The sequence below is a fragment of the Clostridium magnum DSM 2767 genome, from assembly GCF_001623875.1.
Classification (GTDB): domain Bacteria; phylum Bacillota; class Clostridia; order Clostridiales; family Clostridiaceae; genus Clostridium_AM; species Clostridium_AM magnum.
The window spans coordinates 1-57,671 of the sequence record NZ_LWAE01000018.1; the positions used below are offsets into that span (position 1 = coordinate 1).

At 33.8% G+C, this 57,671-nt stretch carries 46 protein-coding genes, 3 rRNA genes, 2 other RNA genes and 1 pseudogene (1 of these 52 running past the window's edge); 11 read left to right on the top strand and 41 right to left on the bottom strand.

Annotated elements, in window-relative coordinates; translation table 11 throughout:
- Nucleotides 1-448 (bottom strand): 16S ribosomal RNA (locus CLMAG_RS29510); the annotation flags it as partial.
- Between the two features lie 682 nt (nt 449-1,130).
- Here CLMAG_RS29510 and CLMAG_RS29515 point away from each other — a divergent pair.
- The gene (locus CLMAG_RS29515; RefSeq protein ID WP_066631039.1) at nt 1,131-1,895 is read left to right on the top strand and encodes a SagB/ThcOx family dehydrogenase; all 765 of its coding nucleotides are present in this window, start codon (nt 1,131-1,133) and stop codon (nt 1,893-1,895) included.
- 57 nt (nt 1,896-1,952) lie between these two features.
- On the opposite strand, the gene CLMAG_RS31330 is transcribed toward CLMAG_RS29515, so the two are convergent.
- Nucleotides 1,953-2,093 carry a DUF4003 family protein gene (locus CLMAG_RS31330; protein WP_082832150.1) on the bottom strand — a complete coding sequence of 47 codons (141 nt, stop codon included), beginning with the start codon at nt 2,091-2,093 and terminating at the stop codon, nt 1,953-1,955.
- 253 nt (nt 2,094-2,346) lie between these two features.
- Between CLMAG_RS31330 and CLMAG_RS29520 the strand changes: the two genes are divergently transcribed.
- From CLMAG_RS29520 to CLMAG_RS29540, 5 genes are all read left to right on the top strand, one after another.
- Nucleotides 2,347-2,970, top strand: a complete 624-nt coding sequence (locus CLMAG_RS29520) for a sulfite exporter TauE/SafE family protein (RefSeq protein WP_066631041.1) — start codon at nt 2,347-2,349, stop codon at nt 2,968-2,970.
- 7 nt (nt 2,971-2,977) lie between these two features.
- The gene (locus CLMAG_RS29525) at nt 2,978-4,153 is read left to right on the top strand and encodes a 4Fe-4S binding protein (protein WP_066631043.1); all 1,176 of its coding nucleotides are present in this window, start codon (nt 2,978-2,980) and stop codon (nt 4,151-4,153) included.
- Nucleotides 4,154-4,210: 57 nt separating this feature from the next.
- Nucleotides 4,211-4,660 carry a hypothetical protein gene (locus tag CLMAG_RS29530; RefSeq protein ID WP_066631045.1) on the top strand — a complete coding sequence of 150 codons (450 nt, stop codon included), beginning with the start codon at nt 4,211-4,213 and terminating at the stop codon, nt 4,658-4,660.
- Between the two features lie 85 nt (nt 4,661-4,745).
- Nucleotides 4,746-5,294, top strand: coding sequence for a LytTR family DNA-binding domain-containing protein (locus CLMAG_RS29535; RefSeq protein ID WP_066631047.1), 549 nt, complete (start codon nt 4,746-4,748; stop codon nt 5,292-5,294).
- A gap of 10 nt (nt 5,295-5,304) precedes the next feature.
- The gene (locus CLMAG_RS29540; RefSeq protein WP_066631049.1) at nt 5,305-5,739 is read left to right on the top strand and encodes a hypothetical protein; all 435 of its coding nucleotides are present in this window, start codon (nt 5,305-5,307) and stop codon (nt 5,737-5,739) included.
- A gap of 219 nt (nt 5,740-5,958) precedes the next feature.
- Here CLMAG_RS29540 and CLMAG_RS29545 read toward each other — a convergent pair whose 3' ends face one another.
- The 17 genes and pseudogenes from CLMAG_RS29545 to CLMAG_RS29610 form a co-directional block, all read right to left on the bottom strand.
- Nucleotides 5,959-6,801 (bottom strand): methyl-accepting chemotaxis protein, encoded by an 843-nt coding sequence (locus tag CLMAG_RS29545; RefSeq protein WP_066631051.1) that lies wholly within the window; start codon nt 6,799-6,801, stop codon nt 5,959-5,961.
- 685 nt (nt 6,802-7,486) lie between these two features.
- Nucleotides 7,487-9,385, bottom strand: a complete 1,899-nt coding sequence (locus CLMAG_RS29550) for a sensor histidine kinase (protein ID WP_066631053.1) — start codon at nt 9,383-9,385, stop codon at nt 7,487-7,489.
- Nucleotides 9,382-10,062 carry a response regulator transcription factor gene (locus CLMAG_RS29555; RefSeq protein WP_066631056.1) on the bottom strand — a complete coding sequence of 227 codons (681 nt, stop codon included), beginning with the start codon at nt 10,060-10,062 and terminating at the stop codon, nt 9,382-9,384. The genes CLMAG_RS29550 and CLMAG_RS29555 overlap by 4 nt, the downstream gene beginning before the upstream one ends.
- Before the next feature lie 126 nt (nt 10,063-10,188).
- Complete coding sequence (locus CLMAG_RS29560; RefSeq protein ID WP_066631058.1) at nt 10,189-11,190, bottom strand: hypothetical protein; 1,002 nt, start codon at nt 11,188-11,190, stop codon at nt 10,189-10,191.
- 237 nt (nt 11,191-11,427) lie between these two features.
- A complete protein-coding gene (locus CLMAG_RS32850) occupies nt 11,428-11,565 on the bottom strand; it encodes a hypothetical protein (RefSeq protein ID WP_161487065.1) in 138 nt (45 codons plus the stop codon).
- Between the two features lie 46 nt (nt 11,566-11,611).
- Complete coding sequence (locus tag CLMAG_RS29565) at nt 11,612-12,877, bottom strand: IS91 family transposase (protein WP_066631060.1); 1,266 nt, start codon at nt 12,875-12,877, stop codon at nt 11,612-11,614.
- 199 nt (nt 12,878-13,076) lie between these two features.
- Nucleotides 13,077-13,745, bottom strand: a complete 669-nt coding sequence (locus CLMAG_RS29570) for a TVP38/TMEM64 family protein (RefSeq protein WP_066631121.1) — start codon at nt 13,743-13,745, stop codon at nt 13,077-13,079.
- 40 nt (nt 13,746-13,785) lie between these two features.
- Complete coding sequence (locus CLMAG_RS34070) at nt 13,786-14,460, bottom strand: TVP38/TMEM64 family protein (protein WP_242873186.1); 675 nt, start codon at nt 14,458-14,460, stop codon at nt 13,786-13,788.
- 595 nt (nt 14,461-15,055) lie between these two features.
- Nucleotides 15,056-15,760, bottom strand: a complete 705-nt coding sequence (locus CLMAG_RS29580) for a YdjY domain-containing protein (protein WP_066631062.1) — start codon at nt 15,758-15,760, stop codon at nt 15,056-15,058.
- 402 nt (nt 15,761-16,162) lie between these two features.
- Complete coding sequence (locus CLMAG_RS29585) at nt 16,163-17,515, bottom strand: MFS transporter (RefSeq protein ID WP_066631123.1); 1,353 nt, start codon at nt 17,513-17,515, stop codon at nt 16,163-16,165.
- Nucleotides 17,516-17,693: 178 nt separating this feature from the next.
- Nucleotides 17,694-18,275 (bottom strand): annotated as a pseudogene (locus tag CLMAG_RS29590) (helix-turn-helix domain-containing protein); the annotation flags it as partial.
- 416 nt (nt 18,276-18,691) lie between these two features.
- Nucleotides 18,692-19,681: a nucleotidyltransferase family protein gene (locus tag CLMAG_RS29595; RefSeq protein WP_066631126.1), complete on the bottom strand. Its 990-nt coding sequence runs from the start codon at nt 19,679-19,681 to the stop codon at nt 18,692-18,694.
- A gap of 138 nt (nt 19,682-19,819) precedes the next feature.
- Nucleotides 19,820-19,969, bottom strand: a complete 150-nt coding sequence (locus tag CLMAG_RS32855; protein ID WP_161487066.1) for a hypothetical protein — start codon at nt 19,967-19,969, stop codon at nt 19,820-19,822.
- 12 nt (nt 19,970-19,981) lie between these two features.
- Nucleotides 19,982-20,281 (bottom strand): hypothetical protein, encoded by a 300-nt coding sequence (locus CLMAG_RS29600; RefSeq protein WP_066631064.1) that lies wholly within the window; start codon nt 20,279-20,281, stop codon nt 19,982-19,984.
- 91 nt (nt 20,282-20,372) lie between these two features.
- Complete coding sequence (locus CLMAG_RS31340; protein WP_242873184.1) at nt 20,373-20,537, bottom strand: helix-turn-helix domain-containing protein; 165 nt, start codon at nt 20,535-20,537, stop codon at nt 20,373-20,375.
- A gap of 127 nt (nt 20,538-20,664) precedes the next feature.
- Nucleotides 20,665-21,042 (bottom strand): RNA polymerase sigma factor, encoded by a 378-nt coding sequence (locus CLMAG_RS29605; protein ID WP_242873185.1) that lies wholly within the window; start codon nt 21,040-21,042, stop codon nt 20,665-20,667.
- A 105-nt stretch (nt 21,043-21,147) separates the two neighbouring features.
- Complete coding sequence (locus CLMAG_RS29610) at nt 21,148-22,029, bottom strand: PhzF family phenazine biosynthesis protein (RefSeq protein WP_066631066.1); 882 nt, start codon at nt 22,027-22,029, stop codon at nt 21,148-21,150.
- A gap of 217 nt (nt 22,030-22,246) precedes the next feature.
- On the opposite strand from CLMAG_RS29610, the gene CLMAG_RS29615 reads away from it, so the two are divergent.
- Nucleotides 22,247-23,650, top strand: a complete 1,404-nt coding sequence (locus CLMAG_RS29615) for an aminotransferase-like domain-containing protein (protein ID WP_066631074.1) — start codon at nt 22,247-22,249, stop codon at nt 23,648-23,650.
- 192 nt (nt 23,651-23,842) lie between these two features.
- Here CLMAG_RS29615 and CLMAG_RS34075 read toward each other — a convergent pair whose 3' ends face one another.
- The 3 genes from CLMAG_RS34075 to CLMAG_RS29630 all read right to left on the bottom strand — a co-directional run bounded on the left by CLMAG_RS34075 (nt 23,843) and on the right by CLMAG_RS29630 (nt 25,128).
- Nucleotides 23,843-24,241 (bottom strand): HEPN domain-containing protein, encoded by a 399-nt coding sequence (locus CLMAG_RS34075; RefSeq protein WP_066631076.1) that lies wholly within the window; start codon nt 24,239-24,241, stop codon nt 23,843-23,845.
- Nucleotides 24,234-24,542, bottom strand: coding sequence for a nucleotidyltransferase domain-containing protein (locus CLMAG_RS34080; protein ID WP_066631082.1), 309 nt, complete (start codon nt 24,540-24,542; stop codon nt 24,234-24,236). The genes CLMAG_RS34075 and CLMAG_RS34080 overlap by 8 nt, the downstream gene beginning before the upstream one ends.
- A 223-nt stretch (nt 24,543-24,765) precedes the next feature.
- On the bottom strand, nt 24,766-25,128 hold the full coding sequence (locus CLMAG_RS29630) for an Rpn family recombination-promoting nuclease/putative transposase (RefSeq protein ID WP_066631085.1): 363 nt from the start codon (nt 25,126-25,128) through the stop codon (nt 24,766-24,768).
- Nucleotides 25,129-25,420: 292 nt separating this feature from the next.
- Between CLMAG_RS29630 and ffs the strand changes: the two genes are divergently transcribed.
- The 3 genes from ffs to CLMAG_RS29645 all read left to right on the top strand — a co-directional run bounded on the left by ffs (nt 25,421) and on the right by CLMAG_RS29645 (nt 26,912).
- An RNA gene (gene ffs, locus CLMAG_RS29635) (signal recognition particle sRNA large type) lies at nt 25,421-25,686 on the top strand.
- Between the two features lie 13 nt (nt 25,687-25,699).
- Nucleotides 25,700-25,891: non-coding RNA, 6S RNA (gene ssrS / locus CLMAG_RS29640), on the top strand.
- A gap of 406 nt (nt 25,892-26,297) precedes the next feature.
- Complete coding sequence (locus CLMAG_RS29645) at nt 26,298-26,912, top strand: primase-like DNA-binding domain-containing protein (RefSeq protein ID WP_066631090.1); 615 nt, start codon at nt 26,298-26,300, stop codon at nt 26,910-26,912.
- Nucleotides 26,913-27,075: 163 nt separating this feature from the next.
- Here the strand turns inward: CLMAG_RS29645 and CLMAG_RS29650 are convergent, their stop codons facing one another.
- The 14 genes from CLMAG_RS29650 to CLMAG_RS29715 all read right to left on the bottom strand — a co-directional run bounded on the left by CLMAG_RS29650 (nt 27,076) and on the right by CLMAG_RS29715 (nt 54,762).
- Complete coding sequence (locus tag CLMAG_RS29650) at nt 27,076-27,357, bottom strand: hypothetical protein (RefSeq protein ID WP_066631092.1); 282 nt, start codon at nt 27,355-27,357, stop codon at nt 27,076-27,078.
- A gap of 163 nt (nt 27,358-27,520) precedes the next feature.
- Nucleotides 27,521-29,215, bottom strand: a complete 1,695-nt coding sequence (locus CLMAG_RS33355; protein WP_082832151.1) for a cell wall-binding repeat-containing protein — start codon at nt 29,213-29,215, stop codon at nt 27,521-27,523.
- A gap of 261 nt (nt 29,216-29,476) precedes the next feature.
- Entirely contained in the window at nt 29,477-29,992 is a 516-nt protein-coding gene (locus CLMAG_RS34085; protein ID WP_066631097.1) for a hypothetical protein, read from the bottom strand.
- On the bottom strand, nt 29,979-30,176 hold the full coding sequence (locus tag CLMAG_RS29670; protein ID WP_066631100.1) for a hypothetical protein: 198 nt from the start codon (nt 30,174-30,176) through the stop codon (nt 29,979-29,981). The genes CLMAG_RS34085 and CLMAG_RS29670 overlap by 14 nt, the downstream gene beginning before the upstream one ends.
- Nucleotides 30,177-30,333: 157 nt before the next feature.
- Nucleotides 30,334-31,539, bottom strand: a complete 1,206-nt coding sequence (locus CLMAG_RS29675) for a PDDEXK-like family protein (RefSeq protein WP_066631102.1) — start codon at nt 31,537-31,539, stop codon at nt 30,334-30,336.
- A gap of 122 nt (nt 31,540-31,661) precedes the next feature.
- Nucleotides 31,662-32,726, bottom strand: coding sequence for a 4Fe-4S dicluster domain-containing protein (locus tag CLMAG_RS29680; protein WP_066631104.1), 1,065 nt, complete (start codon nt 32,724-32,726; stop codon nt 31,662-31,664).
- Nucleotides 32,727-32,838: 112 nt separating this feature from the next.
- Complete coding sequence (locus CLMAG_RS35145; RefSeq protein WP_139264278.1) at nt 32,839-33,087, bottom strand: 5-methylcytosine restriction system specificity protein McrC; 249 nt, start codon at nt 33,085-33,087, stop codon at nt 32,839-32,841.
- A 1,175-nt stretch (nt 33,088-34,262) separates the two neighbouring features.
- Entirely contained in the window at nt 34,263-39,944 is a 5,682-nt protein-coding gene (locus CLMAG_RS29685; RefSeq protein WP_066631106.1) for a hypothetical protein, read from the bottom strand.
- On the bottom strand, nt 39,896-45,694 hold the full coding sequence (locus CLMAG_RS29690) for a hypothetical protein (RefSeq protein WP_066631108.1): 5,799 nt from the start codon (nt 45,692-45,694) through the stop codon (nt 39,896-39,898). Before CLMAG_RS29690 ends, CLMAG_RS29685 begins: the two co-directional genes overlap by 49 nt.
- 25 nt (nt 45,695-45,719) lie before the next feature.
- A complete protein-coding gene (locus CLMAG_RS29695; protein ID WP_066631110.1) occupies nt 45,720-49,196 on the bottom strand; it encodes a hypothetical protein in 3,477 nt (1,158 codons plus the stop codon).
- A 70-nt stretch (nt 49,197-49,266) separates the two neighbouring features.
- On the bottom strand, nt 49,267-49,956 hold the full coding sequence (locus tag CLMAG_RS29700) for a hypothetical protein (RefSeq protein ID WP_066631112.1): 690 nt from the start codon (nt 49,954-49,956) through the stop codon (nt 49,267-49,269).
- 1,358 nt (nt 49,957-51,314) lie between these two features.
- Nucleotides 51,315-52,277: an SHOCT domain-containing protein gene (locus CLMAG_RS29705; protein ID WP_066631114.1), complete on the bottom strand. Its 963-nt coding sequence runs from the start codon at nt 52,275-52,277 to the stop codon at nt 51,315-51,317.
- Nucleotides 52,278-52,430: 153 nt separating this feature from the next.
- Complete coding sequence (locus CLMAG_RS29710) at nt 52,431-54,206, bottom strand: Wadjet anti-phage system protein JetA family protein (RefSeq protein WP_066631115.1); 1,776 nt, start codon at nt 54,204-54,206, stop codon at nt 52,431-52,433.
- Nucleotides 54,207-54,549: 343 nt separating this feature from the next.
- Nucleotides 54,550-54,762 (bottom strand): hypothetical protein, encoded by a 213-nt coding sequence (locus CLMAG_RS29715; RefSeq protein ID WP_066631117.1) that lies wholly within the window; start codon nt 54,760-54,762, stop codon nt 54,550-54,552.
- Between the two features lie 425 nt (nt 54,763-55,187).
- Here CLMAG_RS29715 and CLMAG_RS29720 point away from each other — a divergent pair, with 425 nt between their 5' ends.
- On the top strand, nt 55,188-55,505 hold the full coding sequence (locus tag CLMAG_RS29720) for a hypothetical protein (protein ID WP_066631119.1): 318 nt from the start codon (nt 55,188-55,190) through the stop codon (nt 55,503-55,505).
- A gap of 250 nt (nt 55,506-55,755) precedes the next feature.
- Here CLMAG_RS29720 and CLMAG_RS29725 read toward each other — a convergent pair whose 3' ends face one another.
- The 5 genes from CLMAG_RS29725 to CLMAG_RS29735 all read right to left on the bottom strand — a co-directional run.
- A complete protein-coding gene (locus tag CLMAG_RS29725; RefSeq protein WP_066631120.1) occupies nt 55,756-56,319 on the bottom strand; it encodes an ATPase in 564 nt (187 codons plus the stop codon).
- Nucleotides 56,319-56,492 (bottom strand): hypothetical protein, encoded by a 174-nt coding sequence (locus tag CLMAG_RS32140; RefSeq protein WP_139264275.1) that lies wholly within the window; start codon nt 56,490-56,492, stop codon nt 56,319-56,321. The genes CLMAG_RS29725 and CLMAG_RS32140 overlap by 1 nt, the downstream gene beginning before the upstream one ends.
- A gap of 93 nt (nt 56,493-56,585) precedes the next feature.
- Entirely contained in the window at nt 56,586-56,798 is a 213-nt protein-coding gene (locus CLMAG_RS31365) for a thermonuclease family protein (RefSeq protein WP_073393368.1), read from the bottom strand.
- A 223-nt stretch (nt 56,799-57,021) separates the two neighbouring features.
- Nucleotides 57,022-57,138 (bottom strand): 5S ribosomal RNA (rrf, locus tag CLMAG_RS29730).
- 263 nt (nt 57,139-57,401) lie between these two features.
- A 23S ribosomal RNA gene (locus CLMAG_RS29735) occupies nt 57,402-57,671 on the bottom strand (it continues 2,632 nt past the right edge of the window).

The following is a 57,671-nucleotide window of genomic DNA, read 5'->3' on the forward strand; positions in this document are numbered from 1 at the left end:
TATCGTCCCAAAAGACAGAGCTTTACAACCCGAAGGCCTTCATCACTCACGCGGCGTTGCTGCATCAGGCTTTCGCCCATTGTGCAATATTCCCCACTGCTGCCTCCCGTAGGAGTCTGGACCGTGTCTCAGTTCCAATGTGGCCGATCACCCTCTCAGGTCGGCTACGCATCGTCGCCTTGGTGAGCCTTTACCTCACCAACTAGCTAATGCGCCGCGGGTCCATCTCAAAGCGGATTACTCCTTTAATTAGTCCTTCATGCGAAAAACTAATGTTATGCGGTATTAATCTCCCTTTCGGGAGGCTATCCCCCTCTTTGAGGCAGGTTACCCACGTGTTACTCACCCGTCCGCCGCTAATCCACCCCGAAGGGCTTCATCGCTCGACTTGCATGTGTTAGGCACGCCGCCAGCGTTCGTCCTGAGCCAGGATCAAACTCTCAATTTAAAAGTTTGAATGCTCATTACATTTTTACTCACTACTATATTATAGTAGTTAAAGAATTGCTGGTTTAGTTTATTTAATAAAAGTCATTTTGACTTTCAACCTCTGTTTAATTTTCAAGGATCATGTCGCTTGTTTGCGACCGGATTTATATCTTATCATTTTCATCTTAGCTTGTCAACTAGTAATTTATTACCAGTTAACCGATGTATCTGATCACTATCTGCGATCGGATTTACATTTTATCATCTCTGTGCTTGTCTGTCAATTAGTAAATTGTTACCAAGTTACTCACACCACATTACATTATTGTACTGCGTCTTTAACAGCTTACACATAATATCAAACAAACTTATTTGTTGTTTGCATTTGTCACCTCTTGAAGCGATAAATAGTATCTTAACATGTGTACACATACAGAAAACTATTAATATATCCCTTTAATCATATAATATTCTATTATTATGTCATTATACTTCTACATACTCAATAATTCACATAGTGATACACCAGACTTAGTTTATTCGATGACTATCCTCTCTGGATTCGTTCAACTATCTTTTTAGTTATTAAAATTATGCAGTTTTTCATTTTACTTACTCATTATTAGCGAACGTAACCTATGTTACAGATTTTTCATTGGAATATGATATTATATAGTAAAAATAACGAAGGAGAAAACAATATGTCAAGATATGAACAACATAGAAGTTTTTTAAAGTCTAATTTTAATGAATTTAAAAGTATAAAAACTGATAAGATGAAAGGGATAGCGCAACCGCCAAGCGTTAAATCTTATGGCTTATCTGATAATATTATTAATCTTCCGAAGGTAAGTGAAGGCGTTGTGAAAAAAAGCAATATCTATGAGTGCATAAAGGATAGAAGAAGTACAAGGTTTTATGCAGATGAATCAATAAGTCTTGAAGAATTATCATATTTGCTATGGGCTACCCAAGGTATTTCTGGCACTACTAAGGCTGGACTTACCCTTAGAACTGTTCCCTGTAGTGGTGCAACACACTGCTTTGAGACATATCTATTTATTACAAAGGTCCAAGGCATAAAAAGGGGTATCTACAGATACCTTCCAGTGGAGCACAAACTCTTATTTATGTTTGAGTTAGATGAAATAGATAAAAAAATAGATGAAATTACCCTAGAACAACCTTTTGTACCTAACTTTGCTAAAAAAGCTGCAGTACTTTTTGTTTGGAGTGCTACACCATATCGATCTGAGTGGAAGTTTGATATTACAGCTCACAAAAAAATTCTAATAGATATTGGACACGTATGCCAAAATCTCTATTTAGCTAGTGAATCAGTTGATGCTGGAATATGTGCTATTGCCATATACGACCAAAAGATGATAGACGAGCTTTTATCATTAGATGGAAGTGAAGAATTTACAGTATACCTTGCTGCAGTTGGAAAAAAGTTAGAAAAGTAAAGAACAGGGTTAAACACCCTGTTTAAATTATTGTTAAAAATTATAATCTATTTGCCTTTAAGCATTTTCTTCAACAGCTTCTTCTCCCAAAGCCATAATATGAGATAAATTTTGAAGGTCATTCCCCTTCCAAAATCCTTCTTTATTTAAAGCATTATAACATTCTTCTACTTTCCTCATAGTTTTCTGTACATTCAAATCTGTAGTCGCTAATACTGCTGCAAAAACATAATCATCTTTAGAATTTTATTACACCACCTTTTATTGTATGTTCACCCATTAATTTGTATCAGTTTAATGCATCTTACATGCCCAATATTGCATATTAAAAGAAATCTATAGTTTCGATTTATAAGCTTCAATACAATAGAATTATAGATAAGAAGCCTATCAATTTTAAAATCAATTATTACTTTAATAATAAATTTGTAAAACATGGAGGTACTTTAATATGATAAAAGGCTTTATTCTCGGGCTTTCAAGCGGCGCTTATTGCCTTGCTTCTTGTATTCCTGTATTCGTGCCTTACATTTTGAGTGAAAATAAACAAATAAAGTGGAATTTTATTTGCTTACTCAAATTTATGCTTGGAAGACTTCTAGGCTATATACTCTTTGCACTTCTAGCATGGACTACAGGAAACTATATAATAGATAAATCTGAATATAAAGAAATTATATTTGCTATGTCCTATATATTTTTATCTTTTACACTTATTTTTTACAGCTTTAGAAACTCTCATAGAGTCTGCAATATCAGATACTTCAATAAACTTTTTAACCCTATAAACAATGAAAAAAGCTTCACCATAATATTACTTCTGGGTTTTTTTACGGGTATAAATGTTTGCCCGCCATTTATTTTAGCTTTCTCTGACGCTGCTTTCTTTACTAACATTTCTAGTAGTATTTTGTATTTTATTGCCTTTTTCATAGGTACAGCCATCTATTTTATACCTATTCCATTTATAGGTATTTTAAAAGGTAATCAAGTTAAATTAATAGGTCAAATGTGCTCTTTGGTAATTGGAGTATTTTATATGTATTCAGGAATAATGATGTTTTTAGGGAGATGATATTAAAATGAGCAATTTAGAAATTAACAAATCAACAAAAGTAAGCAAAAATAAAGGAATCTTTAAAGCAATACTGGCTTGCATACCTATATTACTGATAAGTTTTGTTATGATGACAGGTGGAAAAGGAATTTCAAAAGAGCCTTTAATGAAGAGTTCCTTTTTAATAGGATATACTTTTATAAATTTGATATTTTTCTTTATTGTATACACAAAGAAAACCTATAGATACAGAAAAATATTTTTTGTGACCTACGCCTTACTTTTTGCAGTTAGCTTTATGACTAATTTAGTAGAAGTAAGAGGCAGCATTTTCTATAATCAATCCACTTTTATTAATGGTGAAACTCCTTTTTGTCATATGGTAATTCCAATGATTATAATACCAGCTGCTTTAACTAAAACAATAATTTTCCCTGGTTCCCTTTTCGATGGATTTGCCAGCATATCAAGCATGATAATAATTTGGCTTGGTGCCTCTATAGCCTTAGGACGGGGTTGGTGCAGCTGGGCCTGTTTTTATGGTGGCTTTGATGAAGGCTGTTCTTCATTATGTAAAAAAACAAGGCTAAACATAAATAAGAAATGGACTTATCTATCCTTTGCTATCTTAATATCCATTGTGCTCCTATCAGCGGCTACTCTTTCCCCTGTTTATTGTGATTGGCTCTGTCCTTTTAAAGCAGTTACTGAGTCAGAACAAATAACTTCTGTAACAGTATTTTTTAAAGCTGTAGTGTTTTATTCTCTATTTTTAATTTTAGTTATAATATTACCTATACTCACTGGAAAAAGGACACAATGCGGATTATTTTGTCCCTTCGGAGCTTTTCAATCCTTTACTAATAAGATAAATATTTTTGATATAAGGATAGATAAAAATAAATGCTTAAACTGTAAAAAATGTGTAAGGGAATGCCCTACTTATTCTATAGATGAAAATAGTCTATCAAATTCACAAGCTCTTATGACCTGTACTAAGTGTGGAAAATGTATAGATATTTGCCCTGCTTCCGCTATATCTTATCATATAAAGGGCACAAAAATAGGAATAAGAACTAACCTATCAAGATATCTTTTCCTTTATCCTGCTTATATTTTCGCACTGACTATTGGCGGTGGAACAATAATTAATGGACTATTTAGACTTTTAAAGCTTATAACTACAGGAAGCTTTTTTTAGATAAAATAAGTGACACATTAATACAAAATTAAGTTATGTAGAGGAAGGCGTATCAAAATGATTAAATTAAAAGCTATTTTAGGATATATTATTGCTGTTTTAACTTTATTTGTAGTGCTAGCTACTTTTATAGGCAACGACTTTTGTGCTAGAAAGTTTATCAATATAACATCACTAAAAGTTTCTCCTTTATATACTGGTGGTGAAATATCTAAAGTTATTTCTCTAGAAGATTGTCAGCTAAAGATACACAAACCTGTATTCCAAGGACTATTTTCAGACAGATCTAAGGGCTTTGTTGAAGTTGATTATGAAAGCAAAAATATGCCTCAAATAATATCACAAAGCATAGATTTTGATGGTGATGGGAAGATTGACTTTTCTATTAAATATGATATTAAAAACAATAAATCTGAATTTGAGGCTTTAAATAAAAATGTTGTTTCATTAAATGGAGTATATAAAATTAAAAGTGGTTATGCCATTAAAGTAAACCTTAAAAAATAATTTTTAAAAATATAAATCGATGTTAAAAAGTGTTATAATGCAAATGTAATTAATAAGGTAAAAGCAATAAAAATGGGGTTTTTGGATGGAAGTAAATTTGATTTGTTCAGAAAATATAAGAAGAATATTAGAGGAGATGCTTACTAATAGAAAAATAAGAATTAGTAAGGATTCTAAGGTTTGTATTATTGAGAAGGGCTTTGCTTTAGAAGAAGGCAAAATAGGAATATACTTTGATATGAACACTATAAATATTCTAATTGATTATTTAGACCAAGTATCAGCTAGTAAGGAAGAGATAAAAAATGTAATTACAGGAAGATGCCAGGAGGATGAACTTAAGGTATTGACCTATGATAATATTTATTACTTTGAGGCTATGGGAAATGATGTTTTTTGCAGAACAAGGGAAAAAAAATATAAAGTCAGGGAAAAGCTTTATGAATTAGAAGAAAAGTTGGAAGATAAAGGTTTTATAAGAGTAAGTAAATGTTTTATTGTAAATGTAGTGAAGATTGATCGCATTATCTCATGGTTCAATAGTAAGCTAATATTAAAAATTATGAATATAGATGAAGAAGTTTATGTTACACGAAAATATTTAAGTGATTTTAAAAAATTTCTTGGTTTTTGAGGTGATTAGTATGGGAGAGAATTTAAAGGACTTTTTATTTAATTTAATAGTATCTATATTTATTGGATTACTTGTCGGCATGGTTGAAGTAATATCTATAAACATGAATAGTGAGACTGTAACTATACTAATTATGTGTTCAATACTTGGAGGATTTATTGGAACAATTTCTAGGCTTGTTTTTATATATATATTTGACATAAAACAAAAGGGTGTGAACTTAGCATTCATAGCTGTCTTTATTGTAATTGGAGCTATTTCCTGTACTCCATCTGCTTATTATTATTTTGTTGAAGGTATTAAGGTTTCTATAATATCCATAGCACCGATTTTAGTTACAGCAGAACTTCTTGGAATGAGTTTTTGCTATTATTCTTATAGGAGATGTCTGGATTTAAATCTAAAGCTTATAAATAAGAAAAAGCAGTTAGCAAGAAATGATTAGAGCAAGTTTTTACGGAATAGATCAAAATAAGATAAAGAATAGGAGCAACATAAGGGTTACTCCTATTTTATATTTTACTTATTGTATCTTTAGCCCACTGCCTAAAAAATTGTAGTTGTTCTTCAGTATGGATGAATCTATAATTCTTCCATTTTAAAGAATATAAAAAACAAGCTATGACCAGAATGGCTGCAAATGTTAAGCTTACTACAAGGTTTTTTACAGTTCATTTGCAAATTCATCTAAAAGCGCCGCATTAGATGTAAGTTCTTCAATAGTAGCAGTAATTTCTTGAAGACCTCCTGTTTGATTTTTTAATAAATCATTAGACTGTTCAAATCTTTCATATATTTCATTTATTGAATTTTGTATATTATTTAAGATTCTATTTATTTCATTTATTGATTCTTTTGTTGAGTTTGAAAGCTTCCTTATTTCAGATGATACCACGCCAAATCCTTTTCCATATTCTCCTGCTCTAGCTGATTCAATAGCAGCATTTAGTCCAAGTAAATTGGTCTGTTTTGCTATTCCATCAATAAATGTCAAAACTTCATCAGTTTTTTTAGAGCTTTCTTTCGTCTCTTGAATAAAATTTTTAATACTTGCATTTGTTTGATTTATTTGTTGAAACGTAGTAGCCATTTCTACTACATTTGAACTCATATGTGTTAATGCTTCTGATAATATACTTGCTAGATTAGATATTTTTTCTTTTTTTTCTGTTTTGTCAACACTCATACTTACTACCAATGCACCCTCTATATTACCATCAACAAAAACTGGAATTCCAATTGTCTCTACAGGTATTCCAAGAACTTCTTTTGGTATTGTATTATGTATAATTTCTTTTTTTTTCATACATATATCTGCAGCACAACCTTCAGGTATTTTGTCGCCCGTTTTAAGTTTAATTCTTAGGTTTTCTGTATCTTGCACTAAAAGAAATTTTTCAGTATTCGAAATCGTAAAACCTAAGTCTGTTCCAAAGTAATATTTAAAATACGGCATCATATTGTAAAAAGACTCCATTAGCTTATTTTCAGATATTTCATTTATCATTTTCATTTCTCCTTTTTTCATATCAATTACCATTTTACAAAATACTTTTAAATTTGTCAATTGTTAACAAAGTTATACACTAATATTCTGCAAATCAGGCTAAATATTATTTTTATAATGTGATATAATTTTTCGTAGTGAAGTCTTTTAAATACGAGAAGAAAATAAGAATAGTATTTAACCAACTCCTTACCATATTAGCATATTCTTCATCAATAAACTTATCTGTAGAGGTTAACACTCCAGCAATAATAAAATACTGATTTCTTTCGTCATCTACTTCTTTAGCTAATTCTATGGTATCTTTAATAAGCTCATGTTTATCCTTTTTTACTTTTCATTAATGGAAGTAGTATTAAGTTCATAAGATCTATATCCTCTAAGTTTTTATCTTGAAATATTTTACACAAACTTGCAAAGTCTTTATTTTCAATGCCTTACGGCATACTTTTTTGTACAAAAAAACAAAAAATTCCTATATAATAAGAATAGCTTTGGCACGTCCAATTATATGAATAATGGGTAGTTGTATTAGAGTTTTTCTCCACTATTACTAGTAGCATAAATTGTGTAATAACAAAGAGTTCTGTCTATCTCCCAATTACTTCTATACCAGCCTTTACTGACCATATAATTAGAAATACAAATGGTGTTATTATAACAATTTTAGGAGTACTATGTGATACTAAAGCTTCAGAGTAAAATAAAATCTCACTCCGCTGTCAGTGTTTTCTACACCAAAATTACTTTCATGTAATAAAAGAATATTTTTCACTATAGGCAAACCAAGACCAGTACCCCCAGTTTTTCTGTCTCTAGATTTTTCAACTCTGTAGAATCTATCCCAAATTTTAATTAAATCCTCTTCCAGAATATGCTCACCACTATTTTCAATGGAGACATAAGCACTGCAGTCCTTTTTAACAACATTTATTTGAATATTTCCGTTAATACTGGTATGTCTTATGGCATTACTTAAAATATTCGTTATAACTTGCTCGATCCTTCTCCTATCTGCATAAACTTCAATATCGGCTTGTTCATACTGAAGTTCAACAAGTAGATTTTTTTCATTGGCACGAGTCAATAGTCTGCTTTGAACTTCATCTATGAGATTAATAACATGAAAGTGCTCTAGTTTTAGTTTGTATACTTTTGATTCAAGTCTTGAAAGATCAAGTAAATCCAATACTAGTTCATCCATTTTTCCAATTTCATCTAAGATAACATCAATATAATATTCTCTTTTTTCTTCTGCAATGTTATCCTTAACTCCTTCAGCAAAGCCTTTTATAACTCCTAAAGGGGTCTTAAATTCATGAGAGACACTGGCGATAAATTCTTTACGCATTTTTTCAAGGCTTCTTTCTTTATCTATGTCTTTTTGAAGCTCTTCATTTGCAATTTTTAACTCCCATAAACTGCTACTAAGGTTTTTAGATAACAGATTCAAACTTGTTGAAAGACTACCTAATTCATCTTTAGAATGTATTTCACATTCCTCAGAAAAGTCCAAATCTGCCATTTTTACAGCTACTCGATTCATTTTAAGTAACGGCTTAGATAGAATATTTGAAAAAAGAAGAGACATCCCAATTATTACTAAAAGTGCAAATAAAAAAGCGTAAAAATAGTAGAGTTTCATGGTATCTATAGCCTCACCTACTGGCTGTAAAGAAGTAATAACAAATATAAACTCCGAAATCTTATTATCTTTAATGATCGGCTTTACAAGTGCTATATTATCCATACCATTAGATCCACCTGAATAGTGGAAGTTGCTTATTTTATTTGGCTTCAAACCAATTTTTTGGGGTTTTAAAATCCAGTTCCAATAGTCAATAGAGGTCCAGAGCAAATCTGTATTATAATTTGATAATTGTTCGATTTGAGATGGAATATTTAATTCTATGATTTTCCCAACAATCTTTTCTAATTTAAAATTGATTACTGGCTTAACCGCTTCTACGTCCTCTGAATAAGTTGCACTAGTTATGCTGGGAATTTCTACAGTTTTTGAAACATTACTCCCAAAATCATTTACAGGGGTAGCTTCTTTACTTACAGCTGTCACTCCTTTGCTATTCACAAATCTAAGATTTGAATTCTCCCACTTTTCATTTCCATTTTTTATACTTAGTAAGGATAAAACTTGGCTAAAATCATCACCAAAATACCCTCCAACTTCAATCTCATCACCTTTTGTAAGTTTTAAGTTTTGAAATCCATCTAAATATGCTATGCTGCTTAATGGTAGTTTAATTTTGTTTCTTGAAGAAGACTCTATAATAATTTCAAAATTAGGAGTATATTTTACATTTCCATTTGCATCTAACACTGCAATTTGGGCATTATTTTGGTCTGTAAATTTGTTTATATTTTTGGTAATAGTAGAACTGTCCCAAGTTTCATTTTGGTATTGTTGGCTGAAATTATTTAAGTTTTTTTGAAGTTTGGAAATCTTAGTAGTTATATAGAATTTCTTAAAGAACATAGTTTGCGCTGTTATAAAAAGCGCTAAAAAAACAGTAAAAGATAGCAATGTGATAATAAATAACTTAAATACAATGCTTCTTTTATTCATTTAGATACCTCAAATTTATATCCAGCACCAATGATGGTGGATATGCAAATGGCTTTCTCTCCAAGTTTACTTCTAAGCTTTTTTATATGAGTATCAACAGTTCTTAAATCTCCATAATAATCGTAGCCCCAAACTTTACTTAAAATAACTTCTCTTGACAATACAATATCCTTATTTTCCATCATATAAAACATAAGCTCAAACTCTTTTGTGGAAAAGTCCACTGATCTTTCATCTATTTTAACAGTACGAGATAGTCTGTTTATTTCTATGCCATTGTAAGTTAAAATTCCATCTGCTTTACCTACGGAACCTTCCGTTCTTTTTAGTAACATTTTCGACTTAGCCACCAATACTCTCGGACTGAAGGGCTTTGTTACATAGTCATCAGAGCCTAAATCATACCCCATTAATTTATCTTCTTCATCAGACCTTGCTGTAAGCATAATAATAGGTACATCTGATATTTTTCTTAGTCTTTTACAAACTGACCACCCATCTAACTTAGGAATCATAATATCCAAAATAATCAAATTAATTTCCTCTTTTTCAAAAATATCCATAGCTTGTCTACCATCTTCCGCTTCGAAGATATGGAAATCTTCTTTTATAAAATAATCTGCAACAATTTCTCGTATTCTTTCATCATCTTCAACTAACAGAATATTTCTGCTCATAATGCTAAAACCTCGCTTTTTATTTAATAGATAATCCCTTAGCACAAAAGAAAAATTATACCACAACCACAAGAATACCTGCTTATATTATACTATAAGCAGGTGCCAAATTATATTAGCAATATACTATTTAGAGCTAGCTAGTTTTAAAGTCTTTCCATTTGCATTTATTTCACTTGCAATGAAGAATAATTTATCTTGTTCTCCATCTTTACTAGCTACGGCAGCCACAGCAGGAACAGCAGAAGAAGTATCTTTTATGTCAGATTTTGTATTTGCTAAATCAGGAGTACCAGTTTTATCAACTGTAGTGCCTTTCGAGTCGGAACTTTCAGTAGCCTTAACAGCTTCAACGCCGATGGAAGTTTTAGAAAAATCCATAGCTTTTAAGGATACCTCTGTACCACCCTTCAAATTTAAATCTTTAAATCCATCTAATTTAGAAAACTCATTAAGAGGTACAGTATAAGTTTTGCCATCTTTTCCTTTTACGTCGATTTCATATTCTCCTATTTTTTCAATAGTACCAGTTAGTTCTGTTAGTTCAGATATAGCAGGAACTACTTGAGTAATACTATCTAGATCTAGTTTTAAAGTCTTTCCGTTTGCAGTTAACTCACTTGCAATAAAGAATAATTTATCTTGTTCTCCATCTTTACTAGCTATAGGAACCATAGTAGAAAGATTATCTTTATTGTTAGATTGTATATTTTTTAAATCAGAAATTTTTTCAATAGAAATACCTACTTTGCCAACTTTAATGTCTTTCGAGTCTGAACTTTCAGTAGCCTTAGTAGCTTTTACGCCAATGGAAGTTTTAGAAAAATCCATACCTTTTAAAGATATCTCTGTACCAACCTTCAAATTTAAATCCTTAAATCCATCTTGTTTAGAAAATTCGTTAACAGGTACAGTATAGACTTTTCCATCTTTTGCTTTTACTTCAATTTTATTTTCTCCTATTTTTTCAATGCTACCGGTTAGATTTGTTAACGCATTCAAAGTAGAAACACTTTGAGTAATTTTCACCGGTGAATTTTTTTCCTTGTTGTCAGCAGCAAAAGATTTTACATGTAATGTAGTCACCGTTGCAGCTATTAGTAAAGATGTTAAAATTATTTTTTTCATAATTTATTTCCTCCATTTATTTATTATTTGTTACAAGATGATTATATTTTTCTGGTGTGTACTTCCTGTGTCCCTCACATTAACATTCAGCGAACAATGAATAAATTGAAGTAAAAATATCAAAAAAATAGTGCTGCTTTAGTAATTAACATTAATCTTAATTACTTGAAATTTTATATATAAAAAAATCCCCTTTCGGGGACTATGTTTAGAAAGGGATACATTCAGCATCTTCTGTTAGATATGAATGTTCCTCTTCTTTTTTTCACCAGAATAATAAAAATCTGCATTACAATTAGGACATACCATAACAGGCATACCCTTTCTTTTACTATTCTGCTTTTCATCATATTTCTCATTACAATAAATATCCATATCTGCAAACTCATATACGATATCGGCGGGAGCCCACTCCCAATACTTACATTTTAAGCAATGATATTTGTATAACTTTTCTGTGTAACGGCGTTCTACTAACAGGATCATATAATATATCCTCCACATTTCTAGTTTCTCTTATATCATATATTATCCCATAGTCGTTATGCCATATTTTCCAAAGAATTTTTTCTATTTCGCATCGTTTACACTGGATTGGATTTCTTCCAAAGCTATCTATAATTCTTCCTTTCCAAGTCTTTTTCTTTTCTACTTCTTGCTTTTTATCTCTAAGTAATCTCTCTATAGACATTTGCTTGATAAAATTATATAAATGAACTATTTCCTTGGATATTTTATTTCTTCTCCTTGAATATAATCCATATCTCCTAACTGTTTTAAATCCCTTTGGTACTATATGTTGTGTTATTTTTCCTATGAACTCTAGTACATTCATGCTAACCCTTGTTTTGTGACCATCATCATGATCTTCGTACCAAAAGGTAACATTATCACCGTCATATTCTTCTATTCTATATTCTGCTATCGCAGCTCTAGCAAGGTATCTACCTATATATTTAACTGCTTGTCTAGTATCGTCTAATCTCCTTTTTGCATTTACATAAAATCCTTTAGGGTATTTTTTATACATATTACTGATTAGTTGCCTTGTCTTATAACAATTAAAATGTTTCTTAATTATATCTAGTAATACCTTTTGCCATGCTTTCTTTAAAAACGGATAAGGTATATACTCTACACTTTTCCACCATTTATTATTTTTATCTACAGCTCCCTCAGTAACTAAAGCATGTACATGTGGATTCCACTTTAAATCTCTACCAAATGTATGTATTACCGCAATTACTTCTACTTCATAATCACAATTCTTATTCTTTTTATACCAATGAGAAATAACATTATATACACCATCCTGTAATTCTTTTAATAGTTCTCGCCTACTATAGAAAAAGTTCCTAAGATCTTCAGGCATTGTAAATACACTGTATCTAAGAACAACTCTCAACATGTTTTGCTGCTGTCTTTCTGCCCATTTTAGAGTATAAAGCCTACCACATCTGTTACAAAACTTACTTTTACATGTAAAAGGTACTTTAGTTATATCTCCACATTCTTCGCAAATATATTCAGCAAATCCATTCTTAATATCACTACAACTAATAGCCTTGTTTACTAAACCATCTATATGATCCCGCATATTCTCAGGAACCCTATACCAATATTTATTTTTAAAATCATCATACCTATCAATTAATATCTCTTTAATAGTTATTTTTTCTGTATTCATATATTAATATTACCACAAGTTATCCACAGATTTAAATTTTTATAATTTCCTATAGAATAAAAAAATAGCACACGTGAAAAAAGTGTGCTATTTTTTTGTGAATTTATCTCAATCTATACATTTCTCAGATACCCCTTGTAATTCTATCCCTACTTTTTATAATATTGTTTAGCCAATCCAAAAGGTTTTGCTCCATTTATTATTTTCCAATTATATTTTCTCTCTTTTTAGAAACCATCTTCCCTAACAGTATTGACCCTAAAGTAAGCAGTATTACTAGCACTATAGAAATTATAAACTCTGGTGAGTGTACATCTAATATCTTGTCCCCTACATTTAGAAATATTACTGTCCCTGGCAAAATTCCTATAATTGTAGCAATAGTATATTTGCTAAAAGGGATATTAGTGAGCCCAGATGCATAGTTAATTACATTGTAGGGCATTGCTGGTATTAGCCTGCATATAAATACAATTAGAAAGCTTTCTTTTCCTTTTGCTCTTATAAACTTATCCCACCATTTTTTTGGCATCTTCTCTTCTAGGTATTTATTTACCATATCTCTCGCCAATACTTTAGCCAGCCAAAACATCAAGGAACTATTAAGCGCTGCACCAATTAAAGTATATAGTGTACCTGTCCAAAGGCCAAATGAAAGACCTCCTGCCAATGCCAATATAGGAACTGGAAAGAAAAATACTGGCAGCGCAACCCACACAAGAATATATGCAATGGGTGCTAGCGTGCCAAATCCAGTTATCCAATCACGAATGGCTTGTGCAGTAATATTGGATAGAAAGGTATTGTAGATTATAAAAAGAGCTATTGTCAATACAATGATAATAACCTGTTTTAATCCTTTTGACATATATTCTATCTCCTTTCCTAAAATAGAAGCCTGATGTATATTACACCAGGCCCTCATTATATTCATCTTTTTCTTCTTTTTTGTCACCTTTATGCTTATCACTATATACTTTCTTTGCAATACCTATTACTATCGATAAAGCAAATAGTGTTAATAGTCCAACAAACAATTTTTGTGCTCCACCTGTAAGTGTTCCACCAACGTATGAATACACGATTGTCGCTGGTAATTGACCTAAACCTGTTGCTATGAAGAATGCCCAAAATTTCATATTAGTAAGACCTGCCGCATAACTTACAAAATCAAATGAAACAAATGGTAAAAGTCTACAGATTGCTATTGCATACTTTCCGTATCTTTCGAAGAAAACATCTATACTTTCCATTGCACCTTTGCTAGTAAGTTTTTCAACAGCGTCTCTACCAAGCACCCTCGCTATAAAGAAGCATAGTGCAGCCCCTGCCATAGCAGATGACCAAGATAGTATTGCTCCTTGCCACCATCCAAATATAGCTGCATTTGAAAGGGTAATTAGAAAAGCTGGAATTGGTGCAACAATTGACTGAAGAACCATAAGAGTAAATGACACTATTACAGCTAATTTACCATAGGACCTCAGGTAATCAATTACTACTGCTGTATCTAGCTTTGATATTGTATTAAAAGCCCTATTTAATCCATCATGAAGAGAAGGAATCGTAAAGTAGCAAATCATAAAAATTACTATACCAACAATTGCAATGATTCTTCCAATTCTTCTGTTTTTCTTAACTTTTGCAATTTGCTCTTCATCCAATTCTTCTCTCAAGTCTTTTAGCTTTAACTCTTTTTCTTTCAAAGCTTTTCTTTCTTCCTTAGTATATTCCTTCTGATATTTCTTAACAGTAAGGATAATATGTAGGTTTATCAGATTTACTATTACTGCAAATACAATGAAAATAGGTTGTATCTCTGATACAGGATTTGTAAGCAATAGTGTTTCCTTCGTAATATAAAGAAATTGTTGCAGTCTTCCTGTCAATAAAGCTATCAGTATAGCTATTAATTCAATAACATAAAATGAATGCTTCCAATCTAGTCTTTTCTTAGCAATACCGACCATAAGTCCAAAGCCTGTAAAAATATACATTACTAACCCTAGTCCTATCATCATTTCATATGCTACGCTAAAGAACAGTAACATATTTATAAGAAAGCCTAGTGCTATACCTGTAGTAGTATAGTAAAGCAGCAATCTTAGTTTTCTCATCAATTAACCTCCTAAATTATTCTGTATGGCAATCCCATACAAATTTAAAACGTAAGCTACACTATTTGGCAATTGAATATATTGTAGCTACATAAGTTCCGTCTTTTGGAAGTATGTCTTGATTTCCAGTAAATTTAACTTCTTTAGTTTTTTCTACTGAACCATAAGTGTAAGTAGAGTTAGATATTATACCAACTGGGCAACTATCAAGACAAGATAGGCATCCAGTATTCTTAGCTTTAGCTCTATCTAGGTTTCCTCCAAATTTGAAGGCGATTTTCTTTCCATTGCTATCTTTAATAACTTCGTTAACATCATATTCCTTACCAGCACCATTCCAAGTAACCTTTAGATTAATTGCTGTACCTTCAACTTTAGTAGTTGTAGCATTATCAGGGGTCATATTGTTTCCTGGCTTAGCTCCTATCTCTATAAGTGCATTATAGAATTGTTCTGGATTTGCATATGCAGTAAGTACAGACTTAGCTCCATTAGATCCATCCTTAAATACTGAAGCGTGACGAGTTACCTCTGTAAAATACTTACCATTTACTTGACTAAGTACAGTTATAGTACCAGCTTCCTTATCAACTTTTATAGGATTTTTTAGTGATACACCAGCTACTTCATCAGGTGCTTTTGCCTTCTCTTCCTGTTTTTGAGAACCAGCTGAGTCTCCTCCACTATTTTTGGAACTACATCCAACAGCTCCTATCATGCTCATACATAGTACTGCTGCAATAATTGCTTTTTTCCTAAAGTTCATTCCCCATTCCTCCCAATCAAAATATAATAATATGTTTCTTTATTAACTATTACCCATAGATTAGTTCCATTTTATTTTAAGGGTAATTTAGTTTGCTTTCAAATAGAAAAAATTTATAGATGCTTGTCGAACTATAACGAAAACTTATTGCATCGTCAATTGTGCATTATAATCTAAAATTAGTTAGAATAATACATAAACTAAACAAAGAAAATAAAAAGAACATATATGTCTAAGCTAACTTAAACTATATGTTCCCCACTTCATTTATCATTGGCCCTCTTTTTTCATGTTTCCTAGTATCCTATATTTTTTCAACTTTATCACAGCCTCTTTTCTGTGTCTATCTTACAGGGTACAGTTTACCCCTTTATTTTAAACACTTAGATATTTTTAAATATTTTATTTAAAATCTCCTTCGGCAAGTTCATCAAGGGATTTTCCTTTGGTTTCCTTTTTCACTAGGAAAATCGCCGCCAATAGACCTAAAACTGCTGGAATAGCATAAAACATGAACGATACTGCGTATCCTTTTCCCATCCCAATGACTATACCAGCAACAATTGGTGCACTGGCTCCACCGATTCGACCAAATGCATGACACCAAGACACACCGGTATTTCTGAATTCTGTTGGATAAGCCTCTGCCATTAGAGGTTGTATCGCTGTAATGGAATAATTGACAGCAAAACCCAAGAAAATACACGCAGCTAGAATAGTATCAAAACCACCGCCTATGTTTGCCATAATGATAACAGAGATAGCGGCAACAAAAAAGGAAATTATAAGATTCTTTTTACGGCCAACCGCTTCAGCTACAAAACCAGTGGAACAATTAGCAATTACAGCAGCTGCATTCTGAGCGATTGCCAGTCCGTAAGCCGAAGACATCTTTAAACCCTTTTCTAACATCAATGAAGGCAGCCAGGCATTGATGCCATAAACAATAAAACAACCACAAAAATACATTATCCAAATACCGATAGTAATTCCAATATATCTTTTAGAGAAGAGCGCTTTTGGTCCAGCTTCTTTAGGTGGTGGTGGAATAACCAATGCCTCAATATCCCAATCAGTAGATTTACCCATTGCAGTAAATTCAATACTTTGAAGAGCTTTAACCGCTTTTTCCCTATATCCTTTATTAGCTAACCAATAAGCTGACTCAGGCATTTTAAAGTACAAGAAAATGGAATATAAGAATGGAATACCGCCAATCAAGTAACAAAGCCTCCAGCCAAACGCAGGAACAACAGCAGTAGCAACTAGACCAGCAATTACCCAACCGACAATCATCCATGCCATTCCAAAGGTTATGAAAATAGCTCGTCTATTTGTTGGCGTAGATTCGGAATAAGTAGTGGTTACAACTGGAATACATGCTCCTAGTCCCACTCCGGCAAATATACGGAAAAGTGCAAAAATCGTAAAACTATTAGAAAAATATATTGGAATAGTTAGAAGGGAATATAATCCAATAGCCACCACTAATGTCTTCCGTCTTCCAATTTTATCAGAAATGATGCCTGAGAGTGCACCTCCAAAAATTAAACCAATGAGGCTCCAAGAAGACAAGCTACCTTTAGCTACTGCACTTAAGCCCCACTCTTTAGCTATTTGCGGCATTGTGTAGGATACAATCATATAATCATAGCCGTCAAACACCATAGCGAGGCCAAGAAGGAAAAACATTTTCCAGGTAAATTTGTTAACACCAAGGGAATCCATTACTTCAGATATACTGAAATTTTTCAACATGTAGTTCTCCTTTCTATTAATAAATTTGCATAGTAACCTTCTTGCAGCGTTTTTATAATACGTTCTGATGTATAAAAAACCCAACATGTAATCAATTACATATTGAAAATAGAATACCATATTTATTTTTACAATTCACCTTACACAATGCTGAAATTTGCTATCTTTATTTATACAAAATGTTAGGATCTAGCTCACTTTTATGAATTTTATTTAAAGCTTCTATTGCCTTATCTTCTTCTCCTATTACAGGATAATATGCACCCAACTGAAATAATGCTTGTTCCACTAACTCCACTTTACTACAATTTTGAGATACATCTTCAAATAATTGAATAGAATATCCCATTACCTTTTTACACTTTTCCTCATCCATCCACTTCCAAGAATACATATTAAACAAAAACCCTATTCTAAGCTTTAAATAATAACTATGAGGATATTTAGCTATATATTTCTTACTCATATCTATAGCATTATTTAATTCACCACTACTAAAAAGCTTCTCACATTCACTAAATATATTCATAACTTCCTCGTCTGAAAGCTCAATTTTAAAATTTAAAAGCGTATCAATAGTAACGTTAAAAAAGGTTGCAAGTATTGGTAATAATGTTATGTCCGGGTATGAAATCTCACTTTCCCATTTCGATACCGCTGCTGTAGATACACCAATAAAATTTGCTAGTTGATCTTGTGTAATCCCTTTTTCTTTTCTCAATCTATAAATAACATCACCTATTAGTAATTTACCCACTCTTTATCACTCCATATTTTATTATAGGGCCCTATATCTATAGTATAGCTTAATTCCTAGCAGATACCAATGGACTTATGGTTAAATATACCATTAAAAACTTAACTGATAGTTAAGTTTCACTAGATCCTGAATAGTTATTTCTTTCCTTTTTCTTTCCATAGTTATTAACCTCTTCTTTTACTAAGGTCAAAGAATAATCATTTTCTCTACATAAATAAACCATGCTATACCTCTTTCAAGTTTTTATCCTTACCCAATGCCCCAAATTCCCTTTCTCCCCATCTTGGCTTCCTTTACATATTTTCCAAAATAGCCTCTATACTTTATATCTGGTCTATATATCATAGCAAGCAGGAACTTGCAGTTCCTGCAATGGGGTCAGACACCATTGTGAAAGACTTGTCTCGAACTTACTAATCAACAAGGTCATTCTGGAATCTTGAAAGATGCTCATAGGGAAGAATAAGTCTTCCGCGGTAGAGGCCACAGCCATCGTTAATAAGGGAATTATTCACTGCTGAAAACATATTTACATCCACTTTTGATAATTCAAGCTGATGCAATATGATACCTCTTTCATATGCATCATCAAAATAAATATTTTCTCCTTTTGGAATTGCATCGCGCCTAGCTCTTTCACTTTCCTGGCGTTTTTCGTAACCTAAATGATTGGCAGGACCAATCTCAGCAAAATCGTCCATTTCTTTTGTACGAAGTTGTACTTCCACATAAGAACGGGAAATGTTATCATAAAATGTTATATGCAGTGAACGATAGCCACTAGACTCTGAATTTGCAATATAATCTCTATAGTACGGACTTACGCTCTCTTTTAACAAGGGCGATTTTTTCTGACCGGTTAAAGAAGACAGTTCTGCGGTAAATCCACGTTCCTCCAGGAAACCAAGCAACTGGTTGGCAACATCATATAAATATTTTATTTCTTCATCTTCGCAACTCTCCCCTTCTTTCAGATGACATTTTGGAAGAGAAATCACGATTCTGTATGCAATCAGGTCCCGAAAACAGTTTAAACAGTTTTTCAGTTCAGGAAGAGAAGGGTAATTGCCCTGTTCAATGTAATACTTGTAAATATATTCCACAATATATCCGTTAAATTTTGCTTCCGCGCGTATCAGAGATTTAATTCGTCCCTTAAAAGTAAATGCAAGAAAAGGATATTCATTTGCCATAAATTTATAGAATTCTCGAATTCGCTGAGACTGCGAAGTCAGAAAATCGTTGTGCTGCCAAAGTTCCGCAATTTGAAGTAGAAAATTACAGTGCACAAGATCAATCTGATTATGAGTTTCTTTCGCCGACTGTTTCAAATCATCAGCATATCTCTTTAAAATCCTAAGAACGGTATCGCCTGAGTATAAATAATCATTTAATTTTTTCATAATAATTTTCTGCATCTGTTCAATTTTTTCACAGATGCACTTTCCTCTCCTAAGTGTTTGAATATCTATTTATTAAAAGATAATCAAAATATCCAACTTATTTTATCGCTCACACAAAATCAAATATAACAGATATATTCAATCATGGCTAGTTCTTTTTGTACTATAGTGTGTTCCTTTTCCCCTTGCCTTACCATTAATAATCTCAATATTGCTCCTGCGTTTTATTTCTGTTTGAACTTGTTCAAAAATTTCAGATTCTATAATCTGTTCATGAGTATTCTTCATCAATGATAAGTTTCACAGCTTCTCTTGCACATTTAATTTGAAGATTATTATCTTTCCATATACAACAACCATTTTACTTTTCTTTTTTTCAATAGATAGACTACTACTGCTTATTTGATACATTTTCTTTCTTAATTTGAATATTTGTAATGGCAGTAATAGATAAAAATCATCATTTTCCTTTACTAAATTACTTTCGCTTGTTATAGTACATAATAAAAGCTTCCATAGTTCATCATCTATCTCAGCTACACTATACAAAAAGAACGCAAATAGATTTGAATTTACACAAAAATCTATTTGCGTTCCCACACCCCATGCAAAGTGAAAAACTTTTAGCCCATTAGAAACAGACCAAAAGCCTCCTTTTCAATTTTGCATTGACTTATCAAATATTATAACACTATTCCAATATCTTTTTCACTTGATCTTCTGATATATTACACTCTTTCGCTATTTGACTTATTGTATATCCTTCAGTTGAAAGCTTTAATACTTTTTTTGTCAAAAGAATTCCTTCTTCTCTTTCTGTCGTATATAATTTAAGAAATAAATTTTTACTGTTCATACTCTCCTCGCTTTAAATATAGCTTCCTTTTATATCTGTATTTATTGTGCAAACAGAATATGCCTTTGCTAATTTCATACTGACTATATTTAATATAAGGCAAATTTCAACTAACTCAAAATTTCTTTTATAGTAAAACTAATGAGAATGCTATTCGTTGATGCAGTGTAAGGCGCCTTACCATTGCAAGAAAGCAACCATTTTGTAGTTCACGGATACTTTCCTCTACAATTACCTCATCTTCAGGTTTTGGAGGATTGTTCACAAATAAATATCCTTCTTTCTCAAGAGAATTAATATCATCATAAGGTAATTCACTATAAGCTTTGCTTTTTCTTTCTTTCATTAGAAAATTATTAAAGCATATTTTTCGCAACCAAGCCTTAATTGCATTGGGATTGTCCAAGGTTTCAATATTTTGCCATGCACTAATGAATGTTTCCTGGACTAAATCTTCTGCTATATGTGGATGACAAGATAATTTTAAGGCATAATTAAAAAACATACATACCATATGTATTTATTATTATCTCAATATCCATTAACTGACTTCATTTCTATATTTTTTTATTAATTATATCATAAAACTTAATTAAGAATGTTGTGTATATTATAAATAATATTCTCCACTAATTTTAACTGTTGCACTTCCACCAAAAATAACATTACTTCCTTTAGTAGCTAGCTTAACAATATTAAATATCCTATCAATTCCACCTTGTTCTATAGATACAGGGTTTCCGTCCCACATATTATTTTTAAGCATATAGTAGGCAAAGGCGCTATTACCTGAACCTGTCGCTGGATCTTCCAGATATCCAAACTTAGGTGAAAATACTCTTGTATGTGCAATATTCTTATTATCTTTCACTTCTGTTGAGTAGATTAATATAATATCCATGCCATTATTATTGCAAAATTCTTCCAACTTTTTTATATCCGGAAAAATATTAATCTCATCCTTTAAATTTGATATAGGTACTATTAGTGTTGGTAAACCTGCATTAATTAAATCAATAGGATATTTATCTGAAATACTTTCAACTGATATTCCTAAATTTTCTGCTGCTTCCTTAGCCGTTATATTTGTTCCTATATAAATTGGTTTTGGTGCAGTTATATAAACAGCATCTTGATCTCTTAATTCATTATAAACAGTTAAAATCCCCTTTTTATTTGTATCCATCAAAATCTCACTTTTAAATAATAAACTTTCTGTATTTTTAATTAAATCATACATACAGGCAATTGTTCCATGACCACAGAAATCAACTTCACATTCTGAAGAATAATATGTTAACTTACAGTCTGCCTCTAATGAGCTACTGCAAAATACAAATTCTGAAACAAACCCTTTATGTTCCTTTGCAATATTTAGCATCTTACTATGTGATAAATTTTCATTTTCTTTAAGATAAATACAAGCTGCTGGGTTTCCTAAAGATTTATTACTAGTAAATGCATCAATTTTTTTATAACCATACTTTTTCATCAATGATCTCTCCTCTAATTAATTTCTTAAACCATGTACCAATTTCAAATCACTTTCGAAATTATAATTTCGTATTTTATCCAACATAGGGCTCATAAACTTTTTTCTTTACCATAATAAGGATTCCCCTTAATTATTAACATAATTTAACTATACATTTGTTTATTTATTAATACAATGTTAAAATTGTATCTAGTACAATAAAGAAGGTGATTGAATGATAGATAATTACGGCAATGAAATTACATGGATTCCGGTTATTAAAGAAAAAAACGAACCTATATATATTTCAATTGCCAATTGCTTAGAAGAAGACATTGAAAAAGGCATATTAGAGGGTGGTTTTAAATTACCTCCTCAGAGAGTAATTGCTAACTATTTAGGTATTAATCATGGTACAGTAACTCGTGCTTATAAGTTATGTGAAGAAAAGGGATTAATAAAAGGAATTATTGGGAAAGGTACCTTTGTTAGTTGCTATGCAGGAGTACCACAAAATGTACTTGGAATTTGTACTAATTCAAACGTTATAGAAATGGGAATGGTTCTCCCATTATATGAAGTTAATAAAATCGTCGAACCCTATTTAAAAGATCTATACCAAAACTTAGATTACGGATTAGCTTTAAGATATGCACCACCAGAGGGGCATCTTAAGCATAGATATATAGCATCAAAATGGCTCAAAAGACTTGGTATTCAATATTCACCAGAACAAATTATTATAACTTCCGGAACACAAAATGCTATGGCAGTAATATTGGCAAGCTTATTTGATAAGGGTGACCGTATAATAGTTGATGAATATACTTATACAGGTTTTATAAGTCTTTCAAAGTTCTTTGGCATAATACTTGTGCCAGTTAAAACTAACGAAGATGGAATTGATATAGATGAATTAAAACGAACTTGTAAAAGAGAAGCTGTAAAGGGCATATATTTGATTCCCGATTGTCATAACCCTACAACTGCTAGATTGAACACTAAAAAGAGAGTGGAAATTGCTAAAATTATTGAAAAAAATAATCTATTATTAATTGAAGATAATCCATATAGTTTTACAGTACAAGATAAAATTAAACCTATAAGTTATTATCTCGCTGAAAAGAGTATTTATATACATGGTACATGTAAATCTATAAGTTCAACTTTTAGAATTTCATATATTGCATCACCACAAAGATATTTAAAACAACTGATTCATGGAGTTAACAATTTTACATGGATGGCCTCTCCAATAAATGCAGAAATTATATCTCAGATAATAAATTCATCAAAATACGATGAACTAATTTCATCAAAAATTTCAAAAATTAAAGAGCGTAATCGCCTAGTTGATTATATACTTAATGACTATCACATAATTCCAAATGAAACATCCTTTTTTAGATACTTAATACTACCGCAAGCTATTTCTGATAAAGATCTTGAAATAGCTTGTTTAGAAAAAGGAGTTCAAGTATTTTCATCAAAGCGTTTTTCTGTAGGTACCCACCCAAACAAAAACGCAATTAGACTATCTATTAGTGGACCAGAAAGTATTGATGACTTAAGAAAAGGATTATTAATTGTTAAAGAAGCTATAAAATTATTAGAAACAGATATAAATTTAATAATATAATATGTTTAGTATTATCATCCTAAAACTTACGCCCCTAGGGTGTTTGCGAAGGCCTGCTGTTTTAGCTGTAGACAAGCTTAAAGATAATAATATAGATGCAGATTTTATGGTGGACTAGAAAAACTTATGCTTAATTAGAAAGGAGATTTGTTGAAGGTTACAACCTTACTAATTAAGCTTTGGGGCCATATTTTACTGTACTTTTTCAATTTCTATTTTCTTTATATACTCAATTATGTTTTCTGCTATTTTTAGTGATTCTTCAACATCTTCTTTTCCTGCCACTAATGGATCCTCTGCTGGATATCTTGTTTCTATGTAGTAAGCATTTAGAAAAGCACTATCTTTCAAGAATTGGTTGAACTCTTTATCATAATTTGAGGCTACTTTGCACAATTTAAATAGGTTATGTCCATTTTGTAACATTCCAGTCTTATATACTAAAAATCCTTTTATATATTTCTCTACTGCTTGTTGAAGATGAAAACATACAAGTCCCAAATCGCCATCATACTCATAAAGAATTTTTGCTCCCTTCAAATCTTTGTCTCCCATTATGAACCATTCATTATATTTTAATGTATCAACCATAAATCTTCACTCCCGTTTTCTGGATTAAACTAGCAAAGGATGCTGTATCCATTATGTTTCTTTCCCATGAACTTTTTGTATATACTATAAAATCAATCTCTCTGATACTTTCTATTTTCATCGTTAAATCTATAAGTAATTCTCTCTTATTTTCAAAATCTAATACTATACATATATCTATATCACTATCTTCCCTTGCTCTTCCCCTAGCACATGAACCAAAAAGTATTATTTCATACGGATTATATAATTGGACTATTTGATTTTTTATTTTTTCAATTTCTTCTTTAAAAGGTATCATAAAATAAATCCTCTCTATAATGTTTATCTTATTTTAATTATATCAAATAAACATATAATTAAAACTTAAATTTATTTTTATTATAATACTTTACATATGGATACCATTCTCTATTTTTGGTCGGCATAATCCAAAAACTCCACTTTATTTATTTACTATTGATTATTGCCAAATTTCCAAAATTTACACCTCTGGGGTGTTTGCGAAGGCTTGCCTGAGCTTGCTATAATTTACAATGAAATATAATAAACTGTTCTAGTGTTATTTTTCTTAATATAAATATACTTTTTTTGAGCCTTCTTAGCAACTGCTTTTCACCTATCTCTTCTATGTTTACTCTGCATACTATATCAGATTCTTCTTCTTTAAAGTCTGGAAGTATATAGGATTTATCTAGTAAAACTAAATCTTTTTCATTAATTAGGTTTACCCAATCTTTTTTAACAAAACTTCTCAAAAGCTCAATAAATGTAGGCTTATGAGAAAATATATATTTATAGCCAACATCATGCTCAAGATAGTTTTTTTCATCCTCTTCCTTTATAAAATCAATGTTTGGAGCTAGATTATAATTGTACCTTAGCATATTATTTCTCCTTTGATTATATTAAATATTTCTTATATATGGTATTGGTATAATTTTCCGAATTTATATAAACATTTGTTCTATCTTAACAATTACCTTAGAATAAAACTCCACAAAACTATTATATACATCATCATCATTTATTTAAAAAAAGCATTAAACAGTATGCTAGTTGGTGAATGTTTTACTTTTTCGGAAGCAAATTACCAACTATGTATCTCTTGAATTGAGACATTAAACATGCTATTATAGTTACATCAAGAAACAACAAACATTCTTTACGAATGCTTAGTCGTGCTACATGGGGAGTTAGCGGTGCCCTGTAACCTGCAATCCGCTATAGCAGGATGGAATTCCCCCTATAGGCTTTAGTCTGTTGGGTCAGTCTGATCAAAGTGGTGTTGAGAATTGGGTCCCATGCGGCAGAAGCTTATGAACTCCGTCAGATCCGGAAGGAAGCAGCGGTAAGTAATCACTTCTGAGTGCCGTGGATCAACCTGATTTGAGCTAACTAGATCTGTAACGCCAGTAGATTAATTGTCGACAGTGGGTGTACGATATACATAGATTATATTTTCTGAGATATTCGTTAAGCTCTTATTTTGAACCTACACTTAAGCTTAGGGAGTCCGATAGTTAGATGAGGATATGTACTTTCTTGTGAGCCCTTTTACGGCATTGAAGGCGATAGAAACATCTATGCTGACACCCACCTATCAGGAGATAGGTGTCAAAATTAGAGTACCGATATTTTGGATATAGTTAGTAAATTCGAAGCTAATGCTTAATTTTAAGTATTAGCTTTTTAATTTGGTTTACTTGCGGAATCTAATATTAGAGCAGCTACGTCTCTGGATATCTTTAATCTGATCTTTTCTTAGATATCACAGTCTCTTTTCTGTATGTAGTTCTCCTTTCTATTAATAAATTTTACGCCAATTACACCACCTTTACAACAAACTGTAACCCTTCTCCCTCCCTAAAAACAAAGCCTCCCTTTTATTAATTACAACTATTACAAAAAAACAAAAATAATTGAAAGAAGCCTTAAAATATTTTTATCTACATCTAACTTAAATAAGTCTGCTAAAAAGAATTTTATTAATCTTAAAGAAAACAGTTCTTTATTATCTAAACTTGGAAACAGCTTATTGATGGGAGGATTAAAAATGAGTGAAGAAAATCTAAAAACTACTTATAATATGTTTTACAAGAAATTTTCTGGTGACAATATACATAATGAAAGAATTAAACAATCTATAACCAATGGTCTTTTAGGTCTAGCTCTTCTAATGGATGTATTTACAGACATAGGACTTAATTTTAAAGAAGCCACAGGTTATTCTTCTAAAGATATAGAAACTGCACTTAAAACTTCTGTTATAAAAGAACTTTTAGAGGACAACACTAAAAGTAAAAGTGTGGTGGATATTACTCTTGAAACCTTCAGCAGAATGGCTGCAAATGGTGAGCTTACTCGAGATGCTGACTATGACTGCGTAAAAGACTCTGATGGTGATAAGGTACTTAGACTAAATTATACTGTTTTCTATGATAGATTTTTGAAATACTGTAAAGATCATAATTTAGATATAGAAGTACTAACCCTGGGAAGCTTTAAAAAACAGCTAAGTAAGATGAATTATTGTAAGTTTTATAACAAACCTACCTGTTTTCATGTTGCCAATACTTATAATGGTACTAAAAAGACCTTTAGGGCTGCTGTTTTAGTTGTAGACAAGCTTAAAAATAATAATATAGATGCAGATTTTATGGTGGACTAGAAAAACTTATGCATAAAACAAGCTGTGAGCAAGGTGATTGTGTCACAGCCTGTTTTGATATTTTCTTGCATTAGCTGCAACAGTATCTATTACAAGATTTCCTAAAGAATAATGTTTATCTTATTTTAATTATATCAAATAAACATATAATTAAAACTTAAATTTATTTTTTATTATAATACTTTACATATGGATACCATTCTCTCTTTTTGGTCGGTATAATGAAAATACTCCACTTTATTTGTTTACTATTGATTATTGCCAAATCAATCTTATATCCAGATACTCCTACCTGTGTATCTACCTTATATCCTCTTTTAGTCAACTCATCATAAACTTCCGCTTCAAAGTCACTGTCATGTTTTCTATTTGTATCTCTTTCAACTTTGCTATCAAGTACACTATTAAGAACAACTTGAGCTAATTCTTTATTTCCATTTGACACTTCTCTAGCATATTGAAGATACTTTTTATCTAAACCCCTTTTCTTCTATTGCCACTGGGAATGCAGTGATATTTCTGGTTCATCAATTAAAATCACAGAATTATTTACTTCTAGAAATTTTAATGATAATGCATTTTACCCTTACTTTAGCTGTTTGCAGAGTCTAATAAGTCATTAGTTCACTAGCATCTAAGACAAATTTATCTATACTATTATTATTCTTTAATCTATCTAACGTCTTGTTTACTTCTTTTACTAAATCTATGCTTCCCTTTTTCATTACTGCTGCAGAGCCTGCATATTCATTACTAAGTTTTATATCAGACATAACTATATCATTATTTGCATCCACATTTGATTTGGCAATTGGTTCTTCAAGAACCACTCCATCTACCTTGGAATTTTTTAGTGCCAAAACTAAGTCTGATATCGTTGTAAAAACCATAGGTTGAGCAGCTGGAATTTGTTCCTTGGCTATAACTTCTTCAATACTTCCTCTTTGAACTCCTAGAATTTTACCCTTGAAGTCACTAGTTGACCTCAACATGTTCTTATCTGAAGCTCGTACAACTATGGTTTGGACCTCTTTATAATAAATATTAGAGAACTCTACATGCTTTTGCCTTTCTGTAGTTGGACTCATTCCTGATATAACTAAATCTACTTTTCCTTGATCTAAGGCAGCTAGCAGTCCATCAAACTTTATATCTTTTATTTCCAGTTGAACACCTAAGTCCTTTGAAATTTGTTTTGCAATTTCTATATCAAAACCAACAATTTCATCACTTCCATTTATTGACTTATGAAACTCATACGGCGGATAATCTGCAGAAGTTCCAAGTACAAGTTTTCCTGTCTTCCTTATCCTTTCCATTGTTTCAGATGTAACAACTCCAGTTGCAATATCATTTACTGCTGCATCTGTAACTACTGCAGTACCACCTAAAACTATTACATTGTTATATTTGTCTTGCTTAGCTTTTACTGAATCCATTACTGAAGGATCAATGGAATTACCAACTAAGACTAAAGGTGAATTACTTGAAGCCGCCAATACACTGCCAGATAGTGCATCCGGATAACTTTCACCTGAAGCAACATAAACTTTGTCATAGTTAAACTTATCAGTAAAATAATTTAATACTGCTGCATTTGTTTCATATCTACTTAATCCTTCAAGCCTTACTGGATTTTTCAAGTATGAATTTATCTTAATTCCTACAACTCCGGTTCCCCCAACTATATAACTTTCATTAAAAGACTTATCTGCTAAAAACTCCTTAGTTACCGCAGGTAAATCATCCTTGTCAGTAAGTAGTATTGGCATTCCTTTTTGTGCCGCTACTGGAGCTATAGACAAAGCATCTGCAAATCCATAACCATTGGTTACTACCACTCCATTTACACTTTTTAAATTTTTGGCTACCTTTATAGATGTTTCAAATCTGTCTTGTCCATATACTCTAGTGGTTTCAATGCCCATGCTTTCTATTTGAGATTTTACATTATCAGATATAACTCCAGTTCCACCAATGATAAACACTTTTTCTACTTTAAGTTTTGATAGCTGGTCTTTGCTTTCTATACTTAAAGCATCCTTGCCAGTTAAAAGTATAGGTGCCTTATACTGCTCAGCTAAAGGAGCAGCACATAGTGCATCCGCAAAGCCTTCTCCGCTTGCTATTACAGCATATTGTGACGATGTCCACCCTGAATCTACAATTTTACAATTAGTCTGGTACCTATCATTTCCCCATAACCTATCTTGTAATGTTGCTGCTTTTACAACATTTGATATTAAAAATACTATACAAAATACAGCAGCAACAGAAATAGATATTAGTAATCTTTTTTTCATACTCATCCCCCTGTCTATAACTTATGTATAAATTATAATATGTAATAGGAAATAATTCCAATTCTATTTTTACAACAACTCTCAAAAATCTTTTTTAGTGATATTGCTTTTTTTAATTTTAACCAAATATAGAATCCTCCGCTAGGTCTATTCCATGTAGCTATATCTACAAAATACTTTTCTAAAATACTCAACATAACTTGTCTGTTAACATTAGGCTCAAAAAAGCAAAAATAGCAAACCAAAGTGCAACTCAACACTTTAGTTTGCTATTTCTATTTTACCTTCTATTTTGCCTTCCATCTTTCCCTTCTGAATTCCTTTTTGTATGCCTCTTTCTTCAACCTTAGGATCATAAAAGCTCTTTACCGTTTCCTTAACCTCCTCATCAAAATCTGTATATTTTCCGTACATACCTAAAAAATAGGAATTAATATTTTCTATTGCAGATGTCATTTCATCATAATCTTCTAATGTTATCTTATTATCATTATACGATAAATCTATAGCTTTTAAAGTATCTTCTATAATTATTTTCAACTGATTATATACAGCAATCATTTTACTTTTCTTTTTTTCAATAGGTAGACTGCTACTGCTTATTTGATACATTTTCTTTCTTAATTTAAATATTTGTAGCGGCAGTAATAGGTACATATTTTCCTTTTGCAATGTATCTATATTATAAGTATAATACTTCAACACCTTGCAAGTATATGTAACTGTATTTTGTTTAGGAATTCCTATCTCTAAATATATATTATCAGGAATATACATCTCCTCTTCTAAAACAATAAGATAAGGCTCCGGTAATTTTATTAGTATTTTTTAAGGTAAACAGCCTTTTTAAAATTTTATCCATTTGAAGATGAAACTTTCTTTCTTTTTTCTTTCCATAATTGTTGCCTTCTTCTTTTACTAAAGTTAAAGGATAATCATTTTCTATACATGAATAAACCATAGTATATCCCCTTTCAAGCTTTCATAAATATAGTATGGTCTATTTTACCAGACATTATACAAACATTTGTTCTTAATTTCAATAAATCCCTCTTTGACAAATCTCCAAAACTTACACCTCTGGGGTGTTTGCCAAGGCTTGCCTGAGATTGCTAATTTTATCTACTTAACAATTCTTTAATTTTACTTGCACAAAGTGTAGTAAAATCATCAAATTTACTTTCATCAAATAAGCTGATAAATGGTTCGTTTAATTTTTTAAAATCAGGGCAATCATTTTCGTTATCACTAGGAGCATATTCCCAATATGCCCACCAATTATCCACACAAGGGGCAACTTTTAAAATTTTTTCAATTTGTTCGTCATTTAATGGCTGTTTTTCACCGTTCCCATTTACAGGGCAGCAATATCCAATGTATATCCTATAATCTATTTCAATTCGTACCCAAATATCTGTATCCACATCTACACCTGACTTGTAAATGTAGCTAATTCCAGGATATGTTGAATATTTGTGATTATAAAAGTTAAACACTTTTTTAGAATTATCAAATTCATAATCATATTCATTGTGTAACTTTTCTAAACCTACTTTGTCCTCGATTACCTTAAACAACTTTTCAATAAGAGATGTCTTTGCCCCGTCTAAGCTGCTTTGTATAGCAATTGCACTTCTTATGTTATCAGAAGATTTCATTAATATTTCTTTAATCTCCATTTCTTTTTCGTCCTCCATTTGATCTGTAAACTGGCGAATTACTGCCATTAGTTGTAAAATCACTTCACGGATAGAAGCAATTTTCAAAGTTTCTTTTTGACTTACACACATTTCAAGCCATCTTAAAATATCATAAGCAAAAGAAATTGTAATAACTTCTTCATACCCATGATCTGTCTTGGTAAGCCCTTTTGCACTGTATTCGCTTGGATTGTCCCCAAATCGAGTTAAATAATATACTTTTGAGTTCTTTGCCTTTTTCGCATAGTCAAAACATTGGTATTCCTGATCTCCTGCATAAATCTTTACCTCAATAGGAATGAACCGTTCTGAAGTTTCTATTACCAAGTCAATTCTACGCTTTTCATCTATAACATACTCCCTAAAAACCCTTGCTGACGAAAGTTCTTTCTCTGATATATCAATATTAAGAACAAATTTGATGAAAGAATTTAAATACGTACTACCTTGATAATGGCTGCCTTTTGGAGAAAGTAACTCATACAGGACTCTGCAAATTTTCACTTCGTCTGTTGTAATATTGGCAATATTAAAGATATTAAAATATCCTCCTGTCTTCTGATTTAACAGTTCATATTTTTTTGATATTGCAGATATTTCTTGCAACAATAACTCTATACTCATCTTAGTACTCCTATCATTGTTCTTCAAAGTTTTCATTTTCTAAATTCAACTGGTGACAGTAACCCCATTGCGAGAGACTTGTCTTGAGCTTGCTATTTACCCAAAATTTACAGGTTGATAACTTAACGAAGCCAATCTGGATTTCCAGGAACAAAGGGTCTTGTTCTATATTTTTTTCTAAATTCACTAAGAACAGTTGCAATAACAGCTTCATTATTTTTAAAAGTATCTACCGCTTTTATAGATTCCATTTGTTGGCTAAATGGACAACTAGATATGCAAATACCACAGTCAGTTCCATATTGTCTCCACCTAATGTAACAGGTTTCCTGTTCAATAATCCAATTTAAATATCCATTGCTCTCTTTATAAGGCTCACTTGAAATAGATTTAGAAGGGCATGTACCAGCGCAGTTTTTACAAAGCCTACAAAAATCTTCAAGTCCAAAAGAAATCTCTTCATCAACTTCAAGTTCTAAGCTGGTGGAAACAACTCCTAGTCTAATTCTAGATCCGTACTCCTTTGTAGTGAGCAAATTATTTCTACCTATTTCGCCAAGTCCAGCATCTTTGGCTACTAATACAGGCATCAGCAGGTAATTTGCATCCATATGATTTCTAGCTTCATAACCTAGACTACGAATATAATAGCTGAGTATCATACCTATTATAGCCGCATCTACATAGCACTTAGAGGTTTCTATAACTTCTGGCAGCATAGGTGATCTATTTATCATATCCTTGTCCATTTCAACTGCAAAAACTATGCCATATTTATGATTTATCTCTATTTTTTGTCCGTAAAATTCTTCAAGTCTACCTCTATGAGTGTAAAAATGATAATCTTTAAGCTCTGTTATTCCTACTAGCTTAGCACCATACTTTTTAGCAAGGCCCTTTATTCGCTTTGTTATAATTTTCTTATTACCTTGAACCTTTTCTGGATTGACCTTACCCTCAGATAAATGTCTTATATCCTCTAAAAATTCAAAGGCACAACTTGCCATAGGAGAGTTTAATGGGTTGTAAGTATTAGTACCCTCACTACAGAGATTGGGTCTTCGTCTTATACTATCATCGATAGCTTTCTTTTCTGGGTTTCTACTATAATAATCCTCATAAGCTTTACTTCCTTTTTGATATTGAGCTCTTGCAAACATTGTATCTCTTTCATCAACTCTTTTCATCGTATTCCTCCCTAAAAGTAATTAAGTTAACTATATTTAGTATACTACTTTAGCAACATGTATTGGAATGCATAACTTATGTTATAAGACTTTCAGAGTCATGCCTCTTATATTAGGGATATATAATATAAATATTTGCCTTATGTTTACACATATTATAAAAATACATACCATAAAAGGACAGCTGATAAATATCTTTGTTATATACTTTCTTATTTCCATAAGCCTTATTTTTTGTATCAATAATTATATAGTCATCTTTATTTTTCTTATTTATTAATACAATATCAGGCTTTATTCTCCTATAGGGCTTATTCTTATGATTTAATATGGCAATATATATATTTTTATATCTTTCAATAGAAAATAATCTTTAAACCTTACTATCTTAATTCCATTTATCTTGCATATCTTCTTCAAAATCTTATACACTTCTATCTAACTATTATTCTTAAAACTCAGTTCATGTACTGTCTCCGCATTTTTTTAAAGATACATAGTAGTATAAGTTATCAGTTCCACACCATATTCCACAGGAGCTATAGGCTTTAAATAAAGTATTTCATCTAACTCAAATCTTAAATACTCCTCTTCATCCTCTCCTCTTCCCTTAGGAATTTCAACACAATCTCTTCTCTTATATCTTTTAACTTCTTTTATTTTCCCATAATAATGTATTCCAGCAGAATCTACAAAGCTTTTTTTAGATTCATAGAAAGCAATATATTCAACACCTAACCTAACATTAGACAGTCTTTTAACTGGTATATGATAAAATTTATGCTTTTTATAGGCTTCTAAATGCTCTCTATCACTTACATTAAACCACCATTACGTAGGTGTTTTTAAACTTATAATAATAGTCTTCAGCTTCATGGGTTGGAAGCTTATTTTTAGACTCAATATAAAATTTATTTCTATATATAGTAAAGTTTTAGAACCAGTAGGTCGCAAAGCCATCATATTTATAACCTCTTAGCATATCTAATATTTTTGATGCACTTTTAGCATATATGGCATCCTTTAAATAGTAAAAAGATCTAATTATAAATGAACAACTTTTCATATTTCTACAAATTGCGAGTAGAACGTGGTACCTTTGCGAAGGCAAGCTTACGAGCCGAGCTTGCTTTTCACAAGGGCAGCTCTTGCTACAAAAAACAGTTATGGCTTATAGAACTCAATCATGTAAAAAACCATCGGTAAAGAGCTTTGTGGATTTTATTTTAAGTGAATATCCTCAAGGTATTGATAAAATTCATATTTAGAATAGATTAAAAGCTGTTAGCAAAAACTATTTGCCAGCAGCTTACTTTGCTACACATTGATATTACTTAGTTATCTAAAGCTTCGTATAAGTTTTATCAAGCCCTACCGGGCATTTTTTAAGGTAAAAAAATAGAAAATTCCTATATAATGAAAAAAGCCTGGGGAACCCCCAGGCTCTGTATGATTTATTTTTTATAAAACTTCACAATTAAAAATTTATTCGATATTTCCACAAAGGATAACGTCATTATAAATTTTCACACCTTTCTACATAGTGGACAACAATGGTTGTATATACTGGATAGGAAGATACAGTTTACGCAATCGTATAAGCGGCATGGGCTGTTTGGTCAAATTAGACATTATAGATAGATTAAAGGATAGAATGCCGGATGTTCCTAATGGTTTGTGTGTATTAAACCATAGCTCTATACTACTAGTCCAATCACTAATCATTTGACCTAAATTCCTGTCTCCATCCCTAGGACCCTTTACATTAAAACTAAGTGGAGCCTGCATCAAAACAGGTAACGTAATCGCACTGAGATCCTTATTAATAGCGTAGTCATAGGTAACTTCTACCTGGAAAGTTAACTCTGACTCCCCGTTGTTCTTAAACAAAGCTGTAAAGAGAGCCTGAAGGTGAGCTTCAAGAGACCTCGTTATGGCTTTATTTTCCGTTGAACCGATTTTGGAAATGTCAATTTCCTTGCTGGTATCAATGGTCGGATGCAAAGGATTCGAAAACTGTACATCTGGACTGGTATACACAAAGGAAGAATCTATTTTTTTACCAGAAACCAGCTCTTCGTTGCGACGAACGAAGACCGTAGCCCAAGCATCTTGTCTCTGCAAGATATCCATACCAGTCAAAAGGACTGTGCGCCCTGTTATCATTTGACCCTTCGCAGCACTTAGCGGCTTATCGTTGCTCTTATTCTTGTACCAGTAGCAATAATCACCTTCACAAGCACCAGAATAAGACTGTATCTCGTAATTTTCCGGCTCAACCAAAACCTTTGGCGAATCTATACCATAAGGTGGTTTACCATGAATAATTACCAGTAATGCATCAATACCCTCAATTTGAGCTGTTTTTTCCTGAATACTGAAATTGTAAGAAGGAACACTTGTGCCGGTAAACCTTCTGAAGTGCTCAAGCATGGTAAATCCTTTGTCTTCAGAGGCATTAGATACATCGTTAACTATTTTGATAAAGGATTCTAAGGCAACAGCGGCATTATCAATACAGGTCTTATCGGTAGTTGTTGCATCAATACCAGCAAGAATCTCTTCAATATCTTTTTTTACTGATGGGAAAACTGTGATGAATTGAGCTAATTGGCTGAATGCATCAGCGATACCATTTAAGGCTCTCATAGCTTCAGCTATGTTAAAGTCTACATCACAGTAAACACGATCCTGCGGATAGTGGAACGGCAGCCCATAGGTAAAACTATAGTCCCACAGAGTAAGCTCATTTAATTCCGCAGCATCAGGTTTTGCAGCCCCCCCTAACTGAGATGTTATTGTAGGGCTGGTAGGATAAGAACGAAGTACTAGCGGCACCTCAAACCCTCCCAAATCTGCCAAAAGAGGATTTTTTTCTTCCTGAATTATAAAGTTTAACCAACTTGATGCCTCATAGCCCTCAATACCAGGTACCTGCCCAATTTGATGTTCTATATTAGTTCCATCTAAGACCAAGTTGAGTTTTATGTTTGGTAAAACTGCCCCTTCTCCATTTCTGACCATTTCAGGTGCAGTTAAAAGGAATGGGATAGGCTGATTAGTGCCATTCTCAAGCTTAAGCTTCGGTGAGGTTAACGATAAGCTGCTGTCAGTTTTGTCATTGCCTTCACTATCATTGGTTGAGTCTGTATCTGTCTTTTGTACAACATTACCAAACAATCGGGGTGTTTTGTAGTCACCAGTATCTTTCATCTTGTCTGCTTTGACCTTTGCATCAAACTGGATTGCCGCCCTGGTTGTGTACGCATTTGACAGCTGGGATAGCAATTGCTGGTAGAAAACTTCTTGAACATTTACTGAATCAGTATTATCATCCTCATACACCGCAACCATCCACTTTTTGATGATGCTTGCAAGTACCTTCTTCTGGTCAAGTATCTGTTTGAGGTAGTCTTTGTTCTTGAGTTTATCCACAATTTGGATAGCTGCAGTAAGTTCAGGCTTAAGTACATTGTCGATAGCAGAAAAGAATTGTTTGCCCCAGAGGTCCATATCAATATCCACAAACTTAAGTTCTCTGCTTGGATTAGGACTAATGCCTTTACCTGTGGTGTAATCATATATAAAAACATTGTTTCTGCTTTCCAATTTGTTTGAAATAGGTCGAGGTGCAAAAATAGCAGGAGCCGCAGGATTATTTATAGTATATGATATTCCCTGATCGCTTCCAATAGCTAAGCGTACTGCCCACAGAGTACTACCCTTTTGAGCAGTAGAGATTCGAGTACGGTTTACACCTGTTGCCACTTTCAAAAGGAATACCCCCGGCTTTGAGAGTGCATCTTGAAAGTTTTGTGCAAATTGAGTCAGCCCCAATGTGTTGTTGTCATCAAACTTTTGGGTAAGAGGCGCAACTACAGTGGTTGTTTGTTTTACCCCAGGTGTAGTCTCAAAATCACCCAGTACAACGCCTCCTATACGCTCTATACGGAAAGCAAGGCTCAACTCAAAAATCTGGTTTTCGTTCACCTGACTTAGATCAATCTGTTGGTCAATAAGATTATTTGCAAGCGGAGCAGGAACACTTGTACCGCCAATTGCACGATCTTTCAGAAATTTATAGATAGAATTCCCATAAAAGAGCCAATCAAGCAACCCTTTTGAATCAAAAGATTTAGAACTCCTAAGCAGGGTTGTTTCAATAGTATACGCAATACCATTTGGATCGTTAAGTTGGTAGTAGAGCCTTGTGTAAAGCTGTAGATCCTTGTGTGCGTTCTCCTGCCAGGATTCGGTCTTTGATTCATCATATCGGCTTATATCAAAGCTAAACTGCAATTGAAGTTTAGGAGTACCTCTATTCTTTTCAAGAATCACCTGCCAACCCATTGAAACAGATGGCCATTGAGCAGGCCCGATGATGCTATCTGTATACCCTAGCAGTATTGGCGATTGATTCAGTGGTCCAGTATGGTCTTTTTGAGGACTAGACAGTGATGTTACTAAAGTATTACCATAAAGATCCTGCCATTCAAAGTTTACCTGCAATAAATACCCTATGCCAATATACGGACTTTGTGTTGAATCAGGCAGATCATCCTCCAACTGCCTTGAAACCTTAGCAAACTTCGGATAAGGCAGAGCCTGTTTGTAATTCCAAGTATCATTTGCAGCTAGTGTTTTAGGTATCATTATTTTGCCGCTATTTTCTGGATCTACTGGTTCTGTTGTAGGCCCAGCAGGCAAACCCATATTACTGCTTATAAAGTCTGCATTGTCTACTACTCTGTAATTGAGCAAGCTATAGTTATTGAGAAGGAAGGTACGAGCAAAGTCCTGAGCTGAAGGATCATCAGGCGTTTCAGCAGGCACAGACCTGGAGGCCGATACTGCTACAACACCTGGAGATACTGTAGCACTACGTACAGTGGAACCTTCTGGTATTATTATCTGTTGACCTATAGCAAACAATCCCTCTATATCCTGATTATGTGCTGCCAAGGCAGTCATATTTTCAGCATAATATTTGGCGATGCTGTTTAGCGTGTTACCACCTGGGCTAGAACCAATAGTTACTTCAATTTTTGGAAGCCGAATGGCTGTATAAGGTGGCAATGGATTTAACCACTTAGTACAACGGGGGTTAGCCTCTTTGATGGCCTGTTCAGTAGTTCCAAAGTATGATGCAATAAGTGATAAATTGCCCCCTGGCCCAATTCCCTGTGGAGAAACCTGATAAACACCCTCTTTGACTATAAGTTTCTTGCCCTTTGACAATATAATGTTTTCATTCTTCTGAGTCAAATCGCTAACATTTGAATAATAACTATAAGCCAGACTTGCCAAACTTTCGTCTCCAGTGACAGATAACTCGGTAATCTGTAGATCTGCCTGTGCAAAAATAACAGCTCGTGAGGTATCTATATTCTCCCCTATAGCCACTGCATTCATATAACTGGTAAGTCGGTTTTGCTCTGATTCAACTGAATCTTTATTGTAGAGCACAATAAGTGTAAGCTCTGCTTCTCCTTTGTCATTGAATACTCTATCTGGTAATCCACACTTTTGATCTGCATTATAGTAATAGAGATAAAAACCTCCAGACCGTGTAATGCTGGCTTCCCATAACAGACGAATAAACTCTGATGGCTTGTTGAGAAGACCTTGAGGGCTTGCTTCTTCATCTAAAGCAAACAACATATCCCTTCCATTTACTGGTGGCCGTGTCTCTGTAGATAGATTTACCTGTGATATTCCCATAGTAACTGCCTTTGCTGAGTCGGTCTGAACTCCCTCTGGTGAATTGCCAGCTTTATTTGGAGGATACGCAAGAAGGATGTTGCTAAAGATGAAGTCATTACCCCGAATCTCCCCAAGCAGTCGTTCCATCAATACAATATCATTGCCCCCGGCACCAACAATTTCATAGCTGCTCTTTGTTGTGGGGCTAGTGGAAACCTGTGGAATTTTTTTCACAGTAAAAGCAATCGTTGATGCCCAACCGTAGTAGGTGATTGGCGTTTTCACCATAGCACTTGCAGCCTCATCATAGTGTGCTAATTGTATTTTAAACTTAGGATTGACAGCCCTTGTGCTCAGATCTGGCAAATTCCGCATTGCATCTGGCAGTTTCCATAACTTAAGGCTCGGTATAGCAGCAGGTGGATTTCCATAGGGCAGTTGTACGGTATCAGCACTCTGCCATGCTACCATTGAGGTAAGGGGAAAACTGACAAAGTCATCTTGATACATAGGCTCTGCTCCAAGCTGTAAAAGCCCTGTGTCAAGAGGATTGGATTGTGCATAATCAGTTACTGCTTTAATACGTTTAGTGTCATCTGAATCAGGTTTTATACTGATGGATAACTGATCTGTAGGCTGATTATTTGTCTTAAACAATAGCCACGCCGGACCTTCAGAACGATCTAATGTAATGGTAAAATCCGTTCCCTGTATATTAGTTGGCAAAGGGATTTGCTGACCTGTAAGTGCATATAGCCCTGCCTCTGCTGGAAGCTTGAGTACTCCACCATCATCCTTAACCCACATACCAAACTTTTTAGGTGTAATACCTTTCGTTGGTAAACGCATACCATGCAGATAGTAGCGAGAAGCCATTCCAGAAAGGTGCTGAATCCCAAAGGAACGTTGCACTTCAGCAATCAGCTCTTTTACCTTGAACTGAACTAAGTGAGGTATATCTATGCAGTTGTTCTTGCTAGAACTGAATAAGTCAGGTATATCTCCATTAATCCTCTCACCTGCCAGATCTTGCAGTGTAATATCATAGCAAGATGAAATAGCAAGAAGAGTATCTCCTTCCTGAGTACAGTAAATAAATTCAGGAATTTTTAATGTGACCGATGGCATAAGCACTCCTTCAAGGGATAGGAGATTGCTATTGTTTATAAGATCAAGCAAACTGACATTGAGTACTTTAGCGATGCTATCTAAGCTATCGGAAGTCTTTACGATGTAAGGTTCTTTGCCTGAGTAAATGATTTTTGCACCAGCCCTGAGCAGATTTACATCTGCTGCATTTTCTGACTGGGATGCAAGTTGAGCCGATGTAAAACCATTTGCATAAACTTTCATATCTGCAATAGAATCAAATGTATCTAAAACTTGTGTCTGGTAACAAGCATTCCTTATTGTAATATTTTTCCCCTTCGAAAGTACATGATTCGGGTTAGCTATAAAAAGATCGCTTAAAGAATATGCATGGTCACCTGTAAGTCCCCCATTATCGTTAACCATTGAACTATCTGATTTGCAGTCTGACCGCTTTGCACAAGATATTTGAAGTCCCGCAGTGCTTCCCGAGCTGCTTGCACCATTTGTCTAGCAATGAGCAAGAAATAATCTGATAGTATCCAGCCAGCCATGGACAGGGATTGAGCATTGTTTTCTGCCAGCATCTCATATTTCTGCTCTCCCATCTCTTGCTGAACCTGAACAGCCAACTGATCAAAATATTCTCGTAAATCTTTCAGTGCCGTAGTATCAATTCCGTTGTAGTCTGCAAAGGAATAACTGTACCCCGGATAACTCTCCCCGTATTTTGGAATATTGATCCTAAGGTTTGCAGCCATAGGAAAATAAGTAGTATCTACTTCGGCATTTTTATCTGGCGGCAGCTGAATAATCAGCTGGAACTGCTGAGACAAAAATGAATCTATGGCAGTGAGAGGGATAGGTGTAGGATTATCATTGGTGCTGGTCAGTATATTATTTAGCAAGTTGGTAAGGTCGATATCTCTAACCACCAATTGATCAACCTCATCCGCCGACATAGGTTTTTCTTGGACTGCTGCTATAGCTAAACGGAGAACCATCTTGCTGAGTATTTCAAAAGGACTATCATTTGCCTGCCCTATAGCTTTAAGAAGGCTAGTGTGTGAGTCCTGATCGGCAGAAGGTACTGAATCAATGAACAACATAGCAACATAGCATGGCAATTGATTTTTTGTGTCTTGGCTATTCAGCCACTCATCCTGAGCTATAGTAAGTGCCGGAGCCAAGTAGCCTGTAAGGACTTCAGGTTGTACAGGAGCTTTGAGATTTTCCCATTTGGGCTCAGGTAAAATTTCATAGATATTCATCGCACGATGGACACTAAGGCGTCTATCTGCAGGAGAATTTAAAAGGGATTCTGCATAATTGTTTTTCACCTGCCATGGTGGAGTGCCGCTGTTTTCTATAGTAAAGCTTTCTTTCAGCCTCATAAAGAAGCTAAAACTGATCTTGATCTTAAAAAGACCCAAGTTAATCTTGACACTGGCTGACACATTTACTGATGCAATTACACTCATGATGAGAGAGACGTAGGACTCATAAGTAATTTGCAGTAATAGTTTTATATCAACATTTACATCTGCCTTTATAATGCCAAAATCAACACTTCCATAAAGCTTTCCTATAATGCCAAGTGTACCACGGAGCCAGTAGTAATATGAATCTTGAATTTGAGACGGATCATCGCTTCCATCGGTGATTTGGTATGGATTCCATTTTGCAATTACCCCTTCAATAATACCAACCACTGTAAGGCTGAATCCTGCACTTAATATTCCATACTCCACAGACTTGCCAAAACCAACCTGCATACCAAGTCCGAATACCAGTACAGGGTTAAAAGTACCGTTTGTAACTGCTGGCACTTTATTGCTGGTGGCACTGGAGAGTTTTCCAAAGTAAAATCCTGCCGACCCTATTAACGGGATTCCAGGAGGTATGATAGCTTCTATGGTGAAGGAACGTGAAAAATCCTGATTCCAAGGAAATCCAACATCCACTTGAAAGTCTCCATTTGTATATATGGCAATAGAAAATACTGGCAATGTGATACTATAGGCTCCTATTGAAAGATGACGCATGATATCCGGCAGTGTGATTTCACTCTGATACACCCCTACAGTGTCGCTGATCTGCCTATACATGATCTGGAAATCCAGACCCTTGAATATCTTTGCAGGTTTACCATCTAGTGCAATCCGTATTGCATAAAGATACGGGTCGTTGAACACAACCTGCAAGTTCAAAAAGTATTCAGCAACTTTTTGAGCTTGATCTCTTGGTACAAGTGCATTATTGTCTCCATTTTCAGAGTCTTGCAGCTTGAGTATGCCAAAATCTGCACCAAAGAGCCACAAGCTTTCAGGGTCAAATTCGATGGCTGGTATTTTACCTGGCTCTGGGTCTGGCATTTTTGCCATGCAGGCAATAGCTTCCTTCACAGTATTCGCAGTTTTAAATCCTTCAAATGTAACATGTTGACCCATTGCCAAAAGTCGAAGATCCAGATACTTGTTACCATTCCCTGAAGGGGCTGGTGTTTGTTCTGGTTTGGAGGCATCCCAGGTAATTGGCTTACTTGGATCTGACTGCCAAAAGAAAGTGCCATTTAATGTTACCATAACACCATTGTCCTCTGGATTTGGCTGGTTGGACTGGTAACTCAGTCCGATGCTGTCAATACGAGCAAAGCCCAGATTGATTGGATTTATATTAACTTTGAAGCTCACTTTCTTTTGGGTAAAGTTATATACCAGTTCAAGACCACTTAAACTGATGCTGTCCAGTATGTTCCATGGTGATCCAAGACTGAAGCGAGAACCTGTGATCCAACTGACCATTTCTTCCACCATGCTGCCTATGGTGAAGCCTTCTGTAAGTTTAAGAGTTCCAATCCATTCACCCTTTGTATCTTTTTCAATCTCCGTTGATAGCAGTCCCCAAGTAAACCCGAAGGTTTTAACTTGTGGATTGTAGTCAAACCATACCTTAATATCAATACTCTCCCATTTCCAGTCTGTTTCCAATCGTGCGAAATATCCCTGTACCGATTGCTCGAAATCTATGAGTTCCATTGTTGAATCTGACAAAGCAAGTTGCAATGTCTTCCCTTTATAGCCTGCTGTAAGGGATGCTGATACAGTAAGTTCTGGAATAAAAGGTACTTTCCAAGGTTGTGCTGTCTTACCTGTGAATTTCCATGATTTAGTTTTAGTCTCTATAGTCAAGCCCAAACCGTCTATATCATAGGATACATCAGGCTTCCAGTCATTGCTTAAATAAAAGGTTAATAGGTCAACAAGAGGTACCACACCACTGGTCTGCTTACCTTCAAATATTATATTCTGATCCTTGCTTTGCCATGAAGTGCTTATAGAAAGAATAATTTCATTTTGTTTGTTCGGAAATAAAGTAGTGACAGCACCAATCATCGCAAATTTCTGATCATTTGAATTTTGAATTTGAAGTTGCAGATTATCCAGTTCGAAAATTGTTTTTTCACTAATAGTTATAGGCCATTTTGTTTCCAATGTGCCACTAAGGGAATAAGAAGAAAACTTTGGTTCAACTGAAAATCCAAACTGTGTTACTTTGGATTGTAAGTCAACCTGACTGCTTGGTGCAAAGGCATTAAGTAAATCGCTCAAAATGATTTCACCAGAATAGAGGTTACCAAATACGGAGAAATTAGGATACGTTATATAGATTCCTATAGTACCTTTGCTAATAATGACATTCCCACAAACACTGATTTCAATTTGTCTATTATTTAGGCTCCCTGGGTTTAAGATCGATAATTCGATTTTGAACTCATTAACATAAGTACCAGGCAATAGCTCCCACTTTGTCTCATTGTTCGGCTCAATCACAACCTTTAAACTACTTATATTTTTATTTATCTGATTGTATGTTACCTCGATTTCGCTTATTCCAAGCCCAGCTAAAGTATTTAAAGGCGATGGGAGACTCTGTGTTATATCTATTCCTCCTAGCAACTGACATGCTGTGGATATATTAGGGTAAGGTTTCTCTATTTGACCTTTAATTATCCATTGAGTACAAATGGGGAAACCAACACTTAACTTTACAGAAGGCGACTTCAAAGTACCAAATATTTTCCCCGAAGCTGGTACAGGAGGATCAAATGCGTCAATATTAAAACCAGGATTTTCAAGAACAATCCATGGAACTCCATCAAGCACCCACGTTGAATTTGCTTGCAAGCATATGAATTCTGCATGGGACATTAATCCAGTAGGAGTCTCGGTAAAATCTAATGAGTTGATTTTCATTGATAGTCCAAAACACTCTGTATTTCCCGCTACAGCAATTTTGGTTAGTACATTGTTAGAGTTATAAACTGGTGTTACAGAGGCATTGTTAATAAGTAAATTACTATCAACGATTATCTTTGTATAGAAATCTTTCATTCGTCCAGAAGATAATGCATCCAACAGCCTGAGGGATTTGTCTGGAGAAATACAACCATTAAGACGGTTAAGTAATGCCTCTAAGGGTGTTTGTTGTAGTGCAGCAAGGTTATTTATTGATAGATAACTCTCAATATGAGGAACTTCTTGTGCAGGTAATTGTTCATTCAACTTAATGATTGCTAGAAGCAATTTGTCTTGTTCTTCGCTACCTAATTGATTTTTTAGCAAAGCCATATACTGCTTAACTTTATTTATTGGTGCATTTGGTAAAGAATCTTTGATTAAATCGCTTATTATATTCACCTTATTTTTAGAGTAATTCTTGCATTGTTCTACAAGATTTGGTTCATTTCCATTAAAAGAAGTAACAAAATCATCCAATTTACCTTCAGTAGGGAATGAATTAAGCACAGCTTCAACTGAGTTATGAAAATTGTTAAAACCATCATTACCAACACCATCTAATTCTTTGGGATATTTATCTGTATTCCCAAATCTACCTAATTGCAGATACGGTATTCCATAACAAGCTGCTTTAGCTGCTGTACCCTGTCCTTCAAATACAGTAGGAAGATTTGCCTTTGAATAGAAGTAATCAAAAGCAAGTGATGGTACACCTCCAAGCTGGAGGTAAAGTACCTTTTTAGGATTATTGTTAATTAAAGTTGATAAAGTTTCAATGGTAGTGCCTTCTTTAACGAAGAGAGCTTCTAAATTCAAAGATAATGCTTGAATAAGCTCTATCGCACCAATATATACATTAACTTTTCTGTTACACCAACGCTTGAATGTGCGTTGTGAAGGTCTTGTTGATTCATCACGAGCCTTTTCTTGTTCTGTTTTCCACTTTTGAAGTAGTTCTATACATCCCAATTTGATTTTATCAAACGTACTTTCTGTGAGTTCTCCAAAAGAAACAAGCACCACTTTCTTATCCTGAAAAAAATGCTCATTTTCCTTTAACAAAGAAAGTAAAGGTGCTAGAAGTGAAAACATAAAAATCTCAGGATTATTTTTATCTCCAATTTGCATTTTACCATCATCACGGATACCATACACAGGCATGATAAAAATGTCGTTTGCGGTGAGTTTTGTAAATAGTATTTCAGCAAGTTCGATTCTTCTTTTGTTTAATCCTGCCGCTGAAGCTTTCATTGGCTCCCAATCTTCTGCTGCAAGATTGGATATACCATAGAAGTATGTTTTATTCTTAATTTCATAAAGAACAACATTCTCTCTTGCTTCATCTAAAAATTCAATTTCATTAGGAGTATTTTTCCAATCCAGCGGTTGGAGCCTCAAAAAATAATCTGCATTCAATTTTTTAGCAAAATTTCCCTCTAAATCGTTGCCTCCCGTGAATCCGCAGGTTACTTTATTGACAGGTGGTGTATCTTTATCAAATTTGATAAAGGTAATAGTAGCTTTTTTGTCATCGCCAGGACCAGGACCAATTTTAATTCCAATGTTGAAATTATCATTTGTAAGTCCGGGTATCAAATTTATCAGTTTATCTTTCGTTGGCTTATCAGCGCCTTCTCTCTCTTCATAGTAGACTTCTATAGCCTTAAAATATTCAAAGCCAAAAATTAGGCGGAACATTATATGGACACTTGTTGTTTGGTGTCCAGAACCATTGGAACCTTCTACGAAAAAACGAATTTTTTCCTGGCTATTAAGCTTGCCCTTAAATTGTGCCACACCTTTTTCAAGGCTAACTGAACTTTCCTTATTTGCAGTACCTATTAATGTGCCAACAACGTTACCAAATAAGCTCATAATAATCCTCTCCTATTTTCTTTTTTTACTTTTTTTCAGTTTCCGCCTTATCCTTTCTATACATTGCATACCACCCAAGCCCCGAAGGCTTACCTCCACTCTTCGGATTCCCAAAAAGATAAAACAAAGTTGACCCATTTAGCGGTATCTTCAATAAACCCAGAAATTTAAGTGCGATCTCGGTAAACATCAGTAGAAATGAACTCTTACTTTGGTCAAAAGTTAAACGTAACTGACCAATAGACAGCTTGAGCACATTCTGAATGCTAATCAATTTTGAATCTCCAAAAGTTCCAGGTAGCTGAAGACCAACCAGAGCCTTGTACGCTCCTTCGCCGTTACTTTCAGGTGTCCACGCAGTCAATAGGTATGAGGTAAGACCCGCCTTGCCTGCTAAAGCCCCCGGAGTCCCCATATTCAGTCGATATTTCAATCCATACCACGTGCTGCCGTCAACACCAGTTAAAGTGGCATCAGTAATCACAGGCAAATAGCCTGCATCAGATGGTTTGGAATCTTTAGTGCCCTTCATAAGCCCATCAATATCCATAGCGAAATTGATAAACAGACTCTCAGCACGGGGGGTGCTGGCAGCAATATCAAATCTTATCTCGTCAGTTATAAAAGTCATCTTTTGTGACGCTGTATCATTTCCTAACATCTCAAGACCAAGGTTAGAGAAACTAAGTCCCCTTCGCGTCTGCTTGCTATCAGTCTCACTGCCGAAGGATAGCACATCAAAAGCCCCATATTGGCTTTTAACAATCTTAAAATCCAGAAAACCCGAAAGACCAAACCAAGAAACAGGAGTTTGGGATTCAGCTACATTTCTCATAGACATCTGGGCACTGGTAATCTCGATCTTGTTGAATACATTACTGTTATAATAAAAGAAATTATCGCCAATACTGCCAAGACTATAAACAGGATGTCCATTGTTGTTCTGATAACTGCCCTTAAGTATAATTGTATTATATGAGTTTCCCTCTTCCCCCATCCCCACTGCATTCATACCAAAAAGAGAATTTAAAGTGAGCTGAGCATAGCTCTCAAAGTCTCTGATTTCAGTGTTTTCAAACAGAACCTTGAGAGTCAGGAGACGAAAGTTATAATCAGCACCAGAAGGAGGAGGTACAGGGTTAACCTGCTTGCCAGACTCTGGTTGTTTAAACTCAGGATCGTTGTAATAAATAAGTCCAAACATAGAACTGGAATCTTTAAGGTCAATATCCGAAGCTTCCGGATCGTTTTGAACCTGACTTATTTCAATGCCAAAATGATGAGCGTTAAATCGATCCAGTGCCTCTACCCCAGCAGTAATGCCAGTCAAATCATGAGGAAGGCTTGCGATATTCATTTTTAGAATTAATATCCCCGTCCAGTTGGGATCACGAGCAATACTGTTGAATTTTTGAAAATATTTAGAATCTGTTTGCTTACTAGCCTCATCAAAAAAATCCTTAAGCCATTGAGATAGAATTACCAGTTGGTCAGGATCAGGTATACTATTTTCCTCTATTACTGGTGCGGCAAATGAAAGCCGCTGTGTCCATTTGTCTGGGCTAGAGACTAAGCTGTCTTTCTTAGACTGATCACTGGTGGGGTCAAATAACACACCTTTTCTCCCTTTTATAATAAGGATATTGCTGTAATCATTATACTTGTTGTTTTTCCCCACATCAGCTTGAAGACACCAATCCTCAATATTCATTTGGTTGTAAAATGCCGGATCGCTTACGGATTTATCACCAGCCAAATTTCCAAGGTGAGTTGAATTGGCAGCTACAAGAAACAGTTGATTTGTTTGAAATGCCTGCTGCAATTCCATATCAGGATTAGATAAGTACATCTGCCTATTAGTTGGCTTGCAGTTCTGTGCTAGCAGAATCTTGGTCCATCTGCCCTCCGAACCAACGGTAGCAAGTAATCCCATAGGTGTAGCAGTGTTATAACTCTGACTATTTTCCTCTATTGTACCTTTTAAACATACGCTCTTTGAAGATGCATACTTAAAATCAGCATCACTTATAGCCTGGCGCCTCGTTGGTCCGATTACCTGATGTTCAAAGTCCTCAATCTGCTCCTTTGAAAAAGAAGTTATACCATTCCCTGCTTTCATTCCCGCATAAGGTACTAAGGGAAATGGGTGCTCATTGCCAGATAAACCAATACTTGGATCCTTATGCCCAAATAAAGTGCTAGAACTCTTAAAGATGAGTTCATCTCTACCGTATAGGGAAGCTCCTTTAGGTTGTGCTATGTATGGAATAAGTCCAGTAGCATCTGGTGCACGGACTACAGTCGCCCAAGAAGTCAGGTATGTACCATCCAAAAGTCTCCCATTCAAATCTATAGGTGAACCAATAGGAGAAACTTCCTTGAATGGATAGTTTGATGCATAGGCTGGTTTGCGAGAATAAAAACGTAATCTGTCGCCTGCATAACTAGTAGACTTTGGCTGAAATCCAATATATTCAGTTCCAGAAAGACCACATACCAAATCATATAATTTTCCATCCTCAGCATCCTTTATCGTCAGAACAAAATCACCTTCCGGACTTAAATGAAAATCACTGCTATCGGTTGCTTGAGGAACTCCACGAGAAAAAAACAACCTAGCGAGCTGTAAATCATCATCCTGCCCTAAAGTATTTGGAAGGAGATTAATTGGCTCACCAAAAACTGTCCTATAATAGGAAGCAAGCACTGTGGAAGTATTATCCCAATTCTTACCGGTAAATTTGAAAAAGGTACTGTCAGGATAGAGAGAATTAAAAACATCGTTTGGATCAATACTTATTAAAAACTCGATCATATCTGTAGATATAGGTTCTATTCCTGATGCAAAAGGCATCCACACTATATTGTCTGATTGGTTATCGCTCTTATAAGGGAAAAAAAACTGGAAGCCCCAATTGAGTTTATCATTGAGAGACTGACGTTCTATACACATGTCGAAAAGAAAGCAACCCCTAGACTGCCCTGAAAAAGGAAGGGTTCCCTGTTTTACAACATGTGCTTTGGGTGTAGACGGACCTGAAAACTGAATCTGAGCACCGCTTAATATTAGTGTATTTTGGGGCTGATCTAGTGTCAAATTCATTCCTGCTGAAACCTGAAGATTCAGACCTGAAGTGATAGGAATCTGAACACCTGCATTTACCTGAGTACCATTATCATTAAGTCCCATCACGGAAACATTTTGTGGGGTAATCTCAAGTGGGTTCTTTAACCAAGCTATTGCTCGGGCAGTGGAACGTGCAATTACATTATTGATGCTATCAACAAATCCTTGAGCAGTTTTATCATCAAGTTTAGATTCCTGATCAACAAAAACAAAAGATCCAGCCAATTTTGAATTAGTAAGAGCCCCAGCAAGAGAAATCTCATTGCCTGGTGGTTCCACATTCTCCGGAAGAATAAAATAGAGAACCCCCTTGTCGGAAGCATCTTTATTGGCTACATAGAGTTGCTTAACAAACCGCTGTGTAAAAAAACTCATAATCTCTCCTCCTATTTTAAAACAAAAAAGCTCCCACATCTATAGTACGAGCTTTTTGTTATAATGAGATCTACTCGTTGGTAAATGTTAAAGTAGCAGCCATGGTTGTCTGACCATTTTGCTTTCCTGCTCCCTGCCAGCCATCCATGAATAGGGCAATCGTGTAAGTCATTCTTCGGAGAAGCTTGATATCATTAAAAGCTACGGTGCCAGTTTCAGCATCAACATCTACAGGTGTTGCATAATCAGGTGGGTTATTATACGCAGCCTGTGAACTACGCCACATACCTAACCAGGCCTTATTTGTCATAGGCATGGAACCTACTGGAATCTGAAAATCAACTGCCACCGAGGTAGGCTTGTGACTTGTAAGTGTAAGATTCGCATAGAAGTATTCATATTGACTTCCTGTTGCAGGGATAAAGGCAGTGGAGCAAATATTACCATATTTTTGTTGAGGAGAAGGTTTTTCTGGTCCTACCGCATATCCTATGATATAGCTTTGATTGGTAATTTCAAGCCCTGAGAATGCTATACTGCCATTTTGCGTATTAGTGTCAATAATCTGTTTTTTAAGCGGCTCCTGATTCCAAGGAATAGTATCTGTATTTTGCCATAGAGCAATATAATTGCCATATGTATTTGGCATATTGTTTGGCAGCGTATCGTAGCTAATACCTATCTTATCTCCTGTGACATAATCGATACCAAAGGTTGTCCCCTTAGAGTTTGTACTTTGAATAAATAGTTCAGTTGACATTTTTTAAATCCCCCTTTTATAATTTTTAATTTCTTTTATGATATCGCTTAATATTAGATTTTAAACTACAGTCAAGAAGATCACTTGGATGAATATTCACTTTACTAATCACGGCTCACTTTCCCAAGGTAAAAAGTCTAATATCATTGCGCAAATCTTATATTTCACATGCGTTTATCTGTTCCACTTTAATCCTCTATAAACTTGGTAAAATTCTTCTTTTCCTAGATTATACACTATAAATGCATAACAATTATACATAATTTGTAAAACAATACTTTAATTAGATTATATAGCATAAATATCTAAAAAACAATCCATGATTTGTAGTGTAATCATTTTCAAGGATTATATACTATAAAAACTAGGAAAATAATACATACTAAAAATAAAAACGAAGTGGCAAGTATAAGAACAAGCCTACGGTTTAAAACTGGAAATTTTCATTTCTTTTACTAAGATATATATCTAGTATTTTAAGTGCATCATGACATCCTCTGTTAGGTCTAAAACCAAAGGAACTATCTATAAAATCTTGTTCAAATATTTGCCCTTAGTTACGCCATCAATGCCTGCGGCTTTATTTGCTTTAAGTTCATTATGACAACTAGTTAGCATTTCTTTATTTATTAGATGTATCAGTGAATATAATCCGACTACTCAACCGCCTTTTGGTTTCTTTATTTATTCATCCACCATACTTATCTCTGAGTATAAGAGCAGTTGAGTTCTCCCAAGTTAACGTAATATAACAATATCTAGCGTGTCATGCTCTACGACTCCGGGTAAACTGATATCCTCTTACCAGCAACGATTATATCAGTGCTGTCTTCTATACAGACCACCATATCGACTTTACCCACTGGGATTTCGGAGCTACTAGCTTCAGCCTCTCTCGGTTTATGACCCACTAGTTAACTGTCTACGCTTAACTCTTTGGGTCACCCCAAAGAGCCCAAGACTCGCTAATGGCTGTTGGCTAAACTTTGCCATGTAGGCTTCCCACCTACTATATATTACGCCCTTTGCTTGGCGCACGGTCAGACCCCATTGCGAGAGACTTGTCTTGAGCTTGCTACTGAAATTGTGACATTTTACGAGGGGAACCAGGTACCTTTGTGAGTGTTGTTTACCCGAACTTTCTCTAACTATAGCATCCCTATATCTATACATTAAATTTATATACTAAAGAAGCCATATTTTCATTAACTTACCATATAAGAAAGAGATCAGCAATTGACTGCTAATCTCTTCGCCGATTTTGTTTCCTCATACATTCACAAAAACCAATAAATCTTATAATCATATAGATAAATACTCTATTTTAGCTAAACTATTGCTAAATGCATAACTTTAATTTATGCTTTTCCATATAACAACTCTTGTTTTTTCATACTAAACTCTTCTTCTGTGATAACTCCCATATCTAACAACTGTTTGAATTTAAGTAATTCATCGGCAACACTAAATGCCGCTTCACTCTTAGCAGAATTATCATTACTTTTTTCTTCATTATCTTCTAGTTCTGTAAACTCCATGTCAATAACATTAGACATTTCTTTTAAATCCCGATTAAATTCTTCCTCAGTATAATTAATTGAAGCTGATAAAGTATCTTTTAACCGATTGCCCATAGGTTTCATTGATAAATATGTAAGACCACCCGATATTACTCCACCTAATACTGGAATAATTTTTGAGACACTCTTTGAAAATGTCTGTTTAGTTATTTTCACACCTATAGCGGCCGCAATCTTTTTAATTACTGGATAGTATACTGTTTTAGTTAACGCTTTTTGAGGTAACTTCTTTAGAACCTGTTTTGAAATACTTGCAGAAACTACTTTTAATGTAGATGATGCACCACCTATACCAAACATAACTCCTAAAAATAGAGTTAGATTTCCTTTGACTTCTTCACTATTAGCGTTACCATTTACATACATATCTTTATAACCATATATGTATGCTAACTCTTGTGATAAGCGCAAAGCTACACCAAAAAATTGTAAAGTATCAGCAGGTATTGAAGCGGCCATAGCTAGGCCTCCTGGTAATCCTGCTGCGAAAGATGCGCCAGTACTTTGAAGTGTACGTTTTTCAACTAAAGATACTGCTATCTTATCTAGTGTACTAATGCTTATTCCTGCCTCAACTGGTCCTCTATCTAATATTTGTAAAATATCGATGCCATTATCTTTTGCATAATTATCAAATGTTTTAATTAAAAATTCTCTTCGGTTGATCTTAACTCCTGGTATTTTTAAGGCATTCACTAATGCTAATTCAAATGAATTTTCTATTTCTTTTTCATTAATCATAAAATATCCCACCTACAATTATCATATTATGTATCATTTTTACTATATATTCTACATAATGTGATAAATACCCTTTTTATAAGTTTGTTATCTCTATAGGTGAAAGATACCTATCTGTGCTCTAAAGTTATTAATTTGCACATGAAAATAACGTTAGATCATTTCCTCGCTGGCTTTTTTACTTACACTTACCTCTTTATGTATATCATTAAACTGACCACTTAAAAGTGAAAAACCTTCCACTATATTAAAATCATCCATTATCATCTTATAATACTTGCCAAAACGCTTACTTTCTGTGTATTTAAATTCGTAAGACTCACTTCCGAATTTAATATCTTTAAGAGCTTTATTTAAGTGTTTAAACTCTCCTTGTGCCTTCTTAATATTTTCCTGAAGTTTGGATAAGAACTGTTCCTTAAACTCAAGTTCAGCCCCTTTTCTTGCAGCGTATACCTTCTCCTCGTAAGTAAGTAGCTCAGAATTCTTTAATTTATCCAATTCCTCTATAAATAGTTTTGCCCCTTTAAAAGCTGCCTCTGCGCCAAAATCATGCTCTGACTTATATTTATATTGTTTTTCCCTTAAGGTTCCTTCAAAGTTACTTCTTGATGTTTCTGCTCTCTTTTTAGTCCCTTCATAATCTTCTTTCAGTTTAGTAAGGTTTTTAACCTCTACTAAACTGACATACTCTTTCTCGGCACTACTTAAAAGCTCACCTAGTGATTGCTGTATATTAACCAAATCCTCTTTTTGCATTTCCAGCTGTGATTTCTTAAATTCTTTAGCTTTGTCTTGATTACGTATTTCATTTTCGTTAAAACCATTTTTCTTGATCAATTCTTCCTTTTTGCCTTCCAGGTTAGCTATTTCCTTTTTAATCCCTTCAATAACCATTTTCTTTTGAAGAAAATTATTATTCTTTTCAAGCTCAAGCTTTTCCCTTTTTAGATTTTTTAATTGCTCTTCACTGGCTTTTAACTTTGGCAGAGTATCCAATTTATATTTTATATTTGTCTCGTTATCCTTATTAAGCACTTCCCTATATGCTTCAAGATATTTTAATCTTTCTAGTATTTCATTTCTCTGCTGTTCTAAAATTTCTTTTTCCTTTACTGCTTGTTCTAACTGAATTTTATACGCATCTTCTCCTATATAGGGTGTATTGTATACCTTAGGATCAATAGCTCTTGCAACATGATTTTGATATAGCATACAGCCTGGAGTTATTGAACAGTTATACTGCTTTAGCTCTTCAACCTTCTCACAGAGAGTTACCTTACCCAATATCATATTTACAAATCGCTTAGCCCATATACTTTGAGAGGTTACAATGGATGCTAGCGTATTTTCTTCCCAATTGTCGTATTTCTCTAACCTACCAGTATTAATTAGTCCAGCAGAATGAAGTCCTCTATTTTTACGTATATTTTCATATACATTAAGGGCAAGATTAAAATCCTCAGGTTCCACAAGTAGATAGAATCTTTGAGTATTTAAATAACCTTCTATAGCATTTTTCCATTTATCATCGGTTACTCTTAAAAGTTCACATATTATCCTCGGTTCTACTTCTTTTCCAGCTTTCTTAAAAGCCTTCTTTATCTCATCAGCATAATCATTAAAATGTATCAGCTGAACATAACTATTTGTAGTTTCACTATTTATCCATCCATAATCAATAAGTTTCCTTATAAAAAGAGTGGCCTTGTCTCTACTGCCTGATACGGTGACATCATCTTCAGTAATATCAACAACACTGCTTTCAAAATAATCTTGAAGCTGGTCTATCACAAGTTCCCTTTCAACACCAAAGGACAGTTGACTGCTCATTATGGTATATAGTATGTAAATACAATCCCAGTAGGTATTTTTATTTTTGGAAGATAATGGTGCAAAGAAGTTTTCTGGTATGTTTTTGAATATCATGCTTATTCTCCCTATTTTTTATTTACGACATTATTATATAATTATTTGTAGTATTTGTAAAAGTCACTGTGGATTTTTACAAATAAAAAGACATCTAATCATTTGATTGACTAAATGGCCCTTTTTCATTTAGAGTATTACATTAGCAACCATTACACTGGTATTCTGTTTAGTTGGAGCTATCCTTAAAATTAAGAATAATACTCTTAAATATCATGAAATCCCTCCCTGAAACTATTATTTTACTAAGAAGGCATTTTCATATTTAGCTGCCCAAATAATAAAAGTGCCTTCAGCTTATATATACTGAAGGCACTAGTATAGGCATTAGAATAAATTTAACTCAATTGAAACTTACTTTATGTTTGGTGAAGTTTTTTATAGAATTTTCTACTATACAGTGTTTAATAGTGAAGAAAAACCCATTGTTAACTGGAAAATCTACTTGCTTGCTGTTTAGAATTACAAGTATTTCATAGTTGGTTAATTTTTTTTGAATACTATTGTCTGTAAGTACGTTTCCTTCTACATCTTTAAATTCAAATATTACTTTCACAGTCTTCACTCATTCTAAACAAACACAAACCGTTGGTGCAACGGGGGCACCGTGGGCAAACTTGTATTCCACCTTTATTCTAATTGATATAATAAAATAGTTCAATAGAATATTCAGCACACGCATTAATAGGCTTATGTCTAATTAAAGACAAAAGCCTCATTAATAGTTATCCTAATGCATCATATCTATAATAATCACCATAATATTCTGGGTTATTATAGGTTTTATCAAAACTATTCTTATACATTTTGGCTACATTGCTACCTTAACTTTTTCTTTTAGTGTTGCATTTTCCTTCTTCAATTTTCTGATTTCTTCCCTTAGTGTCAATCTTGCTATTATTTGTAGACAAGTATTATTCTTAATTGGTATAATTAGTTATGTAAACCGATTTTAGAGTTTTTATATAGGAGGAATTAACAATGATTGATGAAAAAGTTATTGAAGCTTTTCATATAATGTGGGACAGCTTTCCGGCACCAGTTCGCTTAATCCACAAAAACAAAACAGTATTAGCTGTAAATGAAACTGCACAAAGTATGGGAATGAAAACAGAAGTACCATGTTTTGCAATTGGAACTCCCGAAGCTCATAAAGGCTGTATGGCAAACGAGGCAATTACCTCCAACAAAGCTCAAGTTCAACATGTAGGTTCTGAAAAAATTAAATACTGGCTTCCTGTAAAAGATTATCCTGATGTTTATGTTCACTATACAATTACTATCGACTCTGCAAAATAATCTCATAAACTGTCCAAAATATATTTAATATATACTACATAGTAAATTTAAATGGTAATAGCAAGCAGGAACTCGGGGTCCCTGCAATGGGGTCAGACACCATTGCGAGAGACTTGTCTTGAGCTTGCTACCCAATGCTTAAATATAAGAAATTGTTCTGGTGTTACTTTTCTTAGTATAAATATACCTTTTTAAGCCTCCCTGAGCTTGACTAAAATAGACTAGCTTACTGTATTAGTACTAAGCTAGTCTATTTTAGAATATAATCGCTCCACTTAGGAGTTACACTCCTCTTCCACGTAATTTTTCCATTACATATATAAGCTACATGGGTAAATTTATTAGTATTATCATATATATTTATTTCATTACATAAATCTAGTACATTTTTTAAGTTATCCAGTGATTCATAATATCTTCTTTCTATAGATTCTTCAGGAATTCCATGTCCACCTTTTAAAACCCTAATTCTAACTCTTTCTTTAGCAATATCAGGATTATCAACTCCAATATAATTCATTACAACATAAAAACCTTCCTGCCTTGCTTTTTCTATATTTCTAATAATACTTTTACCTGAAAGAGTAGTTTCTTGATTAAAGGATATATCATTTTTAATATAGTATCCTATCAGTTTTACCGCTTCTCTTGCACATTTAATTTGAAGATTATTATCTTTCCATGAACCTATTCTTGCTACCATTTCATCTGTATTTATTCTTTCTTCATCTTTGTTTTCTTCATAATAAATAGACTTATAAATTGATGTTTTTCCAGCACCATTTACCCCTGCAAATATAGTGTAAGTCGCCATTAATCTTTACCTATTACTTTTTCTTGTTCTTTTTGCAACACTATATCAGATAAAGTGATATAAAAATCTTGTTCTTCTTTTGTTTTAGCTTTTTTAAATAATTCTTTTAGGTCTTTATATGAATATTTTAAAAACTGCTCATATAAACTATTTTGTCCTTTTAGCTTTTCCATAGCACTTCCTCCAATAAATAATACTTTTATTATATTATATCCCAACAAATTATTAACATAAACAATTTTTTTGTGATAAAATAGTCATTATCCTTACTCAATACCCCAAATCCCCTTACTCTCCATCTTCGCCTCCTTTACATATTCTCCAAAATAACCGCTATACTTTATATCTGGAATATAAGTAGCCTGCCTGGCATAGCCATTAGCTAACAAAATAGCATTAAACATTTTATTTCTTATCTCATCACTGCTAATTTTGCTAGGAATTTGGAGCCAAATGTAGCGAAGTAATCTTCTAAACATATAATTAAAACTTAAATTTATTTTTTATTATAAGACTTTACATATGGATACCATTCTCTCTTTTTCGTCGGTATAATCAAAATCCTCCACTTTATTTGTTTACTATTGATTATTGCAAAGTTTCCAAAATTTACACCTCTGGGGTGTTTGCGAAGGCTTGCCTGAACTTGCTAAATGCATAAAAAAACACTAGGTATCAAAACCTAGTGTCTTCCTGTTACTTACCTGGCGACGACCTACTCTTCCACACAGTCTCCCGTGCAGTACCATCAGCACTGTAAAGCTTAACCTTCGTGTTCGGAATGGAAACGGGTGTTGCCTTTACGTCATAATCACCAGATTTATTTAGTTGAGAGTTAAGAATTAATAGTTAAGAGTTATGGTTATTTTTTCTCCTATCGTCGAAAAAACGATAATTATACTAACTAATAACTTTATACACAATAAATTATTAACTCTTATGAGAATATTATTCTCTGAAAATTGCACAGTGATAAGTATAGCTTTTTTATGTGGAGCTTAATTAATTTAAATTTTAGATTTTCACGCTAGTGAAAATCATCATTAACTCTTAATTCTCAACTCTACACTGTTAACTATTTTTTGGTCAAGCCCTCGACCTATTAGTATTAGTCAGCTGAACATGTTACCATGCTTACACCTCTAACCTATCAACCTTGTGTTCTTCAAGGGGTCTTACTAGCTTATGCTATGGGAAATCTTATCTTGAGGTGGGCTTCACGCTTAGATGCTTTCAGCGTTTATCCCGTCCTGACATAGCTACCCAGCTGTGCTCCTGGCGGAACAACTGGTGCACCAGAGGTCAGTCCATCCCGGTCCTCTCGTACTAAGGACAGCTCCTCTCAAATTTCC

Bases quoted from the DNA above. Each gene is read 5' to 3' on its own strand.
- CLMAG_RS29545 (WP_066631051.1), bottom strand. From the start codon at position 6,801: ATGATAAATGAAATATCTGAAAATAAGCTAATGGAGTCTTTTTACAAT.
- CLMAG_RS29670 (WP_066631100.1), bottom strand. From the start codon at position 30,176: ATGGTTTATTCATGTATAGAAAATGATTATCCTTTAACTTTAGTAAAA.
- CLMAG_RS29685 (WP_066631106.1), bottom strand. From the start codon at position 39,944: ATGGTTAACGATAATGGGGGACTTACAGGTGACCATGCATATTCTTTA.
- CLMAG_RS32850 (WP_161487065.1), bottom strand. From the start codon at position 11,565: ATGGATATTTATTGTAATGAGAAATATGATGAAAAGCAGAATAGTAAA.
- CLMAG_RS29535 (WP_066631047.1), top strand. From the start codon at position 4,746: ATGGAAGTAAATTTGATTTGTTCAGAAAATATAAGAAGAATATTAGAG.
- CLMAG_RS29525 (WP_066631043.1), top strand. From the start codon at position 2,978: ATGAGCAATTTAGAAATTAACAAATCAACAAAAGTAAGCAAAAATAAA.
- CLMAG_RS32855 (WP_161487066.1), bottom strand. From the start codon at position 19,969: ATGAAGAATACTCATGAACAGATTATAGAATCTGAAATTTTTGAACAA.
- CLMAG_RS29690 (WP_066631108.1), bottom strand. From the start codon at position 45,694: ATGAGCTTATTTGGTAACGTTGTTGGCACATTAATAGGTACTGCAAAT.
- CLMAG_RS29710 (WP_066631115.1), bottom strand. From the start codon at position 54,206: ATGATATTCAAAAACATACCAGAAAACTTCTTTGCACCATTATCTTCC.
- CLMAG_RS29520 (WP_066631041.1), top strand. From the start codon at position 2,347: ATGATAAAAGGCTTTATTCTCGGGCTTTCAAGCGGCGCTTATTGCCTT.
- CLMAG_RS29580 (WP_066631062.1), bottom strand. From the start codon at position 15,760: ATGAACTTTAGGAAAAAAGCAATTATTGCAGCAGTACTATGTATGAGC.
- CLMAG_RS29615 (WP_066631074.1), top strand. From the start codon at position 22,247: ATGATAGATAATTACGGCAATGAAATTACATGGATTCCGGTTATTAAA.
- CLMAG_RS31340 (WP_242873184.1), bottom strand. From the start codon at position 20,537: ATGAACAGTAAAAATTTATTTCTTAAATTATATACGACAGAAAGAGAA.
- CLMAG_RS31365 (WP_073393368.1), bottom strand. From the start codon at position 56,798: ATGTTTAGAAGATTACTTCGCTACATTTGGCTCCAAATTCCTAGCAAA.
- CLMAG_RS29630 (WP_066631085.1), bottom strand. From the start codon at position 25,128: ATGCTAAGGTACAATTATAATCTAGCTCCAAACATTGATTTTATAAAG.
- CLMAG_RS29515 (WP_066631039.1), top strand. From the start codon at position 1,131: ATGTCAAGATATGAACAACATAGAAGTTTTTTAAAGTCTAATTTTAAT.
- CLMAG_RS29610 (WP_066631066.1), bottom strand. From the start codon at position 22,029: ATGAAAAAGTATGGTTATAAAAAAATTGATGCATTTACTAGTAATAAA.
- CLMAG_RS29705 (WP_066631114.1), bottom strand. From the start codon at position 52,277: ATGATTAATGAAAAAGAAATAGAAAATTCATTTGAATTAGCATTAGTG.
- CLMAG_RS33355 (WP_082832151.1), bottom strand. From the start codon at position 29,215: ATGAAAAAAAGATTACTAATATCTATTTCTGTTGCTGCTGTATTTTGT.
- CLMAG_RS34085 (WP_066631097.1), bottom strand. From the start codon at position 29,992: ATGTATATTCCTGATAATATATATTTAGAGATAGGAATTCCTAAACAA.
- CLMAG_RS32140 (WP_139264275.1), bottom strand. From the start codon at position 56,492: ATGGAAAAGCTAAAAGGACAAAATAGTTTATATGAGCAGTTTTTAAAA.
- CLMAG_RS34075 (WP_066631076.1), bottom strand. From the start codon at position 24,241: ATGGTTGATACATTAAAATATAATGAATGGTTCATAATGGGAGACAAA.
- CLMAG_RS29605 (WP_242873185.1), bottom strand. From the start codon at position 21,042: ATGTTTTTTAATTATGCCTTAAAATTATCTTGTCATCCACATATAGCA.
- CLMAG_RS29695 (WP_066631110.1), bottom strand. From the start codon at position 49,196: ATGAGTTTTTTTACACAGCGGTTTGTTAAGCAACTCTATGTAGCCAAT.
- CLMAG_RS29720 (WP_066631119.1), top strand. From the start codon at position 55,188: ATGATTGATGAAAAAGTTATTGAAGCTTTTCATATAATGTGGGACAGC.
- CLMAG_RS34070 (WP_242873186.1), bottom strand. From the start codon at position 14,460: ATGATTTGCTACTTTACGATTCCTTCTCTTCATGATGGATTAAATAGG.
- CLMAG_RS29725 (WP_066631120.1), bottom strand. From the start codon at position 56,319: ATGGCGACTTACACTATATTTGCAGGGGTAAATGGTGCTGGAAAAACA.
- CLMAG_RS29565 (WP_066631060.1), bottom strand. From the start codon at position 12,877: ATGAATACAGAAAAAATAACTATTAAAGAGATATTAATTGATAGGTAT.
- CLMAG_RS29555 (WP_066631056.1), bottom strand. From the start codon at position 10,062: ATGAGCAGAAATATTCTGTTAGTTGAAGATGATGAAAGAATACGAGAA.
- CLMAG_RS29570 (WP_066631121.1), bottom strand. From the start codon at position 13,745: ATGTCAAAAGGATTAAAACAGGTTATTATCATTGTATTGACAATAGCT.
- CLMAG_RS29560 (WP_066631058.1), bottom strand. From the start codon at position 11,190: ATGAAAAAAATAATTTTAACATCTTTACTAATAGCTGCAACGGTGACT.
- CLMAG_RS29540 (WP_066631049.1), top strand. From the start codon at position 5,305: ATGGGAGAGAATTTAAAGGACTTTTTATTTAATTTAATAGTATCTATA.
- CLMAG_RS34080 (WP_066631082.1), bottom strand. From the start codon at position 24,542: ATGATACCTTTTAAAGAAGAAATTGAAAAAATAAAAAATCAAATAGTC.
- CLMAG_RS29595 (WP_066631126.1), bottom strand. From the start codon at position 19,681: ATGAAAAAATTAAATGATTATTTATACTCAGGCGATACCGTTCTTAGG.
- CLMAG_RS29675 (WP_066631102.1), bottom strand. From the start codon at position 31,539: ATGAGTATAGAGTTATTGTTGCAAGAAATATCTGCAATATCAAAAAAA.
- CLMAG_RS29645 (WP_066631090.1), top strand. From the start codon at position 26,298: ATGAGTGAAGAAAATCTAAAAACTACTTATAATATGTTTTACAAGAAA.
- CLMAG_RS29700 (WP_066631112.1), bottom strand. From the start codon at position 49,956: ATGTCAACTGAACTATTTATTCAAAGTACAAACTCTAAGGGGACAACC.
- CLMAG_RS29530 (WP_066631045.1), top strand. From the start codon at position 4,211: ATGATTAAATTAAAAGCTATTTTAGGATATATTATTGCTGTTTTAACT.
- CLMAG_RS29550 (WP_066631053.1), bottom strand. From the start codon at position 9,385: ATGAATAAAAGAAGCATTGTATTTAAGTTATTTATTATCACATTGCTA.
- CLMAG_RS29680 (WP_066631104.1), bottom strand. From the start codon at position 32,726: ATGAAAAGAGTTGATGAAAGAGATACAATGTTTGCAAGAGCTCAATAT.